The organism is Cognatishimia sp. (assembly GCF_049116455.1).
In the GTDB taxonomy this organism is placed as follows: Bacteria; Pseudomonadota; Alphaproteobacteria; order Rhodobacterales; family Rhodobacteraceae; genus Cognatishimia.
The window spans coordinates 1,235,439-1,283,399 of sequence record NZ_JAGDYW010000003.1 but is presented as its reverse complement, the minus strand read 5'-3'; the positions used below and the strand labels follow the sequence as shown (position 1 = coordinate 1,283,399).

General features: G+C 53.1%; 58 protein-coding genes and 1 tRNA gene (1 of these 59 cut by a window edge). 31 read left to right on the top strand and 28 right to left on the bottom strand.

The window, feature by feature from the left end; all coding sequences use genetic code 11:
- Positions 1 to 363: 363 nt before the first annotated feature.
- A complete protein-coding gene (locus JXQ85_RS11435; protein WP_421749030.1) occupies positions 364 to 1,278 on the bottom strand; it encodes a LysR family transcriptional regulator in 915 nt (304 codons plus the stop codon).
- A gap of 116 nt (positions 1,279 to 1,394) precedes the next feature.
- Here JXQ85_RS11435 and JXQ85_RS11430 point away from each other — a divergent pair, with 116 nt between their 5' ends.
- The 6 genes from JXQ85_RS11430 to JXQ85_RS11405 all read left to right on the top strand — a co-directional run bounded on the left by JXQ85_RS11430 (position 1,395) and on the right by JXQ85_RS11405 (position 3,928).
- Complete coding sequence (locus JXQ85_RS11430) at positions 1,395 to 1,736, top strand: DUF2218 domain-containing protein (protein WP_421749029.1); 342 nt, start codon at positions 1,395 to 1,397, stop codon at positions 1,734 to 1,736.
- Positions 1,733 to 2,200, top strand: coding sequence for an ester cyclase (locus JXQ85_RS11425; protein WP_421749028.1), 468 nt, complete (start codon positions 1,733 to 1,735; stop codon positions 2,198 to 2,200). The genes JXQ85_RS11430 and JXQ85_RS11425 overlap by 4 nt, the downstream gene beginning before the upstream one ends.
- 54 nt (positions 2,201 to 2,254) lie before the next feature.
- Positions 2,255 to 2,749, top strand: a complete 495-nt coding sequence (locus tag JXQ85_RS11420) for a nuclear transport factor 2 family protein (protein ID WP_421749027.1) — start codon at positions 2,255 to 2,257, stop codon at positions 2,747 to 2,749.
- A 63-nt stretch (positions 2,750 to 2,812) separates the two neighbouring features.
- Positions 2,813 to 3,382 (top strand): luciferase family protein, encoded by a 570-nt coding sequence (locus JXQ85_RS11415; protein ID WP_421749026.1) that lies wholly within the window; start codon positions 2,813 to 2,815, stop codon positions 3,380 to 3,382.
- Positions 3,383 to 3,508: 126 nt separating this feature from the next.
- Positions 3,509 to 3,727 carry a hypothetical protein gene (locus JXQ85_RS11410; RefSeq protein ID WP_421749025.1) on the top strand — a complete coding sequence of 73 codons (219 nt, stop codon included), beginning with the start codon at positions 3,509 to 3,511 and terminating at the stop codon, positions 3,725 to 3,727.
- 30 nt (positions 3,728 to 3,757) lie between these two features.
- Positions 3,758 to 3,928 (top strand): hypothetical protein, encoded by a 171-nt coding sequence (locus tag JXQ85_RS11405; RefSeq protein ID WP_421749024.1) that lies wholly within the window; start codon positions 3,758 to 3,760, stop codon positions 3,926 to 3,928.
- Between the two features lie 562 nt (positions 3,929 to 4,490).
- On the opposite strand, the gene JXQ85_RS11400 is transcribed toward JXQ85_RS11405, so the two are convergent.
- Positions 4,491 to 4,566 (bottom strand) — tRNA-Ala (locus JXQ85_RS11400).
- 84 nt (positions 4,567 to 4,650) lie between these two features.
- Positions 4,651 to 4,974: a TIGR02300 family protein gene (locus tag JXQ85_RS11395; RefSeq protein ID WP_421749023.1), complete on the bottom strand. Its 324-nt coding sequence runs from the start codon at positions 4,972 to 4,974 to the stop codon at positions 4,651 to 4,653.
- Between the two features lie 106 nt (positions 4,975 to 5,080).
- Here JXQ85_RS11395 and JXQ85_RS11390 point away from each other — a divergent pair, with 106 nt between their 5' ends.
- Both JXQ85_RS11390 and JXQ85_RS11385 read left to right on the top strand, forming a co-directional pair.
- Positions 5,081 to 5,767: a M48 family metallopeptidase gene (locus tag JXQ85_RS11390; RefSeq protein WP_421749022.1), complete on the top strand. Its 687-nt coding sequence runs from the start codon at positions 5,081 to 5,083 to the stop codon at positions 5,765 to 5,767.
- Between the two features lie 62 nt (positions 5,768 to 5,829).
- Entirely contained in the window at positions 5,830 to 6,480 is a 651-nt protein-coding gene (locus JXQ85_RS11385; protein ID WP_421749020.1) for a GntR family transcriptional regulator, read from the top strand.
- Between the two features lie 150 nt (positions 6,481 to 6,630).
- Here the strand turns inward: JXQ85_RS11385 and JXQ85_RS11380 are convergent, their stop codons facing one another.
- Together JXQ85_RS11380 and JXQ85_RS11375 are read right to left on the bottom strand one after the other, a co-directional pair.
- Positions 6,631 to 7,593, bottom strand: coding sequence for an acetyl-CoA carboxylase carboxyltransferase subunit alpha (locus JXQ85_RS11380; protein ID WP_421749019.1), 963 nt, complete (start codon positions 7,591 to 7,593; stop codon positions 6,631 to 6,633).
- A 59-nt stretch (positions 7,594 to 7,652) separates the two neighbouring features.
- On the bottom strand, positions 7,653 to 8,246 hold the full coding sequence (locus JXQ85_RS11375) for a LysE family translocator (RefSeq protein WP_421749018.1): 594 nt from the start codon (positions 8,244 to 8,246) through the stop codon (positions 7,653 to 7,655).
- A 72-nt stretch (positions 8,247 to 8,318) separates the two neighbouring features.
- Between JXQ85_RS11375 and JXQ85_RS11370 the strand changes: the two genes are divergently transcribed.
- Positions 8,319 to 8,771, top strand: a complete 453-nt coding sequence (locus tag JXQ85_RS11370; RefSeq protein WP_421749017.1) for an Lrp/AsnC family transcriptional regulator — start codon at positions 8,319 to 8,321, stop codon at positions 8,769 to 8,771.
- Positions 8,772 to 8,864: 93 nt separating this feature from the next.
- Here JXQ85_RS11370 and JXQ85_RS11365 read toward each other — a convergent pair whose 3' ends face one another.
- The gene (locus JXQ85_RS11365) at positions 8,865 to 9,821 is read right to left on the bottom strand and encodes an L-malyl-CoA/beta-methylmalyl-CoA lyase (protein WP_421749016.1); all 957 of its coding nucleotides are present in this window, start codon (positions 9,819 to 9,821) and stop codon (positions 8,865 to 8,867) included.
- A gap of 310 nt (positions 9,822 to 10,131) precedes the next feature.
- Between JXQ85_RS11365 and dgcN the strand changes: the two genes are divergently transcribed.
- Genes dgcN through JXQ85_RS11350 form a run of 3 tightly spaced genes read left to right on the top strand, consistent with a single transcriptional unit; the run spans position 10,132 to position 13,024 of the window.
- Positions 10,132 to 11,133: an N-acetyltransferase DgcN gene (dgcN, locus tag JXQ85_RS11360; RefSeq protein ID WP_421749015.1), complete on the top strand. Its 1,002-nt coding sequence runs from the start codon at positions 10,132 to 10,134 to the stop codon at positions 11,131 to 11,133.
- Between the two features lie 54 nt (positions 11,134 to 11,187).
- On the top strand, positions 11,188 to 12,153 hold the full coding sequence (dgcA, locus tag JXQ85_RS11355; protein ID WP_421749014.1) for an N-acetyl-D-Glu racemase DgcA: 966 nt from the start codon (positions 11,188 to 11,190) through the stop codon (positions 12,151 to 12,153).
- A 10-nt stretch (positions 12,154 to 12,163) separates the two neighbouring features.
- Entirely contained in the window at positions 12,164 to 13,024 is an 861-nt protein-coding gene (locus tag JXQ85_RS11350; protein ID WP_421749013.1) for a D-amino-acid transaminase, read from the top strand.
- Between the two features lie 51 nt (positions 13,025 to 13,075).
- Here the strand turns inward: JXQ85_RS11350 and JXQ85_RS11345 are convergent, their stop codons facing one another.
- From JXQ85_RS11345 to JXQ85_RS11335, 3 genes are read right to left on the bottom strand one after another with little or no spacing between them, the layout of a single operon-like run.
- Positions 13,076 to 13,390: a DUF1244 domain-containing protein gene (locus tag JXQ85_RS11345; RefSeq protein ID WP_421749012.1), complete on the bottom strand. Its 315-nt coding sequence runs from the start codon at positions 13,388 to 13,390 to the stop codon at positions 13,076 to 13,078.
- Positions 13,383 to 13,745 (bottom strand): 5-carboxymethyl-2-hydroxymuconate Delta-isomerase, encoded by a 363-nt coding sequence (locus tag JXQ85_RS11340; RefSeq protein ID WP_421749011.1) that lies wholly within the window; start codon positions 13,743 to 13,745, stop codon positions 13,383 to 13,385. The genes JXQ85_RS11345 and JXQ85_RS11340 overlap by 8 nt, the downstream gene beginning before the upstream one ends.
- Before the next feature lie 12 nt (positions 13,746 to 13,757).
- Complete coding sequence (locus JXQ85_RS11335) at positions 13,758 to 14,504, bottom strand: N-formylglutamate amidohydrolase (RefSeq protein ID WP_421749010.1); 747 nt, start codon at positions 14,502 to 14,504, stop codon at positions 13,758 to 13,760.
- 117 nt (positions 14,505 to 14,621) lie between these two features.
- On the opposite strand from JXQ85_RS11335, the gene pyk reads away from it, so the two are divergent.
- The 6 genes from pyk (at position 14,622) to pheS (ending at position 19,239) form a co-directional block, all read left to right on the top strand.
- Positions 14,622 to 16,070, top strand: coding sequence for a pyruvate kinase (pyk, locus tag JXQ85_RS11330; RefSeq protein WP_421749009.1), 1,449 nt, complete (start codon positions 14,622 to 14,624; stop codon positions 16,068 to 16,070).
- 33 nt (positions 16,071 to 16,103) lie between these two features.
- Positions 16,104 to 16,328 (top strand): hypothetical protein, encoded by a 225-nt coding sequence (locus JXQ85_RS11325; protein ID WP_421749008.1) that lies wholly within the window; start codon positions 16,104 to 16,106, stop codon positions 16,326 to 16,328.
- Between the two features lie 141 nt (positions 16,329 to 16,469).
- On the top strand, positions 16,470 to 16,670 hold the full coding sequence (rpmI, locus tag JXQ85_RS11320) for a 50S ribosomal protein L35 (RefSeq protein WP_058315745.1): 201 nt from the start codon (positions 16,470 to 16,472) through the stop codon (positions 16,668 to 16,670).
- A gap of 12 nt (positions 16,671 to 16,682) precedes the next feature.
- Positions 16,683 to 17,048, top strand: a complete 366-nt coding sequence (gene rplT, locus JXQ85_RS11315; RefSeq protein WP_421749007.1) for a 50S ribosomal protein L20 — start codon at positions 16,683 to 16,685, stop codon at positions 17,046 to 17,048.
- Positions 17,049 to 17,186: 138 nt separating this feature from the next.
- The gene (locus tag JXQ85_RS11310) at positions 17,187 to 18,089 is read left to right on the top strand and encodes a fatty acid desaturase (protein WP_421749006.1); all 903 of its coding nucleotides are present in this window, start codon (positions 17,187 to 17,189) and stop codon (positions 18,087 to 18,089) included.
- A 79-nt stretch (positions 18,090 to 18,168) separates the two neighbouring features.
- Positions 18,169 to 19,239, top strand: coding sequence for a phenylalanine--tRNA ligase subunit alpha (gene pheS / locus JXQ85_RS11305; RefSeq protein WP_421749058.1), 1,071 nt, complete (start codon positions 18,169 to 18,171; stop codon positions 19,237 to 19,239).
- Positions 19,240 to 19,318: 79 nt separating this feature from the next.
- Here the strand turns inward: pheS and JXQ85_RS11300 are convergent, their stop codons facing one another.
- A complete protein-coding gene (locus JXQ85_RS11300; RefSeq protein WP_421749005.1) occupies positions 19,319 to 19,813 on the bottom strand; it encodes an SRPBCC family protein in 495 nt (164 codons plus the stop codon).
- Complete coding sequence (locus JXQ85_RS11295; protein ID WP_421749004.1) at positions 19,806 to 20,165, bottom strand: ArsR/SmtB family transcription factor; 360 nt, start codon at positions 20,163 to 20,165, stop codon at positions 19,806 to 19,808. Before JXQ85_RS11295 ends, JXQ85_RS11300 begins: the two co-directional genes overlap by 8 nt.
- A 134-nt stretch (positions 20,166 to 20,299) precedes the next feature.
- Between JXQ85_RS11295 and pheT the strand changes: the two genes are divergently transcribed.
- Positions 20,300 to 22,711 (top strand): phenylalanine--tRNA ligase subunit beta, encoded by a 2,412-nt coding sequence (gene pheT / locus JXQ85_RS11290; RefSeq protein ID WP_421749003.1) that lies wholly within the window; start codon positions 20,300 to 20,302, stop codon positions 22,709 to 22,711.
- 49 nt (positions 22,712 to 22,760) lie between these two features.
- On the opposite strand, the gene JXQ85_RS11285 is transcribed toward pheT, so the two are convergent.
- Complete coding sequence (locus JXQ85_RS11285) at positions 22,761 to 23,654, bottom strand: LysR family transcriptional regulator (protein WP_421749002.1); 894 nt, start codon at positions 23,652 to 23,654, stop codon at positions 22,761 to 22,763.
- A 124-nt stretch (positions 23,655 to 23,778) separates the two neighbouring features.
- On the opposite strand from JXQ85_RS11285, the gene JXQ85_RS11280 reads away from it, so the two are divergent.
- Positions 23,779 to 24,411, top strand: coding sequence for a class I SAM-dependent methyltransferase (locus tag JXQ85_RS11280; protein WP_421749001.1), 633 nt, complete (start codon positions 23,779 to 23,781; stop codon positions 24,409 to 24,411).
- Positions 24,412 to 24,490: 79 nt separating this feature from the next.
- Here the strand turns inward: JXQ85_RS11280 and JXQ85_RS11275 are convergent, their stop codons facing one another.
- Positions 24,491 to 25,195 carry a glutathione S-transferase family protein gene (locus JXQ85_RS11275; RefSeq protein WP_421749000.1) on the bottom strand — a complete coding sequence of 235 codons (705 nt, stop codon included), beginning with the start codon at positions 25,193 to 25,195 and terminating at the stop codon, positions 24,491 to 24,493.
- A gap of 142 nt (positions 25,196 to 25,337) precedes the next feature.
- Here JXQ85_RS11275 and mscL point away from each other — a divergent pair, with 142 nt between their 5' ends.
- Both mscL and JXQ85_RS11265 read left to right on the top strand, forming a co-directional pair.
- Positions 25,338 to 25,766 carry a large conductance mechanosensitive channel protein MscL gene (gene mscL, locus JXQ85_RS11270; protein WP_421748999.1) on the top strand — a complete coding sequence of 143 codons (429 nt, stop codon included), beginning with the start codon at positions 25,338 to 25,340 and terminating at the stop codon, positions 25,764 to 25,766.
- A gap of 77 nt (positions 25,767 to 25,843) precedes the next feature.
- The gene (locus JXQ85_RS11265; RefSeq protein WP_421748998.1) at positions 25,844 to 26,650 is read left to right on the top strand and encodes a mechanosensitive ion channel family protein; all 807 of its coding nucleotides are present in this window, start codon (positions 25,844 to 25,846) and stop codon (positions 26,648 to 26,650) included.
- Positions 26,651 to 26,695: 45 nt separating this feature from the next.
- Here JXQ85_RS11265 and JXQ85_RS11260 read toward each other — a convergent pair whose 3' ends face one another.
- Positions 26,696 to 26,977 (bottom strand): DUF1330 domain-containing protein, encoded by a 282-nt coding sequence (locus JXQ85_RS11260; RefSeq protein WP_421748997.1) that lies wholly within the window; start codon positions 26,975 to 26,977, stop codon positions 26,696 to 26,698.
- A gap of 76 nt (positions 26,978 to 27,053) precedes the next feature.
- On the opposite strand from JXQ85_RS11260, the gene JXQ85_RS11255 reads away from it, so the two are divergent.
- Positions 27,054 to 27,950, top strand: a complete 897-nt coding sequence (locus JXQ85_RS11255; RefSeq protein ID WP_421748996.1) for a LysR family transcriptional regulator — start codon at positions 27,054 to 27,056, stop codon at positions 27,948 to 27,950.
- A 25-nt stretch (positions 27,951 to 27,975) separates the two neighbouring features.
- On the opposite strand, the gene ald is transcribed toward JXQ85_RS11255, so the two are convergent.
- Positions 27,976 to 29,094, bottom strand: a complete 1,119-nt coding sequence (gene ald / locus JXQ85_RS11250) for an alanine dehydrogenase (protein ID WP_421748995.1) — start codon at positions 29,092 to 29,094, stop codon at positions 27,976 to 27,978.
- A gap of 138 nt (positions 29,095 to 29,232) precedes the next feature.
- On the opposite strand from ald, the gene JXQ85_RS11245 reads away from it, so the two are divergent.
- Entirely contained in the window at positions 29,233 to 29,691 is a 459-nt protein-coding gene (locus JXQ85_RS11245; protein ID WP_421748994.1) for an Lrp/AsnC family transcriptional regulator, read from the top strand.
- On the opposite strand, the gene yghU is transcribed toward JXQ85_RS11245, so the two are convergent.
- The 3 genes from yghU to rpsU form a co-directional block, all read right to left on the bottom strand.
- The gene (yghU, locus tag JXQ85_RS11240; RefSeq protein WP_421748993.1) at positions 29,692 to 30,552 is read right to left on the bottom strand and encodes a glutathione-dependent disulfide-bond oxidoreductase; all 861 of its coding nucleotides are present in this window, start codon (positions 30,550 to 30,552) and stop codon (positions 29,692 to 29,694) included.
- An 89-nt stretch (positions 30,553 to 30,641) separates the two neighbouring features.
- Positions 30,642 to 31,151 carry a ferritin gene (locus JXQ85_RS11235; protein WP_421748992.1) on the bottom strand — a complete coding sequence of 170 codons (510 nt, stop codon included), beginning with the start codon at positions 31,149 to 31,151 and terminating at the stop codon, positions 30,642 to 30,644.
- Positions 31,152 to 31,329: 178 nt separating this feature from the next.
- The gene (rpsU, locus tag JXQ85_RS11230) at positions 31,330 to 31,536 is read right to left on the bottom strand and encodes a 30S ribosomal protein S21 (RefSeq protein WP_421748991.1); all 207 of its coding nucleotides are present in this window, start codon (positions 31,534 to 31,536) and stop codon (positions 31,330 to 31,332) included.
- 114 nt (positions 31,537 to 31,650) lie between these two features.
- Between rpsU and JXQ85_RS11225 the strand changes: the two genes are divergently transcribed.
- Together JXQ85_RS11225 and JXQ85_RS11220 are read left to right on the top strand one after the other, a co-directional pair.
- Positions 31,651 to 32,322 carry a COQ9 family protein gene (locus JXQ85_RS11225; RefSeq protein ID WP_421748990.1) on the top strand — a complete coding sequence of 224 codons (672 nt, stop codon included), beginning with the start codon at positions 31,651 to 31,653 and terminating at the stop codon, positions 32,320 to 32,322.
- 25 nt (positions 32,323 to 32,347) lie between these two features.
- On the top strand, positions 32,348 to 33,328 hold the full coding sequence (locus JXQ85_RS11220; protein ID WP_421748989.1) for an NAD(P)H-quinone oxidoreductase: 981 nt from the start codon (positions 32,348 to 32,350) through the stop codon (positions 33,326 to 33,328).
- On the opposite strand, the gene JXQ85_RS11215 is transcribed toward JXQ85_RS11220, so the two are convergent.
- The 3 genes from JXQ85_RS11215 to JXQ85_RS11205 form a co-directional block, all read right to left on the bottom strand.
- Positions 33,325 to 35,553 carry an acylphosphatase gene (locus tag JXQ85_RS11215; RefSeq protein ID WP_421748988.1) on the bottom strand — a complete coding sequence of 743 codons (2,229 nt, stop codon included), beginning with the start codon at positions 35,551 to 35,553 and terminating at the stop codon, positions 33,325 to 33,327. The two genes, JXQ85_RS11220 and JXQ85_RS11215, sit on opposite strands and share 4 nt — an antisense overlap.
- Positions 35,554 to 35,672: 119 nt before the next feature.
- Positions 35,673 to 36,974, bottom strand: a complete 1,302-nt coding sequence (locus JXQ85_RS11210; RefSeq protein WP_421748987.1) for a PepSY-associated TM helix domain-containing protein — start codon at positions 36,972 to 36,974, stop codon at positions 35,673 to 35,675.
- 37 nt (positions 36,975 to 37,011) lie between these two features.
- Positions 37,012 to 37,524, bottom strand: a complete 513-nt coding sequence (locus tag JXQ85_RS11205) for a hypothetical protein (RefSeq protein WP_421748986.1) — start codon at positions 37,522 to 37,524, stop codon at positions 37,012 to 37,014.
- A gap of 9 nt (positions 37,525 to 37,533) precedes the next feature.
- On the opposite strand from JXQ85_RS11205, the gene JXQ85_RS11200 reads away from it, so the two are divergent.
- Together JXQ85_RS11200 and JXQ85_RS11195 are read left to right on the top strand one after the other, a co-directional pair.
- The gene (locus JXQ85_RS11200) at positions 37,534 to 38,082 is read left to right on the top strand and encodes a TetR/AcrR family transcriptional regulator (RefSeq protein ID WP_421748985.1); all 549 of its coding nucleotides are present in this window, start codon (positions 37,534 to 37,536) and stop codon (positions 38,080 to 38,082) included.
- Entirely contained in the window at positions 38,079 to 38,957 is an 879-nt protein-coding gene (locus JXQ85_RS11195) for a sterol desaturase family protein (RefSeq protein ID WP_421748984.1), read from the top strand. The genes JXQ85_RS11200 and JXQ85_RS11195 overlap by 4 nt, the downstream gene beginning before the upstream one ends.
- Positions 38,958 to 38,959: 2 nt before the next feature.
- Here JXQ85_RS11195 and JXQ85_RS11190 read toward each other — a convergent pair whose 3' ends face one another.
- The gene (locus JXQ85_RS11190; RefSeq protein ID WP_421748983.1) at positions 38,960 to 39,598 is read right to left on the bottom strand and encodes a ribonuclease T2 family protein; all 639 of its coding nucleotides are present in this window, start codon (positions 39,596 to 39,598) and stop codon (positions 38,960 to 38,962) included.
- 132 nt (positions 39,599 to 39,730) lie between these two features.
- Here JXQ85_RS11190 and JXQ85_RS11185 point away from each other — a divergent pair, with 132 nt between their 5' ends.
- On the top strand, positions 39,731 to 40,495 hold the full coding sequence (locus tag JXQ85_RS11185; protein WP_421748982.1) for a DUF1013 domain-containing protein: 765 nt from the start codon (positions 39,731 to 39,733) through the stop codon (positions 40,493 to 40,495).
- A gap of 78 nt (positions 40,496 to 40,573) precedes the next feature.
- A complete protein-coding gene (locus tag JXQ85_RS11180; RefSeq protein ID WP_421748981.1) occupies positions 40,574 to 41,236 on the top strand; it encodes a helix-turn-helix transcriptional regulator in 663 nt (220 codons plus the stop codon).
- Here the strand turns inward: JXQ85_RS11180 and JXQ85_RS11175 are convergent.
- The 6 genes from JXQ85_RS11175 to JXQ85_RS11150 all read right to left on the bottom strand — a co-directional run bounded on the left by JXQ85_RS11175 (position 41,173) and on the right by JXQ85_RS11150 (position 46,126).
- Positions 41,173 to 41,562: a VOC family protein gene (locus JXQ85_RS11175; protein ID WP_421748980.1), complete on the bottom strand. Its 390-nt coding sequence runs from the start codon at positions 41,560 to 41,562 to the stop codon at positions 41,173 to 41,175. The two genes, JXQ85_RS11180 and JXQ85_RS11175, sit on opposite strands and share 64 nt — an antisense overlap.
- 121 nt (positions 41,563 to 41,683) lie before the next feature.
- Positions 41,684 to 42,355 (bottom strand): DUF2306 domain-containing protein, encoded by a 672-nt coding sequence (locus JXQ85_RS11170; protein ID WP_421748979.1) that lies wholly within the window; start codon positions 42,353 to 42,355, stop codon positions 41,684 to 41,686.
- An 82-nt stretch (positions 42,356 to 42,437) separates the two neighbouring features.
- Positions 42,438 to 43,028 (bottom strand): recombination mediator RecR, encoded by a 591-nt coding sequence (gene recR / locus JXQ85_RS11165; RefSeq protein ID WP_421748978.1) that lies wholly within the window; start codon positions 43,026 to 43,028, stop codon positions 42,438 to 42,440.
- A 78-nt stretch (positions 43,029 to 43,106) separates the two neighbouring features.
- Positions 43,107 to 43,451, bottom strand: a complete 345-nt coding sequence (locus JXQ85_RS11160) for a YbaB/EbfC family nucleoid-associated protein (protein ID WP_421748977.1) — start codon at positions 43,449 to 43,451, stop codon at positions 43,107 to 43,109.
- A gap of 65 nt (positions 43,452 to 43,516) precedes the next feature.
- On the bottom strand, positions 43,517 to 44,359 hold the full coding sequence (locus JXQ85_RS11155) for a PhzF family phenazine biosynthesis protein (RefSeq protein ID WP_421748976.1): 843 nt from the start codon (positions 44,357 to 44,359) through the stop codon (positions 43,517 to 43,519).
- Positions 44,360 to 44,362: 3 nt separating this feature from the next.
- On the bottom strand, positions 44,363 to 46,126 hold the full coding sequence (locus JXQ85_RS11150) for a DNA polymerase III subunit gamma/tau (RefSeq protein WP_421748975.1): 1,764 nt from the start codon (positions 46,124 to 46,126) through the stop codon (positions 44,363 to 44,365).
- A 281-nt stretch (positions 46,127 to 46,407) separates the two neighbouring features.
- Between JXQ85_RS11150 and JXQ85_RS11145 the strand changes: the two genes are divergently transcribed.
- Positions 46,408 to 47,961: the 5' portion of an ankyrin repeat domain-containing protein gene (locus tag JXQ85_RS11145; RefSeq protein WP_421748974.1), read on the top strand. Its footprint extends 27 nt past the window's final position; only the first 1,554 of its 1,581 coding nucleotides appear in the window; it begins with the start codon at positions 46,408 to 46,410; its stop codon lies off the right edge, out of view.

Sequence of the window (47,961 nt, the reverse complement as noted above, 5' to 3'; positions counted from 1 at the left end):
AGGGCGGGTTTTGCGTGACGCAGCCGTCCGAAGATCCCAGGCGCGGCAAACACCACCAATGTCGAATCCGGTGAAGCTGAATTGCAGCGGAGAGGCGCGAGGCAGATGTCTCCATTGGGCCGTTGGCTTCGAGAGAATTCTTTGTACCCAAGCTGATTGCTGCCCAGCAGCCGATGACGGCTTTGAGCCCAGAACCACAATGTTTGCACGCGCTGCATCTAATGTTGAAGAAAATGTCTACTTCTATGACCTAAGCGGACGAACGACGGTTGCGTGGCGTAATGCGGCCTTGAGTTAGTGAGCCCTAATTTAAGTAAGTTCTCTTCCATCGTCTGTAGAAAAACACGACGGACTTACCGATCACTAATCATGATGAAATCGCCGTGAATTACCGGCTACAAATCCGGCCAGCGAATCTCCTTCGAAGTTTTCCGCCAAAAAACGCACAAATAAAACGGTCAGATTTTCCCTCCGGGCCTGATCTGGCCACACGGCGAAAACACCAAGCGGCTTCAAGCGCCATTCCGGTATCAATTTAACGAGCGAACCGGAAGTAAGGTGCTCTTCGACAACGAACTTCGGCACCACTGCGATTCCAAGATTTTGGCGAATGAGATGCTGAAGTGACTCTATATTGTCGACCTGGATCTGGTTCTGACCGGCGACCCGTACGACCTCTTTTTCGCCATTCATAAACGCAATCGCATCGGACCGTTGGGCATAGGATATCCAATCCCAGGATTCCAAGTCGTTTGGATGATTTGGTGTAGGGCGCGACGCCGCGTAGTCTGAACCGGACACGAGGGCGCGGTTGAGGTGCCCAAGTCGGCGAGACATCATAGGGCTGTCACTGAGCCACCCAATGCGAATGCTCAAGTCATATCCGCCCTCGATCAGATCAACTGGTACATCAGAGGACGAAATCGTCAACGCAACATGGGGATGCAATTTTGCGAACTCTCCCATGGCTGTCAGAAGTTTCGACGACGACATGAATGCTGGAATTGAGATTTTGAGTGCCCCAACCGGTTCCAAAGAAAGTGCATTCAGTTCATTCAATCCGATTTCGGCACTGCGCACCATATCGACCGCGCGCGCATAGAAAACACGACCTTCGTTGGTCAAGGATATCTTGCGCGTTGTTCGGTACAGCAGTGTTGTGCCGAGGTAATTTTCAAGTTCCGTGACAGTCTCGCTGATACGTGATGGAGAAACGCCAAGACTTCGCGCCGCGCCGCGAAAAGATCCCTCGTCTACAACCCGAGCGAAGATCGCCATGCTTTTCAGGTGCTCAATCATTGTTCTGCTATACCGAATAATTACTTCTGAAAATAGTCAGTTTTTAAAACAGTTCGGGGGCGCTAGGTCTATTCCAACGACGAAGGAGCAAACCTGTGAACCGACACACGACATTTCAAACAGATTGCGCTCATCGATACCTTGTGGCCCTCTGCCGCCACTTTGGCCGCAGTCTGGACGTCAGACAGGGTGCCAATTCGGGTTGGGTCAATTTTCCGAAAGGCAGATGCGAATTTCGCTCTGACCCAGGAGCTTTGACACTAACAGTGTCCGCGGGCACCGCTGCGGATCTGGACCAGTTGACCGGCATCGTCACCTCGCATTTGGAGCGTTTCGCATTCCGCGAAGCACCCGAATTGCGATGGCAAGCCTTACCTGCCCCCACCCCAACAGCCGTTTCCAGAGCCAAAATTTCACAATCGGAGAAAAACCAATGAAACGTAATCTAGCGCTGGTTACTGCCTTTGTTGCCCTAGCGGGCACCGCGTTCGCGGGCGACAAAGAGTCGGTCCAAACGTTCTATGACCTGTTGAGCGACCCAAGCTCAAAACAACTACAAGCCGCCTTTGTCGAGGTCACATCACCAGATTGGGAAAGCGTCGGCGACTATTCGGGCGAGAATGAAGGTCGTGACGGGTTTCTGGGTCAGATGGGTTTCTTTGCGAAGCTCATGCCCGACCTGAAGTGGGACGTTCAAACGATGTATCAGGACGGAAACTTCGTCACTGTGCGCAGCCGGGCAACCGCAACGCCTACCGGTCCCTTGTTTGGGGTCGATGGCGAAGGTCGCAGTTTTGATATCATGACGATCGATGTTCACGAGCTCGAAGATGGCAAAATCATCCGTACCTATCACGTCGAAGATTGGGCAGGCGCACTGCAACAGTTGTCTGGTCGCTAAGCCACAAAACCAGCGGCTGGCAAATGCTGACCGCAACATCGAAAGGAACATCAAATGCAACGTAGAACAGCACTGAAAGCTGCAAGCGCAGCTGCCCTGGCGATCGCCTTGAGCACACCAGCAGTCGCGCAAAGCGAAGATGACATGGCCCAAACCAGTTTTGACACTGTGATGTCGTTCATGAGCGCCATGGGTGGCGGCGATATGGACACCATGGCCAATCTCATGGCCGATGACATGGTTTGGCTGAACGGCGGCGATCCATCACTGCCATGGATCGGTCGGTGGGAAGGCAAGGAAGCCATCTTCGGATTCCTTGGAGCATTTTCCGAAAACGCCGTACCAACCATGTGGGAAAACGAGGACGCTTTTGCATCAGGCGACACTGTAGCCGTGTTTGGCCGGATGAAGCTGATGCTAAAGAAGTCGGGCGTGGAAACGGATGAATTTAACTTTGCGCTGCGTGCGAAGGTACGCGACGGTCAGGTGGTTCTTTGGAACTGGTTCGAAGACAGCCATGCCGTCAGCCAAGCATACCACGGTAAATAGGACATTGTCCCGCAACGGTGTTGCTGCTGCGGGCGTCACCATTTCAAAACGAGGAAAAGCGTGATGAGACACCAAATAAATGATGGTCGACGATTGTCTGCCCTGAAGGGCATCGTGATTGCAGCATTGGCGGTGATTTTTGCGTCCCAGACCTCAGCCGATTTCCTGACGCTGCCAGAGCGCGACGGTCCGCGTCCAGAAACCACCGGGGGCGTACCTCATATGCAGATTGGCATCAGCCCCGTTGAAAGGCTGTCTAAAGAGATGCTTCACCGAGTTGATGCAATTCAGGGTATCAACTTGGAAACAACGCGCATCGGATTCCCGGGATCCGTGGGATTCGTGTTGTCCGAAGACATCGCGGCGGCACAGCCCCAGGCCTTGGTTGCGGGCCGTGAATTCGCACATCTTCATCCAGACGGCAGTTTTCATGCGTCGCTTTCTCCGGAAATGGCGCAGCACGCCGCAAACACCGGTTGGGCCATCGCGCACCCCTGGGCGGATCAACGCGAAGGTTGGGAAGGGTTTGTCATGATCTACACCCCGCAAACCGACGACCAGCTTGATGTGGTTGTGGATCTGATCATAGCCTCGTTCTCATACGTATCGGGTCAGAATATGCCAGACAGCTAAGCGGGCCTTGACCTGCAAACACACTCGAGGATTGTGCAATTCATACGCGTTCAAGCCGGTGCATCGCCGTCGTTGACCCGCTAGCATCTGCCGAAAAAGTGCCCAGAAAAGCGAAGGACCATCAGTATGTTTCGATCTTCCCCAATCCCGTCCTGGGTGAATGTTTTTATGGCGTTCCTGCTCTTCTTCATGACCATCCAAGTTTTTTGGTTCTACTTTGATCACACGTATCTTTTTGACGCCGGCATCACGATCGAAGGTGCGCCAGACCTGAACATTCTTTACACCACCGCCGGACGTCTTCTGGCGATGATTGCGGCCACTCTTTTTGTGATCTACACCTAAAACCCGCATCAGTATCTGGTGGTATTGTTCATGAGCATCTTCAGCGAAGGCCAAGAGATGTTCATCGATCCGTTATACCCATACGCGAATAGTCCGACTTCACCGATGATGGACGTCGGGATGCACATCCTGATTGTTGGGTTAGAGATTGCGGCGTTAATTGTAGTCTACCGCAAAACCAAAACGGGCCCGCATCGATAGTTGCTGTGTCTCGGCAACACTGGGCCAAGCGCACAACAACGACGGTCAGTTCAGAGCCCACTTCAATGAAGCAAACAGGCGTCTGCGCGGGCGCCACTAATCTAGGTTTCGTCTGGGCAGCCGTAATCCAAAGGTTCGTCGGCTACCACCCTGCAGCGTGCGGCCGTTTCGTCCGCATAGTCCCCATTCGACTATTCGCTCAGGATGCATCCGCAGTGAATGTCTGCAAATCGGGCGCTGCTACCGCTCCCTGCACGTAATCTGAATCGAGACTTTAAGCTGGCTTTGAGTTAGGAGCTTCCTCGATCGGAGCCGTGTCTTTGATATCTTTCGCAGGACGTTCTCTTTGCATATCGAGGGCAGTTCGCAACATTGAGCGCCATACAAGGGCAAATGGGGCTCTGATTCCAGAATAAAGATATATTGAAGAGCGAACAAATAGAACGAGTTCAAGTTCCGTACTGCAAAATATCAAAGTTGGGTTTTAATCGATGGACACAGAAAAAAAGGAAGAACTATGCTTCCCAGAAGGCAAAACTATGCTGCACGGTACAAGAGGATTTGGTGGAGCCTAGGGGGATCGAACCCCTGACCTCCTGCATGCCATGCAGGCGCTCTCCCAGCTGAGCTAAGGCCCCAAATTCAACAGATCTTTTGATCCGTGAGCGCCTACTTAGGCGGATCGTTGGGCAGGATCAAGTCGAAATCCCGCCCAAACAATATCATTCGTCGCTATCGTCTGCAGGAACGTCAGCGATCTCTTCGAGAGAGACATTATCGTCGTCGTCCTCATCTAGAACATCGTCGTCCAGATCGATATCCACGTCATCTTCATCATCGAGCACTTCGGCGTCATCAGCATTCGCTGCTTTGGCTTTCAGTGTCGCCGCATCTTCGTCGTCTGCGGCAATCATACGGCTTTTGCCGTTGTCCATTTCAACCACTTCACCAGTGTAAGGGCTGACAATCGGGTTCTTGTTCAGGTCGTAGAAACGTTTGCCGGTCGTTGGGCACAGGCGTTTAACGCCCCATTCTTCTTTGGGCATGGGAATTCCCCTAAATCACGTGAGTCTTGTCGACAGTTCGGGCCAAGTGCCATATGTGACGGGGCAAGTCAAAGGGTAACGCACGCAAGCTCGCGTCAGGAGTGCAATGACACAACATTTTCTGCCCGGAGAGCCTAAAATTACCGTAAATCTGCGTCAAAGCGCACGCGCACGGCGGATCAGTTTGCGGGTCTCTCGCTTAGATGGAAAGGTCACGTTGACCTTGCCCCAACGGGTGAGTGACCAAGAAGGTTTGGCGTTTCTGGCTGAAAAAGCAGACTGGGTGCGAAAACAGCTTGAGGACCGTCCAGAGCAGATCGAAGTCGATGTTGGAACTTCGATTCCATTTCAGGGAGCATTGCTGGATATCGAACCTGGAACCGGTAAAGGCATTCGCATTTCGGGCGATGTGCTTTTGGTGCCGCAGGCGAAGGCCAAGACCTCCCGCCGGATCGAAGCTTTTTTAAAGCTGCAGGCGCGCGAGCGGTTGGTTGCGGCCGTTGACGGATATGCGCGCGAGCTGGGTCGAGGATACAATAAATTGACTCTCAGAGACACGCGGTCCCGTTGGGGGTCGTGTACCTCGGCGGGCGGGCTTATGTTTTCCTGGCGGTTGATCATGGCCCCTGAAGAGGTGCTAAACTATGTGGCTGCGCATGAGGTGGCGCATCTGGAACAGATGAATCACTCCCCCAATTTCTGGGCCTTGGTCGAGCGTCTGTATGGGCCGCATCAACAGGAGCGGGCATGGCTAAAGGCGCACGGTGAAAAATTGCACCGGTATCAGTTTTAAAACCATGCCCCTGTGACGTTTTCGCAATTGACCAATGCGTTGGTTGTGATCACATTTGAGAAATGATCTCACCGACCCGCTCCACAGAACAATCGACCTCAGCTCATGATCGAGTCTATCGTGGTCTGCGTACGCGTATCATGCATGGAGAAATCCCGCCCGGGCAAGCGCTGACACTGCGTGGCATTGGCAAGGAGTACGACGTCTCCATGACGCCCGCGCGCGAAGCCATTCGACGACTGGTCGCGGAGGGGGCTTTAACTCTTTCGTCTTCTGGCCGAGTGTCGACGCCTGAACTGACAAATGACCGTATCGAAGAACTCGCAGCATTGCGGGCTTTGATCGAGGTTGAGTTGGCAAGCCGCGCGCTCCCACGGGCCCATATGGCCTTGATTGATCGCTTACAGGCAATCAACAACACTGTTGCAGAGAAGGTCGCGCAGCGGGATGCTGTGGGCTATATCGGGGCGAATTTGGATTTCCATCGGGCGCTTTACCTGCGTGCGCAAGCGCCTGCGATGCTTGCGATGGCTGAAACTGTTTGGCTGCAACTCGGGCCAACAATGCGCTCGCTTTATAGCAAGTTGCGCCAGAACGAACCGCCCCAGTATCATCGTTTGATTTTGGCAGCTTTGAAGGCTGGGGACGAGCCGGGACTGCGTCTGGCGGTCAGGTCAGATGTGACGCAGGGTTTAAGGCATCTCGCCTCGTAAATTGACGCGGAATAGGAACGCCCCACTCGGCCTTTGACCTCACCCCGAGTGTTTAGCCAAAAAATAAGGCTGGCTGATCGGTGTCTTGCAAACAAAACGCCGCCCTCGATTTTCGTTGAGCAGGCGGCGTCGTAATTAAAAATGAAAGGTTTAGGCTGCGAGGCCTTTAGAGCCGAGTTCCATGAACTTCTGACGGCGTGCCTTGATCACATCTTCGCGGCTGAGGCCTTCGACCTCTTTCAGCATTTCAGTGATGGCCTTGCCAACGGCTTCAATCGCTTTGTCGCGACCTCGATGTGCGCCGCCCAGAGGTTCAGTGATGCTGCGATCAACCACTCCCAGCTGCAGCAGGTCGCCCGCTGTGAGGCGTAGAGCTTCGGCGGCTTCGCGCATTTTGTTGGCGTCTTTCCAAAGGATCGATGCGCAACCTTCTGGGGTGATTACTGAATAGACAGAATGCTCAAGCATCGCGAGCTTATTTGCTGTCGCCAAAGCAACCGCACCACCAGAGCCGCCTTCGCCGATGATCACAGAGATCACAGGGACACCGACTTGAAGGCATTTTTCGGTGCTGCGTGCGATGGCTTCTGATTGGCCGCGCTCTTCAGCACCTTTGCCCGGATAGGCACCTGGCGTGTCAACGAGGGTAACGATTGGGATATTAAACTTGTCGGCCATTTCCATCAGGCGGATTGCCTTACGGTAGCCCTCAGGGCGCGCCATGCCAAAATTACGCTCGATGCGTGATTTGGTATCATTGCCTTTTTCTTGGCCAATCACCATTACTGGCTGATCGTTGAAACGCGCCAAACCACCCATCACAGCGTGGTCGTCTGCAAAGTTCCGGTCGCCTGCAAGCGAAGTATATTCTGTAAACAGGGCGTCGATATAATCCGCGCAATGTGGACGGTCTGGATGACGCGCCACTTGGCACTTCCGCCAAGGCGTCAGGGTCTGGTACAGCTCTTCCAGCATATCACTGGCTTTACGATCCAGCGCCGCTGCTTCATCTGTTACGTCCATTTCCTCATTTTGCCGCGCCAGAGCGCGCAGCTCTTCGGCTTTGCCTTCAATCTCGGCCAGCGGTTTTTCAAAATCGAGGTAATTAGTCATTGGTCACTCCGCACACTTATGCGTTTCGGTATATGACTGTGCCAGCGAGGAATTGCAACTCATGCCATGAGGCTGGGGACGAGTGAAATTACCAAAAGTGCGGCCATGGTCCAGTTAAACACCGTCAACCGCGTTGGATTGCTTAGGAGGTAACGCAGTTTTTGACCCAATATGGTCCATGAACTGACGCAGGGCAGGTTGATTGCTCCAAACACAATCGCGACCCAAAGCACAGCAGAGAGTTCGCGGCCGGGTGCATATAGTGTGATTGACGATAGCGCCATTGTCCATGCCTTTGGATTGACCCATTGGAACAGTGCCGCCTGCACAAAGCTGATAGGGTTGGCACCGGTGTTTTGTCCTTCCGGGCTTGTAGAATGCGCAATTTTCCATGCCAGCCAAAGCATGTAGGCCGCGCTCAGGATTTTTAAGATCAGATAACTTGGCGGCCAGGCATCAAACAGTTGCATGAGGCCCGCGCCGACCAAGATGACCATAATCACAAATCCAATGCCGATCCCAAGCATATGCGGAATAGAGCGCGCAAATCCAAAATTTGCACCCGACGCCAAAAGCATCATGTTATTTGGCCCCGGCGTGATTGAGGTTACAAAGGCGAAGGCCGCGAGTGCGGTAAGGATTTCGAAGGTCATAACGCAATATTATGGCATCTGAGGCTATCAGGGATTGTGTTTTTGTGTGAAGATTAAGTAGAATCACAATCCATGGCGAAATTGGATCAAATAAACGAACAGATATTGCAAGTGGTGTCTCGTGATGGACGCATCAGCAATCTGGAGCTTGCGGAGCGAGTCGGCTTGTCGCCGTCGGCATGTTTAAGGCGTGTGCAAGAATTGGAACGCGAGGGTGTGATTTCTGGCTATAGAGCTGTTTTGGATCGCAATAAACGTGGGATTGGGTTTGTCGCTTATGTGACGGTTGGGCTAAATCAGCATACCAAGACCGCACAGGAAGCTTTCGAGCGTGCAATTTCGCAAGCCCCCGAAGTGATTGAATGTCATAATATTACGGGTGCGGTTGAATATTTGCTGCGTGTCGAAGCCACAGACTTGGTAGCCTACAAAACGTTTCACACCGATGTCTTGGGGATTTTGCCTCAGGTTCATTCCATCACCAGTTACGTTGTGATGGGATCCCCGAAAGACGAGCGTGCTTAAGGGATCTGGGATCAGTAACCCGGAGGAGAGAGCTAATCTCCGGGTTACCAGAACGGGCGGTTTTAGGGAAACGTTGCCCGATATTTCAGAGGCTTAAGCCTTGATCAGTTCAGACTGTTTCACGATGACCTCAGCCTGTTTGATCGATGCGATGTCGACCAGACGACCTTTGTAGACCGTTGCACCTTCGCCATTTGCTTTCGCAGTTTCCATGGCATCAAGGATTTCACGTGCCTCAGCGATAGCCTCCTCGGAAGGAGTGAAAACATCATTGGCCAGCGCGATTTGTTTCGGATGGATTGCCCATTTACCAACCATGCCCAAAGTCGCTGAACGACGGGCTTGCGCGATAAAGCCCTCATCATCAGAGAAGTCACCAAATGGGCCGTCGACTGGCAGAACGCCGTGTGTGCGGCAAGCGGCAACAATCTTTGCCTGAGCCCAGTGCCATGGATCAGACCAATATTTATCTGCGCCATGCTGCATGTAGTAGTTTACTTGCGTGCCGCCGATGCCAGTGGTCTGCATGCCCATTGAAGCCGCAAAGTCCGCTGCACCAAGGCTCATAGCTTGCAGGCGAGGGGTCGAGGCCGCGATTTCTTCCGCATGCGCGATGCCCGCTGCGGATTCGATGATTACTTCAAATGAGATCTTCTTGCTGCGACCTTTCGCAGTTTCAATCGCAGTCACCAAAGCGTCGACTGCATATAGGTCTTCGGCACAGCCAACTTTAGGGATCATGATCTGATCAAGGCGCTCGTCCGCTTGTTCCAGCAGGTCGACGACATCGCGGTACCAATATGGTGTATCCAAGCCATTGATACGCACGGAGAGGGTTTTGTTTCCCCAGTCGATGTTGCCGATCGCTTCGATCACGTTTGCGCGTGCCGAATCCTTGTCGGATGGGGCGACAGAATCCTCAAGGTCGAGGTTGATCACATCCGCTGCTGATGCGGCCATTTTTTCGAAAATGGCAGGGCGTGACCCTGGGCCAAAGAGTTGGCAGCGGTTTGGGCGCGCCGGTGCGGCAGGCTGAAGACGGAAGCTCATGTGAAATCCTCCAAGAAAGGAAATTACCAAATTATCTACTTGCTGGTTATTAAATTGCGCAGTGTCTTGCAATCACATTTTTTGCAATCGCGGCGAATTTACGCTGCGTTGCGGCATGTTCAATGAAAATCATCCATGCCAGGGAGATTCTTCGGTCTTGGCGATGCGGGCGAACTATTCTTCTAAAAAACCGCGTATACCGTGGTGTATCTTGCGCATTGGCGGGTATTTCTGACGGAAACGACAAGAAATTTCCGAGGAAATAGTGGATTTTCCCAAAGATAATTTCTTCTTCAAAGGGACCTGGGCAATGATCGAGACTCCATATCTGCTTTTCTTGGGCGATGCGCCTGACATGTTGGCTGCGAAAGTTGCCATTGGTATTCGTGATTGGCGTCCAGAAAACGCTGTCGGTCAAATCAGCCTAGAAGGTTGTGGAGCCGATCTGGGCCTCACCGAGATGACATTGGCTGGCGGTCTGGAAGCGGGCGCTAAGACATTGGTTGTAGGTGTTGCGAACCGCGGCGGAATCATTTCTGAGGCTTGGAAAGAAGTGCTGCTGAAAGCGCTTGAGATGGGCTACGACATCGCTTCTGGCCTGCACAACCTGATGTCTGACGAAGGTGACCTGGTTGCCGCCGCTCTGATGCATGGTCGCACGCTGCATGACGTGCGTATTCCATCGGTTCAGTATCCAATCGCCACAGGTGTACCGCGCACAGGTAAGCGTTGCTTGGCTGTGGGGACCGATTGTTCCGCAGGTAAAATGTACACCGCGATGGCGATGGATGCTGAAATGCAGAAACGTGGTCTGAAGTCCACATTCCGCGCGACAGGTCAGACGGGCATTTTGATCACAGGTTCCGGTGTGCCTTTGGACGCTGTAATTGCAGACTTCATGGCGGGTGCTGTTGAATATCTGACACCAGACAATGATGCGGATCACTGGGACTTCATCGAGGGACAGGGCTCTCTGTTTCACGTGTCTTATTCCGGAGTGACCATGGCTTTGGTGCACGGCGGCCAGCCAGATGCGTTGATCCTGTGCCACGAACCAACTCGGACACATATGCGTGGCCTGCCAGGTTTCAGCCTGCCTTCCTTGCAAGAGCTGAATGATGTCGCACTGACATTGGCAAAAGTTGCGAACCCAGACGTTGTTGTTGCCGGTATCTCGATCAACACGCAGCATCTGTCAGAAGACGAAGCGACCGCATATTGCGCCAAGGTTGAAGAAGAAATGGGTCTCCCAACCTGTGATCCATACCGTCACGGCGCTGGCCGCCTTGTAGACGCGCTCGCAGCGATCTGATTAGTAAAGGGCGTCTGGGAACAGGCGCCCTTTTTCCGTCGAAAGGATTGACGCATGAACATCACCGTGACCGCGGATACATTCCGTCTGGCACAGGTATTCACCATCTCGCGCGGTTCACGCACCGAAGCGAAAGTCTTGACCGTCAAGATCGAGAAAGATGGTTTTACGGGCCTGGGCGAATGTGTGCCCTATGCGCGCTATAATGAAACTCTGGAAAGCGTGACTGCTGAGATTAATGCGCTTCCACCAGAATTCACCCGTGAAGAGCTGCAAGGGCTGTTGCCGGCCGGCGCCGCGCGTAATGCTGTTGATTGCGCGATGTGGGATTTGGAAGCCAAGGCGGCTGGAAAGTCCGCGCGCGAATTGGCTGGTCTTGAAGACCTTGGCCCAGAGATCACAGCCTACACGCTCTCGCTGGATACACCCGAAAATATGCAAAAACAGGCGGCAGAGCATGCTTTTCGTCCGTTGTTGAAGATCAAGCTAGGAACCCCTGATGACATGCCGCGTCTGGAAGCAGTCCGTGCTGGCGCGCCTGTTTCAACAATCATCGTGGATGCAAATGAAGGCTGGTCAGCAGAAGTCTACGCTGAGTTGGCGCCGCATTTGGTACGCCTGGGAGTCGCTCTGGTGGAGCAGCCACTGCCTGCAGGCGAAGACGACGCCCTGATTGGTATGGAACGCCCAGTGCCTGTTTGCGCCGATGAAAGCTGTCATGACCGTACCAGCTTGCCGAAACTCAAGGGCAAATATGATGTCGTGAACATCAAGCTCGATAAAACCGGTGGTCTAACCGAAGCCCTGAAACTGCGCGATGAAGCGTTGGCTGAAGGCTATAAAGTGATGGTTGGCTGTATGGTTGGCAGCTCTTTAGCGATGGCGCCTGCGACGCTTGTTGCGCAGGGTGCGATGATCACAGACCTTGACGGCCCGCTTCTGTTGGCCGAAGACCGCGATGTACCTTTGAAATTTGATGCGGCTGGCGTGCACCCGCCCGTTCCAGCACTCTGGGGTTGAGGAGACCAATATGACCCGTACCGTTTATGTGAATGGCGAATACCTGCCAGAAACCGAAGCTAAGGTTTCGATCTTTGACCGTGGTTTCCTGATGGCCGACGCCGTGTATGAGGTGACTTCCGTATTGGACGGCAAGCTGATCGACTTTGAAGGCCACGCTGTACGTCTGGAGCGCTCTTTGAATGAGCTCGACATGCAGGCTCCTTGCACCAAAGAGGAATTGCTAGAAATTCACCGCAAGTTGGTTGAAGCCAACGAGATCGTTGAGGGTCTGGTCTATTTGCAGGTCACACGCGGCTCCGACGGAGACCGTGATTTTGTATTCCCGTCTGGAGACACAAAGCCAACTCTCGTGTTGTTCACTCAGAACAAGCCGGGTCTGGCAAATAGCCCGGCCTCACAAAAGGGTGCAAAGGTCATTTCGATCGATGACATCCGCTGGGGTCGTCGCGATATCAAGACAACTCAGCTGCTTTACCCATCGATGGGTAAAATGATGGCAAAGGCCGCGGGTGCAGATGATGCATGGATGATCGAAGATGGCCATGTGACCGAAGGCACCAGCAACAATGCTTACTTCGTGAAAGACGGTAAAATCGTAACCCGTCCTCTGTCCACAGACATCCTGCACGGCATCACCCGTAAAGCGGTTCTGCGTCTGGCGGAAGAAGCGCAGGTGCAAATCGAAGAGCGTCTGTTCACCATCGATGAGGCCAAAGAAGCGGATGAAGCGTTCACAACATCTGCCTCTGCTTTCGTGATGCCGGTCGTCGAAATCGACGGCGCGCAGTTGGGCGATGGCACACCGGGTCCGATTGCGAAACGTCTGCGTGAAATTTATCTGGAAGAATCCCGCGCGCAAGCGATCTAAGCTTCTTGGTGATATGATTGAGAAAGGGGAGGTCTTAGACCTGCCCTTTTGTTATTTCTGATCCGTGACGTTTTCTTTGAAGGCTTTTTCAAATGCCTTTTGCTTGTCAGGATTGGCGTCGGTTTGATAGTTGGCTTTCCATTCATCCATGGTCATGCCGTAGTAAATCTCTCGCGCTTCGTTTTTGTCCATTTCGATACCGCGCTCGTTTGCTGCTTCCTGATACCATCGGCTCAGGCAGTTCCGGCAAAACCCAGCAAGGTTCATCAGATCGATGTTTTGCACGTCAGTGCGTTTTTCCATCAAATGCTCGCGCAGAGTGCGAAATGCGGCAGCTTCGATTTCAATTCGGGTTTGATCATCCATTGCCATTTCCTTTGTAAATGACGCGCCGAGCATATGTCTCGCGCTGAATTTCTTCTGGTGACACCGAAAGCGCCCCTACTTCAGGTAAGTGTTTTTCCATGACAGCCAATAGGTCTTCGGCCAATCCTTTGCGCAAGTCATTAGGGCGGCCTGCCATCATCCGTAAGGTGAGGTGGGCAAATCCGGGTTTGGCGGCGCCGGTTACTGTATTTTGGCATTCAACAGACCGCGCACGGATGTCTTCGGTGCCAAACACACCGCTATCCGTCGCGGTTTGAAAAAGCGTTTGAACCAAAGCCGCGATATCATGTGTTTCAGTTAACTCATCAGAGTGTTCAAGAATGAGATGCGGCATCGAAGGGTCTCCTTAGTAACCGCTTTGATCTAATGCGTCCGTTAAGACAGGAGCGAGGCGTTCTGCCCAGGCATGCTGGCCAGGTTCATCAACGATGAGGTCCTGACGCACTTCGATCAACGCATTCATACGATCTTTTTGCAAAGCGACGCGATCAACTGAATCGCCCGGCAGGTGGCCATGATAGGGTTCATTGTCCCCAACATTCAGATCACCTTCGCCTTCGAGGCGCTTGATCACATGCGGTCCCAAATTGCGGCGATCATGCGCCGCGTGCAGAATGGCGATCTCCCATGGGCGTGGTGCCTTGCCGTTAAGCTGCGGTGAAAAACTATGCATCGCAACGATGATCGGGTCATCGCGACTATCTGCCAGCTTGTTCAGTGCTTGGTGATAAGGCGAGTAATAACATTCTTTGCGGCGTTCTTCTTCAACATCGTCAATATCGGCATTGGCTGGGATCAGCGTGCCATCATAAAGACGCATGATCAAAGTTGGATCATTTGGACCCCGGTTCGGATCGATCACAAGACGGGAAAAATTGGATGCAATCACCGGGGCGTTCATCAATTCACCCAGCTTAAGCCCAACTCCAAGCGCGCCGATATCATAAGCGATGTGGCGCTCCATATCTTTGGCAGCAAGTCCGAGGTCGCCGCCGTTCACTTCTGATGGAACGGTATTGCGCGCATGGTCAATCGTGATGATCCAGCGGCTTGGACGGTCTTCTCCATAAATGTGGTAAGATTCGTGTGTCATTTGTGCGTCGTTTCCTTCGCATAATCCAATATGCGACGCGTTCAGAAAAGGGAATTGCGTAAATCTTGCTGACGTTATAGTTAGCGGTAACATTTTAGCTCTGGGGAAATAAAACCGATGAGACGCCTACGTAACGTTAAGATTGTGGCCACCCTTGGCCCGGCTTCAGAAACCTATGAAACCATCCGCGCGTTGCACGAAGCCGGCGCCGATGTGTTTCGTCTAAACATGAGCCACGGCAGCCATGAAGAGATCAAAGTAAAACACGAGATCATTCGCAAGGTTGAAGATGACCTCGGCAGCCCGATTGCAATCTTGGCTGACTTGCAAGGTCCAAAACTACGGGTTGGTGTTTTCGCTAAAGACGAAGGCGAAGACCTGATTGAAGGCGAAAAGTTCCGCTTGGACTTGGATGACGCCGCAGGTGACATCAATCGCGTAAACCTGCCGCACCCAGAAATTTTCGCAGCGCTCGAAGCGGGTGCACACTTACTGGTAAATGACGGAAAGATCCGTCTGCGTGTCGAAGAGTGCGGGAAAGACTTTGCAAATTGCATCGTGATTACCGGTGGTCGTATTTCGAACCGCAAAGGTGTTAACGTTCCTGACGTTGTCCTGCCTGTAGCGGCGTTGTCTCCGAAAGACAAAAAAGATCTCGAATTCGTATGTGATTTAGGTGTCGACTGGCTGGCGTTGTCCTTCGTACAGCGTCCTGCAGATGTGCTGGAAGCGCGTGAGATGGTGCGCGGCCGCGCTGCTGTGCTGTCCAAAATTGAAAAGCCAACTGCGGTTGAAGGGTTCGATGAAATCCTTGAAGTGTCTGACGGCATCATGGTGGCCCGTGGTGATTTGGGTGTTGAGCTTCCAGTTCAGAATGTCCCACCGATCCAGAAGCGTCTTGTACGTCGTTGCCGTCGTGCCGCGAAGCCTGTGATTGTTGCTACGCAGATGCTGGAAAGCATGATCGAAAGCCCTATGCCAACCCGTGCAGAGGTGTCAGACGTCGCAACGGCCATCTATGAAGGTGCCGACGCGATTATGCTGTCTGCTGAATCTGCTGCAGGTTCTTACCCAATCGAAGCTGTGAGCACGATGAACAATGTTGCTCAAGAAGTCGAAAGCGATGGCACCTATCGCGAGATCATTGAAGCCTCTCGGACCAGCAAAGGTGAAACCGTTGCGGACTCCATTGTTGCGGCTGCGCGAGAAATTGCTGAAACAACTGAAATCAGTGCTATTTGCTGCTTTAGTCAAAGCGGGACAACTGCATTGAAAGTGGCGCGTGAACGTCCGCGGGTTCCAGTTGTTGCAATGACAAGCCGCTTGCGGACTGCCCGTCGTTTGGCGCTGACATGGGGCACGACGTGTGTTCTGACCACGGATCTGGATCGCTTTAAGTCTGCCGTGCTTGCGGCCGTCGGGGCGGCCAAGCGTTTGGGCATGGCCACAGAGAAAGATCAGGTAGTTGTCACGGCTGGTCTGCCATTCAATATTCCTGGCACAACGAACATCCTGCGAGTCGCACCTTGCGATGAAAGTTTGATTTCCGCCACCGACCCGGAGTAATTTCGCGTCATTAACGTCTTTTCAGAGGATAAGATGGACTTTGACGCGATTTTAACGATTGGCATCGTATTGGCCACGTTTTCAGTACCGGCGTTTTTGTCGGCCATGGCGGATGGGCGGTCGACCCGTGCATCCGCGCTCTGTATTTTGTTGGCAGGCAGCGCGATGGTTTACGCGTTGTCTCAAAAACCGGGTGGTTACACCGGGCAAGACATTCCAGAAGTCGTCATCAATCAGATTGCGCGACTGATCAGATAGCTCTTTAAAGCAAGCTGCAAAAAACACTGCGAATCCTCTTGCAGGATTTGCGATCCGGGCGTATACGGCGCCTCTATCCGCGCGTCCGGCTGAGTGGCATGCCGAGTCGCGTTTGTACCGACGACTATGAAGGAGACGGAAATGCCTAAGATGAAGACCAAATCAAGCGCCAAAAAGCGCTTCAAAATGACGGCAAGCGGCAAGGTAAAAGCTTCGCAAGCTGGCAAACAGCACGGTATGATCAAGCGTACGAACAAGTTCCTGCGCAACGCACGTGGCACGACAACATTGTCCGCGCCTGATGCGAAGATCGTTAAATCATACATGCCATACGCACGCTAAGGAGCTCACACTATGTCTCGCGTTAAAGGTGGTACCGTAACCCACGCCCGTCACAAGAAAATCGTCAACCAAGCGAAAGGCTACTACGGCCGTCGCAAGAACACCTTCAAGGTCGCGTCTCAAGCGGTCGACAAGGCAAACCAATACGCAACACGCGACCGTAAGAATCGTAAGCGTAATTTCCGCGCGCTGTGGATCCAGCGTATCAACGCGGCTGTTCGTGCGCATGACGAATCTCTGACATATTCCAAATTCATCAACGGCCTGAACCTGGCTGGCATCGAAGTGGACCGTAAGGTTCTGGCGGATCTCGCCGTACACGAGCCAGAAGCGTTCACAGCGATCGTTGAGCAAGCACAAGGCGCGCTGGCTGCTTAAGTCGCTCCGCCCGACGATACCGTCGAAATTGCTATAGAAAGCGCCGCGTTCTTTGGACGCGGCGCTTTTTGTTTGATCTAGCGTTATGTGATCTCATAGTGCGCAAACCCGCGCCCAAACTGGATCATGGTTCATATCATGGATCACAAAACCTTCGTCGCTTCGCTCGACAGAGCGCATTTGGCTCGTTTGCTTTCGGTAAGCGATGGGCCTGGTGTGCGGCATTTGCTTGGGCATATTGCAATGATCATAGGCGGCGGCGTCTGGATCATGCAGGGTTGGCCCATGTGGCAGGCTGTGCTTGTGTTGCAAGGTGTTGTGATCAGCTTCCTATTTACGCTGGAACATGAGGCGACCCACAAAACGCCATTCAAAACCAAATTGCTGAACGAGTGGGCCGGGTCTGTATCGGGCTTTTTGATCCTACAGCCTTTCTTTTGGTTCCGGTATTTTCATCTCGCGCATCACCGTTATACAAATATTCCCGGCAAAGATCCCGAGCTGGTCACTGGCTATAAGCCTGAAACGCGTAAAGACTATTATTGGTACCTCACAGCTTTGCCATATTGGCTGGGCATGGCGCGCCAGATCAAAAGAAACGCTGAAGGCAAACGCTTTCGCGACTACATTCCCGAAAGCGCACGCTCAAAAGTCGTGCGTGAAGGCCGGGTGATGTTGGTGCTGTATACGCTCTGCCTAGTCTCGCTTATCTTCACTGATTTGCTGTTTTGGGTTTGGATGCTGCCCACATTCTTGGGCATGCCGTTTTTGCGGCTCTACCTTTTGGCTGAACACGGCCGATGTGGCTTTGTAGCCAATATGTTTGAGAACACGCGCACCACTTATACCACGCGATTTGTGCGCTTTATTGCGTGGAACATGCCTTATCACGTGGAACATCACACAATCCCGGGTGTGCCATTTCACAAATTGCCTGAATTGCATGGGTCCCTGAAGGGCCACCATGTGGTGACGTCAGACGGATACGCCGCATTTGCAGCAGAGTTTCATCGGGAAACAAAGCCTGAAACCAAGCGCTGAACACGCTAGCGCTTGCACGTTTGGCCGTGGCGCGGTAACCCGCTTTGGACAAAACATGCCAGACGCCAAGGGTAAGACGATGGACGATCTCAGAGACAAGTATATCGGTCTGATTGCAGATGCAGCGAATGAAGCGGCTATCGAAGAGCTGCGCGTACAAGCGGTTGGCAAAAAGGGTGAGGTTGCTCTGAAAATGCGCGAGCTGGGCAAGATGAGTCCAGAAGAGCGTCAGATCATGGGCCCGAAGCTGAACGCCCTGAAAGACGAGATCAATTCAGCGCTTTCTGCAAAGAAATCCGCGCTCGCAGATGCCGCGCTTGATGAGCGTCTAAAAACCGAATGGCTCGACGTGACCTTACCTGCGCGTGGCCGTCGCCAAGGTAGCATTCACCCGATCTCTCAGGTGACTGAAGAAGTTACTGCAATCTTTGCCGACATGGGCTTTGCCGTGGCCGAAGGTCCGCAGATCGAAACTGACTGGTATAACTTTGATGCGCTGAATATTCCGGGCCACCACCCGGCACGCGCCGAGATGGACACTTTCTACACGCACCGCGCTGAAGGTGATAACCGTCCTCCGCATGTACTGCGCACACACACCTCTCCTGTGCAGATCCGCTCTATGGAGAAACTCGGTGCGCCGATCCGCATCATTTGCCCGGGTCGCGTCTATCGTGCCGACTACGATCAAACACACACGCCGATGTTCCACCAGATCGAAGGTCTGGCGTTGGACAAAGATATTTCTATGGCGAACCTGAAATGGGTTCTGGAAGAATTCTTCACCGCCTTCTTCGGCACTTCTGTGAAAACCCGCTTCCGCTCCTCTCACTTCCCGTTCGTTGAACCGGGCGCAGAAGTCGACATCCAGTGCAGCTGGGAAAATGGCTCTGTGAAAGTGGGCGAGGGCGACGACTGGCTCGAAGTTCTTGGCTCCGGCATGGTGCACCCGAAGGTTTTAAAAGCGGGTGGCATTGACCCGAATGAATACCAAGGTTTTGCCTTTGGCATTGGCATCGACCGTCTGGCCATGCTGAAATACGGCATCCCAGACCTTCGCGCCTTCTTTGACAGCGACCTGCGCTGGCTGCGCCACTATGGCTTTGCGTCGCTGGATCAGCCGACGCTGCATGGCGGGTTGGTGCGGTGAGCACACGGAAATGAATACCAAACGCCCGCCAGTTAGGCGGGCGATTTATATTTATGAGCTACATAGCGCTGTTTGCTGGTTAGCCCTTTAGCTCTTCCAGAACCTCTTCCAGCATATCCATGCCTTTGCCCCAGCCACTGCCCATGTTCTCCATAGCACCAGCAAAGAAAGTGTTCTCAGCATCCGTCGCCTCATGTGGCACCCAAGTCAGACGCATCTGACATTTGTCGCCGACCGCTTCAAAAGTCACCGTTGTCAGCAACAAGCGCGGCCAGTCGGGCATCATCTGGTTCGCGCAAACTACCCAGTTTTCGTCCGTATTGCCGTGTAACCAGACAAGCTTTTCATGCGGCGTAACTTCGGAATAATCAGCCCGCTGATAGCTCGACATCTTCTGCATTTTCATCTCATGCAGCCATTCACCGCCCTCACGTACATCCATTTTATGCACAATTGAGGTTACGCCGGGACCATACCAACGCTGCACCAGCTCAGGTTCGGTCCACGTCCGCCAGACCAGATCGGGCGTCGCGTTAAAGGTGCGATCAAGCACATAAGTCGGTAGGTCAGTCATGGGAATCTCCGTTTTTCAATTCTTCAAGTAAGTCATCCAGCTGATCAAATGAGCCGGTCCAAAAGCGTTTGAATTCTTCAAGCCAAGCGACGGCTTCCAACATGGCGCGCGCATTCAGTTTTGCCGGGCGGCGTTGCTTATCAACCGCGCGTTCAATCAGCCCTGCGCCTTCCAGCACCTTTAGGTGCTTGGAGATTGCTGGTTGGCTCATGTCAAAAGGCTCTGCGAGGTCTTTTACCGAGGCTTCGCCACTGGCCAGCCGCGACAGGATTGCGCGGCGGGTGGGATCGGCCAATGCACCAAAAATCACATCCAGATTGGGGTTTTCTATTTCATAACCGATTCTTTTCATAACTTAATGGTTATATAATTTGTCGAACCTGTCAAGTCAGGCGAATTTGTGGCCCGATTGCCATATGGTCTTTCCCCTGTGTGACTAATCCGCTAAAGCCAATCTGACCCAATATTTACTTGCGGAACGGACCGATGAAATTCACTCTGAGCTGGCTGAAAGATCACCTGGAAACAGACGCGAGCCTTGACGACATTCTTTATGCCCTGACGGATTTGGGTCTAGAGGTCGAAGAGGTCACCAACCCTGCGGATCGCCTGAAAGAGTTTACCATCGCAAAGGTTCTGCATGCCGAGAAACATCCGGATGCGGACAAGCTGAAAGTCTGTAAGGTTCTGACGGACGAAGGCGAAAGCCAGATCGTTTGCGGCGCACCAAATGCGCGTGAAGGCATTACTGTCGTTCTGTGTAAGCCAGGCAGCTACATTCCGGGTCTGGATATCACCATCAAAGTTGGCAACATCCGCGGTGTAGAAAGCCACGGCATGATGGCCTCGGAACGTGAGCTCGAACTGTCTGACGAACACAATGGCATTATCGAACTGCCATCCGGCGACGTGGGTGAGAAGTTTGTGGATTGGCTCGCGGCCAATGATCCATCCAAAGTGGACCCAGTGATCGAAATCGCAATCACACCAAACCGTCCGGATGCGCTGGGCGTGCGTGGCGTCGCGCTGGATCTGGCTGCCCGTGGTCTGGGCACTATGAAACCTGCGAAAACCGCTGACATTTCTGGCTCTTTCGATAGTCCGATCAACGTGACAATCGACGAAGATGCCCGTGAAAACGGCTGTTACGTTTTCGGTGGTCGCCTGATCAAAGGCGTGAAGAACGGGCCGTCCCCAAAGTGGTTGCAGGAAAAACTGGAAGCGATTGGCCTGCGCCCGATCTCTGCTCTTGTGGATATCACCAACTTCTTCACCTTCGACCGCAACCGTCCATTGCACGTCTTTGACGCGGATAAGGTTAAGGGCAACCTGCGTGTGCATCGCGCGGCGGGTGGCGAGACGCTCGTTGGGCTGGATGAGAAGGAATACACTTTCTCTCAAGGTCACGTTGTCATTTCTGACGACGAGGGTGTTGAAAGCATTGGTGGTATTATGGGCGGCCTTGCGACGGGCTGTACTGAAGAAACAACCAATGTCTTCCTTGAAGCCGCCGTTTGGGATCACATTCAGATCGCGACCACAGGCCGTGCGCTGAAAATCAACTCTGACGCGCGTTACCGCAACGAGCGTGGCATTGATCCGGCGTTCAACATGGACGCGCTTGATCTGGCGACTGCGATGATCATCGAACTTTGCGGTGGCGAGCCATCCAACGTCGTGACCGCTGGTGAAGTTCCTGATGTCAGCCGCGCTTATAAGCTTGATACTGATCGCGTGCAGTCTTTGGTCGGGATGGAAATTCCAGCCGAGCAGCAACGTACAACTCTCGAAGCGTTGGGCTTTGTGCTGGAAGGCGACATGGCACATGTGCCGTCTTGGCGTCCTGACGTGTTGGGTGAAGCGGACCTTGTGGAAGAAGTTGCCCGCATGGCGTCTTTGACCAAGCTGGAAGGTAAGCCACTGCCACGCATGCAGGCCGGTGTGCCGCAACCAATCCTGACACCGCTGCAAAAGCGCGAACAGATTGGCCGCCGTACTACTGCGTCTTTGGGCTACAACGAATGCGTTACCTACTCCTTCATCGACAAAAAGGCGGCGACGCTCTTTGGTGGTGGCGATGATGCGACCATGCTGGAAAACCCGATTTCCAGCGAGATGAGCCACATGCGCCCAGACCTACTGCCGGGTCTGTTGCAAGCCGCAGCGCGCAACCAAGCGCGTGGTTTCATGGATATGGCACTGTTTGAAGCAGGCGCTGCCTTCCAAGGTGGTGAACCAGGCGAGCAGCACCTTCAGATCGCGGGCCTTTTGGTTGGTCGTACCGTTGGCAAAGACGTGCATGGCGAAAGCCGTGGCGTGGACGTCTATGACGCAAAGGCGGATGCCGAAGCGGTACTGGCTGCCCTAGGTGCGCCTGCGAAAGTGCAAATCCTACGCGGAGGTGAAGCCTGGTGGCATCCAGGCCGTCATGGCCGTGTCTGCCTTGGCCCAAAGAAAACCCTCGCGGTGTTTGGTGAAGTGCATCCAAAAATTCTTGACGCATTGGACGTGAAAGGTCCCGCTGTGGCCTTTTCTATCTTCCCAGAAGAAATCCCAATGCCACGTAAGACGTCTGCAACACGTCCAGCCTTAACTCTGCGCGATTTGCAGGCAGTTGAGCGCGATTTTGCGTTTGTTGTGGATGCCGATGTTGAAGCACTGACCCTGGTCAATGCCGCAAACGGCGCAGACAAAGAGTTGATTGAAAACGTACGCGTCTTTGATGAATTCACTGGTGAGATGGCAGAAAAGCAGATGGGCGAAGGCAAGAAATCCATCGCCGTGACTGTGCGTCTGCAACCAACCGATAAAACGCTGAAAGAAAAAGATATCGAGGCGGTTGCCGCAAAGATCATCGAGAAAGTCAGCAAAGCCACCGGTGGAACGCTACGCGGTTAAGCCGATCCAGCTAAGTTTGAATCGATAGCCCTGCGAGAAATCGCGGGGCTTATGCTTTTTGGGATAGGAACTCCGCAAGCATATCGTAAACCAGTCGAATGCGGCGGCTGGTGTGCAATTCACGGTGTGTGACCAGCCATGTTGGGAAGGTGATAGGGTCGGCTTCGGGAACAAGCCGGACCATCTCGGATGCGGCGTCACCGACCGTGGCTCCCATGACAGACACGCCAAAGCCTTCGCGACAAAGCTGCCAAGCGACAAGACCGTTTTTTGATCCAATGCGGATGTTCTTTTCGGTCAGATGAATCCCAAGAGGTTTCATGAAGCCCATCATTTCTTCTTTGTCACCGAACGAAATGAATTGATGATTTTCAAGGTCTTTCAAATCTTTGGGTGCGCCATGTTTTTGCACATAGCTTTTGCTTGCATAGAAATAGGCCTTCGGTTCTGCCACTAGGCGCGCAATCAAATCGGGTTGCTCGGGACGGACGTGTCGAATAGCAATGTCGGCCTCGCGGCGCATAATGTCTTGGATGTCATTCGCCGCAACAATGTCGATTGACAAATCTGGAGCAACTTCGCGTAATTCCTTTAAGACTTCTGGCAGTAAATAGGCCGAAAAAACATCGGCTGCGGTTATGCGGATTTCACCGTCGATGGCTTGGGATTGACCGGTCGCGACGAGTGAAATTTTAGTGGCTGCCAGCCCCATCTCTTTGGTGTGCTCCAGCATTTCAACACCGGCGGTCGTGAGCTCTAGTGTGCGTCCGATCCGCTCAAACAGCATCACACCGAGTTCGGCCTCAAGGGCTGCGACCTGCCGACTAAGTGTTGGTTGGGTCAGGCCAAGGTCGCGTGCAGCGGCGCTGAGCGAGCCTGTTTCGGCGGTCGCAAGGAAGGCGCGGATGTGATTCCAGTCGGGTTGTTTTGTCGAAGCATTCATACGTTAATGTATAAGGAGGCTGCGAATTTCAGCAATTCCTAATGGTTTCTGTATCGGTATTTTATCTCACAAGACAAAAATCATCGGGCCCAAGCGGATAAGGGCGCAGTTAAAGGACAGAGACATGGTGAACGCAGAGGCCTTCTGGGATCGTATCGCGCCGAAATACGCAAAATCGCCGATCAAGAACATGGACAGCTATGAATATACACTCGGTCGTACCTGTAGCTATTTGAAATCCACTGACCGTGTGTTGGAAATAGGCGCGGGCACGGGTTCAACCGCTCTTTTATTGGCTGACAGTGTCGAAGAGATTATCGCGACCGATATTTCTGACAAGATGTTGGACGTTGGCAGGATTAAGGTCAAAGAGCAGGCCGTCGAGAATGTGAAATTTCAAAGAGCGGATTCCGGCACATTGCCAGAAGGCCCTTTTGATGCTGTGCTTGCGCATAATGTCCTGCATTTGGTCGAGGATTTGCCGGGCACTTTGAAGGCATCCTATGACGCCTTGCGCCCCAGCGGGCTTTTGATTTCTAAAACCTTTCTGCGCCCAACCAAGGGGTTACAACCAGTGTATCGGGTGATGAAGCTCATACTGCCGCTGATGCAAATGATCGGGAAGGCACCGTTTGTTGCGATCTATAAGCTTGAGGAGTTTGAGCGTATCATTGAGCGCGCAGGTTTTGAGATCATTGAGACTGCGAATTATCCTGCCAAGGAAGGCCGCCGGTATATCGTCGCGCGCAAACGGTAAGGCGTCTGGCGGCGGGTCTGAGGTAGCGTTTCCTTAAACGCGCACTTTCCCGCCGCATTGCCGTGTTCGTCGGTGGCAATCAGCTGTCGCGTGCAGGGATGGTGCTGCCTTTGATCACTGATGGGCGCGCGTTGAACCTATCGATATAGCCCAAAACGTTAGGCAGTTTTGACAGGCCTACCAGCTCTTCTGCTCCATAAAAATTCAGGGCCTTGATCCAGGGAGCGATTGCAATATCGGCAATTGAGAAGAACGGGCCTGCGATCCAATCTTGCCCTTCAAGCTGGCCTTCGATCACATTCAAAAGCCGTTTGGCTTCGTTGATATATCGTTCGCGTGGGCGTGGGTCCTCGATTTCACTGCCTGCGAATTTTACAAAGAACCCCATCTGACCAAACATTGGGCCGACGCCGCCCATTTGGAACATCAGCCATTGGATCACATTTGCCTTGTCTGCTGCAGTTTCCCCAAGAAGCTTTCCGGTTTTTTCTGCCAGGTATATTAAGATCGCACCGCTTTCAAAAAGCCCAATCGGTTTTCCATCTGGACCATTCGGATCAATGATCGCGGGGATTTTGTTGTTTGGGTTAAGGCTAAGGAATTCGGGGCTCTTAACATCCGCATCCGATAGAGTCACCAAGTGCGGCTCATACGGCAATTCAAGTTCTTCCAGCGCAATCGAAATCTTTACCCCATTCGGAGTTGGGAAGCTGAACAATTGCAGCACGTCTGGATTCTCGACAGGCCATTTTTGCGTGATCGGGAAGTGCGATAGGTCAGTCATTTACGGTTCCTTGGTTGCTTAGGGGGAACATATGTTGGATTTCCCGTCGTTTTAGTCGATTTTCTGTGCATTTATGTGCAGACTAATGTGCATCCGCGCGTGTGATTTGCGGGGGTGTTTAATGTGACAGAGGGGACAGTACATGTTGCAAGAGTTCAGAGATTTCATTGCCAAGGGCAATGTTATGGATATGGCAGTCGGTATCATCATCGGTGCGGCCTTTACGGCGATCGTGAAATCCATGGTGGGCGATCTGATCAATCCGATCATCGGCCTGTTCATGGGCGGTATCGATTTCACCAACAGCTATGCGGTTTTGTCTGGCGATGTACCTGCCGGTGCAACTCTGGAAGCAGCGCGCGAAGCAGGGGCAGCGGTCTTTGCACATGGTGCTTTCATCATGGCCGTGATCAACTTTTTGATCATCGCCTTCGTTGTTTTCATGCTTGTACGCTACGTGAACAAGGTGAAAGAGGCGGCGGAAAAAGAAGAGGAAGTGGTCGAAGAGGTGCCAGCGGGCCCAAGCGAACTGGATGTTTTGCTTGAAATTCGAGACTCATTGAAGAAATAACACAACCAAGCCACCCAAATTGGGCGGACCGGTACGGGCCAGGTTTTCCTGGCCCTTTTTTATGAAAGAGTGATGAGATGAATAGCCTATTTGAATTCGCGCAGGGACATGCGGATTTGGTGACCAGCGCAGGTAAAGCGCTTTTGGTGCTTGTAGTCGGTTGGACCGTGGCCGGGCTTGTGGCTCGAATGATCCGCCGAAAAGTTTTAGCCAGCGAAACAATCGACGACACGATTGGCAGTTTTGTTGCATCAATCGCGCGCTGGGTGATTTTGTTGATCGTTGCGATTGCAATCCTAGGTATGTTCGGGATCGAGGCCACCAGCCTTGTGGCGATAATGGGTGCCGCAACATTGGCCATTGGTATGGCTTTGCAGGGAACGTTGTCAGACCTTGCTGCAGGTTTCATGTTGATTATCTTTCGACCTTACAAGTTGGGCCAGTATGTTGACGTCGCGGGTACGGCGGGCACCGTCAAAGACATCAATCTATTCGTTACGGAATTAGCCACTCCAGATAACGTCCAGATCATTGTGCCGAATGGTCAGGCGTGGGGAGCGGTGATCACCAATTTCTCTCACCACGAGACCCGTCGCTGTGATCTGACCTTTGGAATCGACTACGGCGACGACATCGAAAAAGCCAAAGATATCATAATGAAACTTGCTTTGGCGGATGAGCTTGTCCTGTCAGATCCAGAACCTTGGGTCCGGGTTACAAATTTAGGTGACAGCGCTGTTGACCTGACGGCCAGACTTTGGTGTTCTGCCGAAAATTATTGGGAACTGAAGTTCTCCATGACCCAAAAGGTCAAGGAAGCCTTCGATCAAGATGGTATTTCGATCCCATACCCACATACGGTGGAAATCAAGCGTACAGCTTGATCCACTATGAGGGCGGGCCTTTGAGGGGAGGCCCGCCCGCTTTGCCTACATTAGAATTATCCGAGATTGCCCCGCATCATTGCGCATCTTGTGTACATGGGCGATTTCAGGATCGTTGATCCAGCCAAGCGCGGTCTCGCGGCTTTCAAATTGCAGGATCACCGTCACATTTGGGGCTGCGCCTTCGCCTTCTAAGATTTGTGCACCCCGGGATACGGCCAAAGGGGTCACCCCGTGTTTGGCCATCGCCGGTCCAGCTGCTTCACGATAGGCCGCGAATTTTTCGCCGTCGTTTACGGTGACTGTGACAAGTGCATAAGTGGTCATTTTTAAATCCTTCTTTGATTTGCGACGAATTTAGGTGCAACTTAGGTGATCGAAAACGATCATTGCTGCGCCAGTCATGTGCAATTATTATCGGGATATGCTTGATTGGAATGATCTGAAATTCGTGCTCGAAACAGCGCGGCATGGTGGCACAAGCGGTGCTGCGCGGGCCCTTGGGGTGAACCATGCGACCGTGGCACGACGCATTTCCGCGGCCGAGGACGCCCTTGGCGCTCGTCTTTTTGAAAGGCTGCCCAGCGGTTACAAACCGACTGAGGCGGGTTTGGATGCCGTGCGAACAGCTGAAGCCATGGAAACCATGCAGGCGGACTTGGATCGTCAAATCGGGTCGCGGGACACCGAACTCAAGGGCGAGCTGCGCATCACAGCCTCGCAGCTTTTATTTCAGCGCGTACTCGCTCCGATCTTGAGAGAGTTCGGGGATGCCCATCCCGACATTGACCTCAAACTTGTCGCGACAAACGCCTCACTGAATTTGGCGCAACGAGAGGCTGACGTTGCCTTTCGGTTTTCTAAGAACCCGCCGGAAACTCTGGTTGGGCGCAAGCTATTCGATCAAAGAGGAACGGTGTTTGCCTCACGGCAGCTATTGGCTGCTGACGCTAATGCTGATGCCCCTTTGGACTGGATCAGATTTGCGCATTGGCCCGGTCCGCCGGCAGAGATCAAAGCGGTGCGCGCTTTGCGCCCACGGCTGACAGTAGACGATATGACCGCTGCGGTTGGGGCCGTGCGCGCAGGGATTGGCGCTACGCGGATGGCCTGTTTTCTAGGAGATAGCGATCCGGCATTGGCGCGGGTGCCGGGCATGCCAATGTTTACACAGCAACCGTTGTGGGTGCTTACCCATGCGGATTTAAAAGACGTGCCACGTATTCGGGTATTTTTGGATTTCGCGACACAGCGACTCATGGAACTAAAGCCGCTGTTTGAAGGTCGCTCAAAAGAGTAGGGCGCCTTTCGGCGCCCTCTCTGATTTAGTTTTTCAGTGCCAAAGACGGTGCAATCACGTCCAGTCCGAGCGCTTTGCCAACCGCATAATATGTCAGTTGGCCAGCGTGGACGTTCAGTCCGTTCAGCAGGTGAGGATCGTCCTCACAGGCTTTGCGCCAACCCTTGTCGGCCAGTGACAGCATGAACGGAAGCGTTGCATTGCCCAAAGCTTGTGTTGATGTGCGCGCAACCGCACCCGGCATGTTGGCCACGCAGTAGTGCATGATGCCGTCGACTTCGTAGATTGGATCCGCGTGTGTTGTGGCTTTAGAGGTTTCAAAACAACCACCTTGGTCGATTGCGACATCCACAAGAACCGCACCCGGCTTCATCTCGGAAAGCTGTGCGCGCGAGATCAGCTTAGGCGCTGCTGCACCTGGGATTAGAACCGCGCCGATAACCATATCGGCCTCGCGCACCAGCTCTGCTGTAGCACCAGCGGTGGAATATTGGTTCTTGAAAGTGCCGCCAAAGACGTCATCAAGATACTTAAGGCGTGGCAAAGAGCGATCCAGAACAGTCACATCAGCACCCATGCCTGCGGCGATTTTTGCGGCATGCGTACCAACGACACCGCCACCGATCACAACAACCTTTGCAGGGGCAACACCCGGTACGCCGCCCATCAGGACACCGCGACCACCATTGGCCTTTTGCAAGGTGTAAGCGCCAACCTGCGGCGCCAAACGGCCAGCAACTTCTGACATTGGCGCTAGCAATGGCAGGCCGCCGCGATCGTCTGTCACAGTTTCATAAGCGATCGCTGTGCAGCCGCTTTCAAGCAGGTCATGAGTCTGCTCTGGGTCTGGTGCGAGGTGCAGGTATGTAAACAGCAGCTGGTCTTTGCGCAGCATTTTGCGCTCCACCGCCTGAGGTTCTTTCACCTTCACGATCATGTCCGCTGTGGCAAAGATCTCTTCAGCTGTGTCCAAGATCACTGCGCCAGCTGCGTGATAGTCTTCATCCATAAATCCAGCGCCTAAACCCGCGCCGCGTTGAATCACAACGTCGTGGCCATGGTTCACCGCTTCACGTGCGGCATCCGGCGTCATTCCAACCCGGAATTCCTGTGGTTTAATCTCTGTTGGGCAACCGATTTTCATTTGCTTTTCCCCGTTAAATCGATGTCTCGATAATCAGGGCTTTTGCGTCGCTTTTGCTGCTTTTTTATGCGAAATAAAAACATGCAATTCGAAGAATCTTCGAGTATATGAGCGTAAGTTGCAAAGGAATTCACCGATATGTCATTAGACGACACGGATCGCCGAATACTTAAAGTTCTGCAAAGGCAGGGCCGAATCTCAAATGCGGAGCTTTCTGAGGCGGTGAATCTCTCGCCGTCAGCTTGCCACCGTCGGGTACATCGCTTGGAAAGTGACGGTTATATTCGCGATTATGTGGCCTTGCTAGACGCTCGAAAAATGCGCGTACCCACCACAGTATTTGTCGAGATTACCCTGTCCGGACAGGCAGATGAGGTTCTTGAGGCATTCGAGAAATCTGTGGCTCGCATCCCCGATGTCTTGGAATGCCATTTGATGGCGGGAACGGCTGATTACATTCTGAAGGTTGTCGCGGAAAACACGGAAGATTTCGCGCGTATTCACCGTCAGTATTTGGCGCGGTTGCCTGGCGTGGCTCAGATGCAAAGTTCGTTTGCACTAAGAACGGTATTCAAGACAACCGCACTACCGGTTTAGTTAGCCGCCCAATTTGTCTTGCGTCTTGGTGTCAAAGTCATTGGCATCATGGCGTTCATGCAGTTGAGTTTCTGGTTCGCCAAAAGCACGATTGACCATCCTGCCTCGTTTTACTGCGGGGCGGGCGTCAATGTCTTTGGTCCAGCGTATAAGGTGTGTGTAGCTTTCGGCGTCTAAAAATTCGGCCGCATTATAAAGGCGGTTCAACAGGAGTTGGCCGTACCAAGGCCAGATCGCCATATCGGCAATCGTATATTCGTCTCCTGCGATGAAGTTATTGTCCGCAAGCTGTCGGTCCAACACATCCAGCTGGCGTTTGGTTTCCATGGTGAAACGATCGATCGGGTATTCCCAACGCTCTGGGGCATAGGCGTAGAAATGGCCAAAGCCACCACCCAAGTAAGGCGCGCTGCCCATTTGCCAGAAAAGCCAATTCAGGGTTTCTGTCCTCTTCGCAGGATCGCTTGGCAAAAAGGCCCCAAACTTTTCGGCGAGATACAAAAGGATCGAACCAGATTCAAAAACGCGTTGCCCGGTTTCAGTATCCAGAAGCGCTGGAATTTTAGAGTTTGGGTTCAGGTCAACAAAGCCGCTGCCGAATTGATCGCCTTCAAGGATATTGATCAACCAGGCATCATATTCCGCCCCGGTGTGCCCCGCGGCTAGAAGCTCTTCCAGCATAACCGTGACCTTCACCCCGTTCGGAGTGGCCAAGGAATGCAGTTGCAACGGGTGCTTGCCTACCGGAAGTTCTTTGTCATGGGTTGAACCCGCGATTGGGCGGTTAATGCTAGCGAATTCACCGCCGTTGTTTTGTTCCCAGGCCCAAACCTTTGGTGGCACATAAGACGCGTCTGACATAGCGAAATCCTTTCATCACATTGTTGATGCTCAAGGTAAGGAATTCGCCACTGATTTAAACGGCTATCTGATCACGTTGGTGTTAATCCTTAAACCGGTGTTGGGTCGGTTGGTCGTGCCGCCAGTTCCTTATCCAAAACCTGCAGATTCCACGGGTCGTTTTGCGCGGCGCGGGTTTGGATCAGGAGATTGCGGAAACTGTCTTCTTCTTCGACTTGTTCATCCAAAAACCAGTTCAACAGTGATTGTGCTGCATAGTCTTTGTGATCAGACGCCATGCCAAACAAAGCATGAATTTGTGCGGAGACAGCCTGTTCCATATTCAAGGCCGCCTCGATGGCTTGTGTTGGGCTATCAAAGGTCTGTGTGGGCTGTGCGATGGCGGCAAGTGTCACGTCTGCGTCGCGCTTGGAAATGAAATCATAGAACTTCATTGCATGCTGGGTTTCTTCTTGAGACTGCGCACGGAACCACGTTGCAAAACCAGGTAAGTCAGCAGAGTCAAAATAGGCAGCCATGGCCAGATAGTTATGCGCCGCCGCGAGTTCTGCGTTCACCTGATCATTCAGGGCCTTGGCAAGATCGTTGTTCAGTTTCATCAGGGATATTCCTTGTGATGTATCGGTTTACGCTGGCGGTAGCTTGCGCGGATAAATATAATTTAGAATAATTCTAAATTGGGTCAAGAGTGCAGAGCAAAATGAGACGCGGACAAAAGAAAACCCCCAAGGCGAACCTTGGGGGTTATCTATTCTTGGTGTTCAAAGCTAGAGATGCTTAGAGCATACCCTCGCGCTGAGCTTTCTTGCGTGCCAATTTACGGGCACGACGGATCGCTTCAGCTTTACAGCGCGCTTTTTTCTCGGACGGCTTCTCGAAATGTTGCTTGAGCTTCATTTCACGGAAGACACCTTCACGCTGCAGCTTTTTCTTCAGGGCACGAAGCGCCTGATCGACGTTGTTGTCGCGAACACTAACCTGCATGTGGTTTTCACCACCTTTCTAAGTTGAAGTTGCAATAAAGATTGCAGGAGCCCGCCCTATAGCAAAGGCGATATCTTCTGTCTAGTATGCCCACGAACCGTCAGGAGAAGCTTCATGAGCGATGACCTTAAGCAAAAATTGGTGGATGCCGCCGTGATCCACGTTGCCTTTGATGGCTGGTCAGAAGCGACTTTTGAAGCCGCAATCGTAGATTCCGGCGTTGACCAAGTGGTGGCAAAGGCGATTTGTCCACGTGGAGCCGTTGACCTCGCAGTGGCTTTCCATAAGGCGGGTGATGCGCAGATGGTCACGCAATTGTCTGAAGCAGATCTGGCTGACATGCGGTTCAGAGATCGAATCGCTCATGCTGTAAAACTGCGCCTTCAGCTTTGTGAAGACAAAGAGGTTGTTCGCCGTGGCTCAACTCTTTTTGCCCTGCCGCAATATGCAGGTACTGGCTCCAGTTTGATTTGGGGCACGGTCGATGCGATCTGGATTGCGCTTGGCGATCAGTCTGATGACATCAATTGGTATTCCAAACGTGCTACGCTAAGCGCGGTCTACGGTGCGACCGTGCTCTATTGGTTGGGCGACGACAGTGAAGGACATGAGGCGACATGGGCCTTCCTTGATCGGCGCATCGACAACGTGATGCAATTTGAAAAAGCCAAAGCCGCGTTTAACAAAAGCCCCTTTGGTAAGTTGTTTGCCAAGCCCATAGAGGCAGTGAGCCGTGTCAAAGCCCCGCGCCCGACACCAGATATGCCCGGTCGCTGGACCAGCTGATACTTTTCGAAAACGGAGACCATCCATGAGCGACGTTATGCGCGCCGTTGAGATCACCGAACCCGGTGGTCCCGAGGTTCTGAAACCTTGTGAATATCCGATCCCGACACCCGGTGCCGGCGAAGTGCTGATCAAAGTTGCTTATGCTGGTGTGAACCGGCCAGACGCCTTGCAGCGCGCTGGGCTTTATCGCCCACCTGCCTCCGCCAGTCCGTTGCCAGGGCTTGAGGCTGCTGGCGTTATCGCGGCTGTGGGTCCAAATGTAAATGAGTGGAAAGAGGGCGACGAAGTCTGCGCGCTTTTACCAGGCGGTGGATATGCGGAATATGTGCTTACACCTGCCGCCCATTGCTTGCCTGTGCCAAAAGGCATGGCCTTGCGCGAAGCGGCCTGTTTGCCGGAAACGTTCTTTACAGTCTGGAGCAATGTCTTTGATCGCGGTGACCTAAAAGCTGGTGAACGGTTTTTGGTGCATGGTGGCAGTTCTGGGATTGGGACAACGGCGATCCAATTGGCCAATGCATTTGGGGCCCGCGTGTTCGCGACAGCAGGATCTGATGAAAAATGTGAGGTTTGTCGCCAATTGGGAGCCGAGCAAGCCATCAACTATCGCGAAGATGACTTTGTTGAGGCTATGAAAGTAGAAGGTGGGGCCAATGTGATCCTTGATATGGTCGGCGGCAGCTATCTACCGCGTAATATCAAAGCTCTGGCGACCGAGGGGCGGTTGGTTCAAATCGCCTTTTTGCAAGGTCCAAAGGTAGAGTTGAATTTCGCTCAGATTATGCTGCGCCGCTTGACCATAACCGGGTCTACGTTGCGTCCACAAAGCGATCTGGCCAAAGCGCGCATCGCTGATACTCTGCGCGCAAAAGTTTGGCCGCTTTTGGCAAACGGGCGAGTTGCCCCCGTGATGGATTCAGAATTTCCCTTGGAAGACGCATCCAAAGCGCATGCCTTGATGGAGACCAATGCGCATATCGGTAAGATTGTTCTGAAGGTTTAAGCAGGTGGGGCGGCGTTGAACTTGATTTGATCCGTGCCAGCCCCTATCCGTTCAGCTAGGGCGGCCGCGATATCAACGGACGGCCCCTTTGTTGGGGCCGCAAACTTATCATGCATCAGATCCATCGATATAGCCTGAAGCAACCAAGGGCGTCGCGGAGCTTTTGTTCGACGGAACACCAGTCGCGCGCGATTTAAGCCCGGTAGGGCTTCAAAGACGCGTTGGCAATGTGCCTTTAGCCCCGGAATAAGACGCTCGTAGGTTTGAAACCCGGAACCATGGCTTTGTGCGGCGGCGATCAAACGACCTTCAATTGCGACGGCGTGCAGCATTTGGCTGTTGCCCCAGTGTTCCAGACGCAGAGGGTAGGACGTGGGCGGAATTTTCTGGGCCAAATCCATCGCTGAATCCGTGTCACTCAGAACGATATCAAAGCGCCGGCGCCATTTCGCGGACATGATGATGCGCCCTTGGCTGGGAAGCTCTAATGCACGTAAAGTTCCCGTATCGGGGATTGTTTTCCATGGCAGTAATTGGCACCCCGCGCTTTCTAGCACGTCGCGCAAAGATGCTTCGTTTTTCGGGCGTAATATATGTTCGGAAAATTGCGTAGGTGCTAAAGTATCTAAGGCGGTGATATGGCCCGCGTCATTGTGTAAGATCAGCCCCGGCTGCCACGGTGTGTAATTGGATCCCAAAGCCTGACAAAGCGCCTGACCCAAAGATGTTTCTGCGTCAACAGGTGTGTTGTCTGAGTGAACGTGAGTGTCTGCCAATCGAATGGTAGGAAGTGGTTTCGCGCGCGCAGCCTTTCTTGATTTGGATTCCGTCCGTGCTGAAAGTGTTCTAAGGGCAGCAGCAAAAAAGTTGTGATGCGTTCCATGGGTGGCATGCCGAAAGACCCCGCCAAAGGGGCGGTTGTTGGCCTCGCAGATCACAACGCGGGCTTTGCTGGCAGGCTGGGTGAAGTCTTCAGATAGGATGTCAAATCCCCAGAAACCGTCTTCGCCCAAAAGGCCAATCGCATTTTCACAGATTTCGATGATATCCCGATGGATGATGTCGGTAATATCGATCTGATCAGCGCCATCTGCGGTGTTGGGGCGAAGGCCTAGTTGTACGAATTGGCCTTGAATTGGGACAGCGTCCAAATCCAATTCTTGATCCGTCAGCAAGCTTTTTGTCAGAGCGTTAGTCGGAACGGGATTAGCCAATCCGATCCCAGGCACATTGGCGCGCGCGTGGTTTTTGGAGGTGATCAAATCAAAAATCGTAGAGTGGCCGTCACCGACCACATTGGCTGGGAAGCGTAGATAGGCGGCAACTAAGGTTCTGCCTGTAAACAAGATCCTCAGGTCGACGCCGCAGATATGCTCTTCAAGTTGAACACGTCCGTCTGGATCCGCACCACGTGCGATCTGAAAGGCCTCTCGCAGATCATCTTCGGTCGAGATATGCGTCGTGACCCCCTTTGCCGTCGATCCCCGGCTTGGCTTGGCAACCAATGAATCAACGGATTTTAAATGTGGGAGAGCGTCAGTCGCACTGCTGACCTGCCAGCTTTGCGGCAGATGATCTGCTAATGGCGCGAGAGCCAGTGCCGCGAGTGTTTTGTCATCTGCGATGGTTGTCTGAAGCACCGAAGCGTGGCTTGGCCGTGTGGCTACCAAGCCGAGCCGGCCATTTGGGCCTTCGAGCAGATGCATCCGAGGTCGCGTGCGTCCTAAGCGCCGGATTTGGTAACCGTGTTTCAACGCTTCGGTAAACAGCTGCTGCAACCCCCAGTCTGACGGGATGTTATCAATCTGATTATGGATGGTGCTTTGGGCAGGTAATTTATCTGCAAGGGTCTGGCAAATGGTCAGGAAATTAGGGTCAAACCGATAGAGTGGCGGTTGTTCGGTTGGCTCAGAACCGGCTTGGCCTTTAGATGTCAGACGTTTGAACCCGTCAAAAGTTCGGGTGCGCACGCTGCGCAAATCAACTGTGTCGACTTTCGCGCGTGCCGGTCCCGTATTCAGGTCGGCGACAAAAGCTTCTGACTGTTCCGACGTTGCAGAAAACATAAGCTCGACTTTGGATGCGCCTCGATTGCGGACCCAACCGGTGATCCCAAGTTGTTCAGCCGAACGGCTGACAAAAGCACGAAAGCCTACGCCTTGAACCTTGCCCTGAACCATGGCGTGAAAGCTGAATTGATCTGATATTGTGCCCGTTTTTGCCACTCTGTTTGCCCCTAGGTGTTGCCTCTGAGTGTTTTGCGGCAATCAAATCTGAAACTGTCGAGTAATTCAATAGGAGCAGTGAAATGCGCAGGCCATCCTGTGGCGGCCTGCGCCCTAATTTAAGTTTTAAACCAACCCAAGCGACGGAAGATCAGCCAGTCTAGGATCAATGCGATCATCAAAGATGCTCCGACCAGAGGGAAGAGCATAGACAAGAAGATCACCAAGGCGATCATCGCTGGGCTCAGTGCCGCATAAGGCGCGTTTGGCACGCCCAATTTGCCTATAGGACGGCGTTTCCACCAAGCAACAAATCCTGTCAGGGCCAGCGCAAATGCCAGGATGGCTGCGATGGTGTTTTGGATCAGGTTGAGCCGACCATAAAGTTCTCCTTGGTGGAATGAAATGCCCAGAGAAACAGCCTTTGCGACGGGAGGATTTTCAGCGAAGTTAAACCGCTTCAACACCGCACCAGAGTATTGGTCGATGATCAATTCAGATTGCTCATACCGATTGCGACTTGAGGACCGGATCCAGAAGGCAGCCTTTTCGTTGCGCGGTGGGCGCATTTCATAAGGAGCTACCAGACCTTCGGATTTGGCAATCGCAAAGACGTCTTCGTATCCGATTTGCGTGCCTTCCGAAGTCGTGGAATTCGGTAAGCTGCGGCTGAACCGTAAGGATTGAGATTTCTGACCGGTTTCCTGTTGCACATAAGACAATCCGGCGCCCCAGACATCCGTCCACGGCAGGCCAGTTATTAGGATCGGTACAACAAGCACAGTCGCAAGCAGACCTGTGAACAGGTGGGTTTCACGCCACCAACTACGTCCCTTTTTTGGTGAACCTGCTGGAGGTGAGACGGCTTGCTTTAACGTTCGATTACCCCGCGGCCACCAAAGATAAGCGCCTGTGATGAACATCACGATGGCCCAATGGGCGGAAAGTTCAACGAATTTGGTGCCGAATTTCCCCAACAGAAGCTCACCATGGAGTTTCTTGAGCATCCGCATCGCTGTTTCATCACGCGCAACAGTGCCAAGCACTTCGCCAGAGTATGGATTTACCCAAGCGTATGAACGAATTTTGTGACTGTCATTGAATTCTATGAACGTACTACGGGACGGGTCATCAAAATCGGTGACGCCGCGCAAACGGGTGATCCCGGAGTGATTTGCGAGAGCAGTAATCTGCGCCTTCAATGGAAGTGTATCGCCTGTTGCTTCGACATGCATGCGATCGGCGTACAGCCAGTTTTCAATTTGCGGTTTGTATAGATAGACGCCGCCGGTGATCGCTAGCATCGCCATAAATGGTAATACGTAGAGGGACGCCAAGAAGTGCCACTTCCAGACAAGGCGGTAGAAGGCTCCACCGGTCGTATGCGACGCGGCTGGGGCCGGTGCAGTTGCATCGGTCATTTGAATATTCCTATGTAGATCTGAGAGTTAAGTGAGGTCAGATCGACATAGGGGGCGCGCGAGTTGGCGCATGTATGAGCAAGTGTTGGCTTGAGAGGCGCTGATTTTCCTTGATGGAAAATGCCAGTTGGTAGCTCGCAGCCAGTTCGTGCCAATAAGGTAGCGGCGCCTGATCAAGCTCTGCTATTTCAGAGAGTGTACAGTGGGTCTCGCCGAGCTCCTCTGTTTCCAGAGGTTCTCCGTTTGGACCCAAAGTGACCGAGATATATTCGCTGCCGGTACAGATAATCACCGTATCAATGCCGGGAATAAACTCGACCAGGACTGCAGAAATACGCGGCAATGTCAGTGCAATGATCAAAAAGATCAGCGCCGCATAGCGTTCATAAATCTGCAGGTATGTTCGAAAATAGGTCACTGGCACCGTACGCTTGAATGCCTGCGTTTTGACTTGGATCAGTGTCAGGCACAATCGATAGATTGCCTCAGCTGAATAAAGAATTTCAATTAATGCGTGCCGTGGGGTTGTAATTTGTATCAAATGAGACATCTTTGTCTCATGATTCGAAAAAGAATAAACACTGAAACGGCTATTCAAGAAGCCGCCTTTGAAGTCTTTGGGAAAAACCCAGGCGCGTCCTTGGCTGAGGTCGCAAAACTGGCAGGCGTTGGCCGCGCCACGTTGCATCGGCATTTTGCCGGGCGTGATGAGCTGATCGGTGCCTTGGCACAAGTCGCAATGGATGAGTTGGATGCTGCCGTTGAAGAGGTTGTAAAAGATGCGCAGTCCTATACGGAAGGCCTACGCTTTGCGCTTGAAGCAATCTTGCCACTTGCCTCTCGCCAAATGTTTTTGGCAACCGAAGCAGCGGCACACACTGGCGAGATTGCAGATCGCCTAAAATCTGATTTTGCAGAACTCGTGAAAGACGTGACCAAGGCTCAGGCCGAAGGTGGCCTGCGCCAAGACATCCCCGCCGAGTGGATCGCGCGGGCCTATGAAAACTTAATCTATGCAGGCTGGGAAATGGTGCAAAACGAAGAAGCGACACCCAAACAGGCCGCAGGATTTGCGTGGAGTATGTTGGCTGAAGGAGCGAAGCCATGACAATCGAAGGGTTAGAAAGTCTAGGAACTCAGATAGACGAGGTGTTCTTTCTGATCGGGATTGCTATCCTGTTGATCGAGATTGCCGAAGCGCTGTTTAAAGGCGAGCACAAGGGCCGCACCTTTGCCGAGATGCTCGTCAGTGCGTCAACGCAAATCCCCTATCTGGTGGTCGAGATTTTCATCATGACCGGGGCCTACGGTGTTTTCTATATTCTGTCTGAAAATCTGGTCAGCTGGTCTATTCCCATGACGTGGTGGGGTCTAGCGCTGGCGGTTCTGGCGGCAGACATCACCTATTACTGGGAGCATCGTGTGGCCCACGAAGTACGCATTTTGTGGACCCAGCATGCGGTGCATCATTCCTCGCGCGATTATAATATCATCACGGGTATCCGGTTTGGGCCGCTTGAAGGTCTATGGTCTTTGGTCGCCCATATTCCACTGGTCTTCCTTGGGTTTTCGCCGGAGATGATCTTCTTCGGCATCATTGTGGTGCTGGCATACCAAACGTGGATCCACACAGAACTGATTGGGACGCTCGGCCCACTGGAATGGGTGCTGAACACACCATCTCACCACCGCGTCCATCACGGGTCGGATCGCAAGTATCTTGATAAGAATTATGGTGGCATCACGATCATCTGGGATCGTGTTTTCGGAACTTTTCAAGTCGAAGAGGAAACCCCGCGTTACGGTCTTGCCCGTGACTTTGACACTCGCAATCCTGTGGCTGTGTGGTTTTCTGAATGGCCTGGTGTGTTTGCTGACATTCGCAAAGCGCGGACGACACGCGAGGCCTGGCAATATTTGGTGAACCGCCCTGGATGGCAGCCGAAAGATCTGCGTCGATCATCTAAGACGCCGGCTGAGTAAGGTTAACGCACCGGATCAAAGAGCGCGTCCGTGAGGGTGCAATCTTTGATCACATCGCGGCCACAAGGCACGGGGTCGAGGCTTTTAGATAGGCAAATCCGGGCTTCCTGAATGTAGCCATATTTGCAGGTCACTGTGAGGCCCTCGGGCGAAAGTCCGGGGTTTTCTTTAAGAAAGACCTCTTCGATCAGATGCGCTGGTAGGCGGACGGATTTGTCGAGCTTGCGTAAAACTTGAGGGCGTTCAATAGCTTCGTAGGCCTCTCTGGAAAGCTCAAAATAACCACGCGCTGACAGCCCAGAACAAGTTCCGTGCTTTTTCCATTGGTGCCAAGCAAGACCTGAGGTGCCCATGATGTCTGACATCTCGTTTGTCATGCTGCGCGAGGGCGCGCGTTCGGTGGTGCGGCAATAACTTGGCCAGCCCCGATGGAACTGCGGCCAAAGCCCGTGCAAAATCCAGCCGTGATCTTCGCGGGGGTGGCATTGCGGTGAGTTTTTGCTGTCGCCTTCAATGGCACACCAATTCGGAGACCAGCTTAGAGCAAGCACGTAATAGTCAAACTCGCCTGCCTTTTCGCCTTCAGCAGAGGCCGATGTTGCGAGGCACAACGCCAGAAGGGCAGAAACCAGATACCGCATTCACTCTTTCCTTTTTTACTCAGGCGCACTATATCGGCTGCAAGTTCCCCGACAACGGAAACCTGCATCCCCTTAAAGGATGCCGTCAGATGCAAGTCTGGCGAGGGGATAACTGTATTCTAGGAGGCCGATATGGCGAAACCGATTATGGCAAAAGCCACCGCTGTGTGGCTGGTTGATAATACCACAATCAGCTTCAAGCAGATTGCGGACTTCGTGGGTATGCACGAGCTGGAAATCCAAGGCATCGCAGATGGTGACGTAGCAACTGGTGTGAAAGGCTTTGACCCAATTGCCAACAATCAGCTGACACAAGAAGAAATCGATGCGGCCGAAGGCAGCCCGATGCATAAGTTGAAACTGAAATTCAACGCATCCGCAGTGGGTGAAGAAAAACGCCGTGGCCCGCGCTACACGCCACTGTCCAAACGTCAGGACCGTCCAAATTCGATCCTATGGCTGGTAAAGTTCCACCCAGAGCTGGCAGATGCACAGATCGCGAAACTGGTTGGCACAACCAAGCCGACCATTCAGTCGATCCGCGAGCGCACACACTGGAATATTTCCAACATGCAGCCAATTGATCCGGTTGCACTGGGCCTATGTAAGCAAACCGAGCTTGACGCAGCTGTTCAGAAAGCAGCAGCGAAGCAAGCGGCTGAAGGCAATATTATGAGCGACGACGAACGTCGCAAACTCGTGTCCACTGAGCAATCGTTGGAAATGGAAGCAGAGCCACGTATGCCATCCGCGATCGAGGGTCTTGAAACCTTCACGCTGGGTGCTGGCGAAGACACCGCTGGTCTGGAAGATCCACGTGAAGACGACAAAGACTTCTCTGATGCTGACAGCTTCTTTGACCTGCCAGGCGACAGCGACGAGGGTGAGCAGCCTTAAGCTTGTTTCACATCTGATTTCTGCAAAAGCCCGCACCAATTGGTTGCGGGCTTTTGTTTTGCCGGTCAACATGGGGTCATGTCAGCCGTGCTTCAAAAATGGACCCACATTGCGCAAGACAGTGCCTTTGCATTGGTTCTGCCAGATGGGTGCCGCGATATCATTCGCATCGAGTATTTAGACGGCCGTCACGATTGGCATGTCTCGTCTTTGCAATCCATGCCTGAGCATGTTGCGCTTTCTCCAGGGGCGAAGCTGACGGGATATCGGCTGCGGCCGGGGACACGGATCGCACCTGAATTTGTTACGGCTTTAGAGCACGATTTATCCATTACCAACGAGGATGTTGTGCATGCTGTTGACGCACCGGCGCGTTCCGTTGACGCCATCCATTGCCTTGCGTCAGCGAGCTCGATTGAAAAGGCAGCAGCGCTTATCGGCGTTTCGGTGCGCAGCCTGCATCGAATTTTGGTCAAGGAAACCGGAAAGTCGCCGGTGTTTTGGTTGCGCCTCGCGCGGGCGCGCCGCGCGGCACAAGAACGAGACATGCCACTGGCGGATGCCGCAGTGGAGCACGGGTTTTCGGATCAAGCCCATATGGCGCGTGAATTCCGCCATTGGTTTGGTGTCACACCGCGCGCCTTGCGCGCGGATGTTGCTATTCAAGAACAGCTGGCTCAGCCCGCATTGGCAACGGGTGAGCAGATTTCAATCAAGAACCCGTTGATGTCTGACACATAAGAGGTGGTTTGCCCCCAAGGTTCCTGACGAGCCTCTTGGACCAACGTCGCCCCAGCGCTTACCGCGGTCGCCAACGCTTCTTCGACATTTTCAGTTTCGAATGCGATTTCGTTTGTGGGGTGTTTTGGGTCAGGTTTAGATGGCGATTTACCTAAGTTTTTCATCAGTTTGAGCGAAGAAAACGCAAGCTTGGTGTCACCGGTCATCAGCTCTCCGTAATCACCGCCTTCATGCGTAAAGCCGATCTCGATGCCGAAGGCGGCATTGTAGAATTCCAAGGTTTTTTTGACATTGTCGACGTAAAGAATGTTGTAGCGCAGTTTCATTTGGGCCTCTTGTTTGGTGTTGCCTCAATATATCTCAACCAAACGACCGAAATCTTGAATATTTTGGCCATTTTCCGAGATTGCGCCTCGCGACTCGGTTCTAAATCGGCGGGAGAATTTCCTAGGACGTGTATGAACGCCTCACAGCAAGACGGGCACGTGGGAGCTTGCCACTGATTATCCATTCAGCAATGATCACGCCGATGATCCAGCCGAGCCATATCATGGCATCCGCCAATTGTGGATCAAACGATCCATTCACAACAATGACGATTGCAATCAGGTAACTTTGAATACCGCTGCTTGCTGACAGGGCATACCCCCGGATCATCCAGGCGCGATGTGCTGGGATATTCTTGGCAACGGCAGACCAGACACCAAGCAGGATAAAGATGGTAATGGCGCTTCCAAATATCACCCGTCCAATATCAATCCAGATGTTTGATAGGCTGTGCGGCGCATAGAAGAAGACCATCAGCACGCCCGATATCGCAAACACAAGCGCACTTAAAGCTGCTGCATAGCCTAGGCGTTTATGCAGGGCGCGATGTCGGGTCCTCAGGCCGGGAGAAAGTTGCAGAGCACCGAGCACGAGAAACAGGCTCCCGAACGCGACATGCAGAGCAATCGGGGAGGGGGCGTGAAAGAACCTCAGGATGTCAGGATCTGAAACGGATGCAGGATCAGTGAACGCCAAATCGCCCAACCGATAGAGGCTTGCTGCGACGGGTAGGATCGTAAGTAGAATGAGTAAAATCGGCAGGCGCCAGTTGGTTTTGCGAAGAGGTGTCATTGGGTGTCTCCTTTGGCATAGACATCCCACAATCTCGCTTATACGAAAATTGCCGAAAAAAGCATTCGGCTTATGCAAAAATTTAGACTGGTTTGCGTGCTTTCAGGGCAGCGGTGATGGTGCCTTCGTCCAAATAATCGAGTTCGCCACCGATGGGCACGCCCTGTGCCAGCGACGATAAAGTCACACTGTGCTCTAATTGATCAGCAATATAGTGTGCAGTGGTTTGACCATCCACGGTGGCATTCAACGCAAGTATGACCTCGCTAATGCTTTCCGTTGTCACCCGGTCGACCAAACGTGGGATCGACAAATCTTCTGGGCCAACTCCATCTAAGGCAGACAGTGTTCCCCCAAGAACGTGATAACGCCCCTTGAAGACATTGGCGCGCTCCATCGCCCAGAGGTCGGCTACATCTTCGACCACACAAAGCTCGCCGGTGGCGCGATTTTCATCTGCACAGATGTCACAGATATCCGTTGTGCCAACGTTACCGCAGTTCAAACATTCGCGCGCCGTTTCGGCGACACGGGCCATTGAATCCGCCAGAGGCGTTAAGAGCAATCCGCGTTTTCGGATAAGATGCAGCACCGCCCGTCGGGCAGAGCGGGGACCGAGGCCCGGAAGCCGGGCCATCAGGTCAATCAAGTTTTCAAGATCGCTGCTGCTCATTCTTAAGGCCCATTTAGATGCACCGGTTTCGCCGGTTTGGGTATTTATACAAAGAAGAAGCGAAAGCGTCTTTAGAAATTAGAAAGGCAGTTTGAAATCCGCTGGCAGGCCGAGACCTTCGGTGATTTTCGCCATTTCGGATTGGGATTTTTCCGCCGCTTTGGCCTGCGCATCTTTGATCGCTGCCAAGATCAGATCTTCGGCGACTTCTTTTTCAGATGGCACGAAAATCGATGGGTCAATGTCCAGCGCTTTTAGATCGCCTTTGGCTGTTGCCGTGGCTTTCACCAGACCTGCGCCACTTTCGCCAGTGACGGTCATATTGTGCAGGCTATCTTGCAGGGTCTGCATTTTTTGCTGCATGTCCTGCGCTTGTTTCATCATCTTGGCCATATCGCCAAGCTGGCCCAGTCCTTTGAGCATGGGGAACTCCTGAAAAGTCGATTTAGTCTTACCTAAGGGCTGTGCGCGATGGGCACAAGGCGGGTTCAGATATCAACAGTGCCTTCGATGAGAATGTTCACCGCGCCGCCAATCCAGTGTTTATCCGGATCGTTGACATCAGGTTTTAAACTCACTCGCCCGATCCTGCCAATGTTGGTGCCTTGTGCAATCAGGACTTCATCCGTCAGACGCCCTTGATGGGCGAGCCATTTGGCGATGGCTGAATTAAGAGAACCGGTGATTGGATCTTCGCTCATGCCAGAGGACGGTGCGATATTGCGCACCTCATAGTCGCATTCTGAACCGGCGGGATGGACACCGATCAGGGTGGTGCCCGCGTGTTGAGGCCATTGTGTTGTGGCTGAATCGACGGCCAATACATCTGTGGCAGTGGCAAGTTCGAAGAGGAACCATTCAGGTCCGTTGTTCAGATGAACTGCCGATTTAATTTTTGACGCGTCTAGTGCCATCGCCGATTGGCGCAAATCGCGGGGCTCAGCTGGCATTTCTGCGATGCTCGTGTCAGGAGCGACAAAGGCAGGATTAGCACCTGAAACGTCAATATCGACCAGCCCAATCGCGCATTCTTGGCAGACCAGGCCTTCGGTTTTTGCCGTACCCCCAGCATGCAACCAAGACATGCAACTGCCTAGGGTTGGGTGGCCGGCAAAGAGCATCTCGCGTCCGGGCGTGAAAATGCGCACGCGGTAGTCTGCTTCAGGTGTGGTTGGGGGCAAAAGGAATGTTGTTTCCGCGAGGTTGGTCCAGGCCGCGAAGCTAAGCATCTCTTCGGTTGAAAGCCCTTCACCATCCAGCACGACAGCCAGTCCGTTGCCTTTCCCTGGAATTTCGGAAAAGACGTCACATTGGATAAAACGGCGCTTCAAGGTCTAGTCTTCCTCAAATGGGTCCCACTCGTCTTCGACTTCTGGGAGAGCTTCGGCCAGCGCTTCGTTGGCGATGTCCTGCTGTGATTTAATTTCAGTGATTTTGGCGCGGGGAAATGCATTAAAAATGGCCTGAACAAGCGGGTGGGCCTGTGCTTCCTCACGCAAGGCAGCCGCAGCGGCATCTTCGACTTCGAACATAGACGGCTGCCCGCCTTCGTTTACCAAAATCACAGCCCAACGTTGATGAGTCCAACGCTGCAGGGAGCTGCCCAGTTTTTGCGCCAAATCTTGAGGCGCGTTAGGGGCAGGGACAAATTCGATCCGTCCCGGTTGGTAAGATGCGAGCCTTACGTATTTTTTAACGTTGTTCAGCAATAGACCGTCGCGACGGTCTTTGATCAGCTCGATGACGTGATCAAAAGTGGCGTATTGCGCCAGGGCGTTTTCAGCTTGAGGGGCAAGGGCGGTCACAGTGCCGCCGGGACCGCCCGCCATTTGGGTATTGGCGTAGGCTTGTGTTGTACCACCTTGTTGAGGCGCAGGGGCTCCGCCGCCGCCTCCACCGTTAGGCGGTGTCGGAGGCACAGGTGTATTTTGCAGCTTCCGTACTAGCTCTTCTGGGCTCGGCAGATCGGCCACATGCGTCAAACGAATGATCGCCATTTCTGCGGCCATCATGGCGTTTGGCGCGGCTGAAACTTCTTCGATGGCTTTCAATAGCATTTGCCACATGCGCGTCATAACTCGCATGGGCAGGTTTTCTGCCATGGCCTGGCCACGTGCGCGTTCATCAGGGCTGATGGTTGGATCGTCAGCGGCTTCGGGTGTGATTTTCACAACCGAGACCCAATGGGTGATTTCAGCGAGGTCTCGCAGAACGGCCATTGGATCAGCGCCATCTGCATATTGCGCTGAAAGCTCGTTAAGAGCCCCACCCGCGTCACCCTTCAGGATCATGTCATAGAGATCAAGCACCCTGCCGCGATCTGCGAGGCCAAGCATTGCACGGACCTGATCTGCAGTGGTTTCACCGGCACCATGCGAGATGGCTTGGTCAAGCAACGAGGTTGCGTCCCGGGCTGAACCTTCGGCCGCGCGGGTGATCAAGGCCAGCGCATCATCTGCGATTTCGGCGTTTTCGGCGCTGGCGATTTTGCGCATCAACGCAATCATCACTTCAGGCTCGATCCGGCGCAAATCAAAGCGTTGGCACCGAGATAGTACAGTCACGGGAACTTTGCGGATTTCTGTTGTCGCAAAGATAAATTTGACGTGGGCGGGTGGCTCTTCAAGTGTTTTCAGCAACGCGTTAAAGGCGCTGGTTGAGAGCATGTGCACTTCGTCGATGATGTAAATTTTGTAGCGCGCAGATGCGGCACGGTAGTGAACCGAGTCGATGATCTCTCGGATATCGCCAACACCCGTGCGGGAGGCCGCGTCCATTTCCATGACATCGACATGGCGACCTTCCATGATCGCTGTGCAATTTTCACAGACACCGCATGGATCGGTTGTTGGGCCGCCGTCACCTTCAGGACCGATGCAATTCATCCCTTTGGCAATAATACGCGCCGTGGTGGTTTTGCCGGTGCCACGGATGCCCGTCATGACAAAGGCTTGGGCAATACGGTCCGCGTCAAAGGCGTTTTTGAGCGTACGCACCATGGCGTCTTGGCCAACAAGGTCGGCAAAGGTTTCAGGGCGATATTTGCGGGCCAAAACCTGATAGCCAGTGTTGTCGCCTGTGTTTTCAGTATCGCTCATATTCTGCCTTCTGAATCGGGTCTAACGCAGGTTAAGGCCAGAGGCGCGGCGCGTCCACCGGATTGGCAAGATGAAGCGTCGCTTCTCGCGCCGCATTGCGGGCCACAGCCTTCATCACATTCGACGTTGAAGCCAAAGAAGATGCAGGTTAGTTTGATTTTGGCCGCTCGGGACGGCCACCAGGTTCGCGGAAAGCCAGACGCATCCCTTTATTTTCTACGAAACCGATATACTCGGCTTTCCGGCCCGTTGAGCGAACCATGGGCGCTAGAGGAAAACCGATGTCACAATCTCAGACGTCACTACAATTGGATAGATTCCGCCGCGCCGCAAAACGATTGGCGCAGGATCACGCATTGCGCTTGCCTTCGGCCCTCACGCGGCTGCAGGTACATCCGCCGCGATCCGGGCTGAAGGACCTTCGTCATGCCGACTATTTGCATGTGATCGCGCAGGAAAACAATTTTGCCAGTTGGCCAGCGCTCAAGCTTGCGGCTGAAACAATAGGGCTCGACCGTGCAGCCCTACAGCAGCGCTTGAAAATCGCATTGGCCCATGGGCAGAATAGCGTTGTTGACCACTTGCTAAATGAGCATCCCGATTTACCTGACGGATTGTTGGGTGCTCAGATTGCTCTTTACAACATCACAGCTGTAAAGGCCGCGCTTTGGTCCGATCCCAAAGCGGCTACACGGCAGCTCGGTCCGCGCACGCCTATGGCGCATCTTTGCTTTTCTAAATGGCATCAACGCCATCCAGAGTTGATGGATGATATGATTGCCATTGCTGAGTTGCTGGTTGCTCATGGTGCTGATGTTAATGATTCTACACCCGCCGTTCCGAATAATGACCATCGTCTTTCTGTGCTTTACGGTGCGCTTTGCCATGCCGATAACATGCGGCTCGCAAAATGGCTTTTGGAGCAGGGTGCTGACCCCAATGATGGCGAAAGTCTTTATCACGCAACTGAGCTTGGGCATCATGACGGGCTAGATATGCTTTTGGCGTATGGTGCGGATCCGTGCGGCACCAATGCTTTATTGCGCGCAATGGATTTTGATGATCATGACGCCGTTCGCAAATTGGTCGCTGCGGGTGGCGACGTGAATGAATTTGTCTCTGATGAGATCGGGGGCGAGATGCCTTGGGTTTTACCCGCACTACATCAGGCGGCACGGCGCATGTGTAGCGCTGAAATGATCGATGTCTTGATGGAAGCAGGCGCTGATCCATCGCTGACCTATGATGGTACAACTGCATATGCCTATGCGCGCATCTTTGGAAATTCCGTACTTGCGAACGCGATCGAAAAGCACCGAAGTGCTGAAAGCGGAAGCAGAGGGGATCTGCCAACACTAACACCCGAAGAGTCCCTGTTAGCCTTGGCGGCAGAGGGAGCGGACACGTCAGGCCGGTACATAGACCCAGACCGTTTGCCGGCGACCTATCGGGACATGCTTTGCACCATTCTTGCGCTTCCAGGGACGCTTCCTCACGTGAAACGGCTTGTATCGCTTGGATTGGAATATGACCGACCGGATCGGCAGGGGTTAACTCCTGTTCAGCTGGCGGGATGGGAGGGACTGCCTGAGGTCCTTTCCTATTTCATGGATTTAAAACCGGACCTCGGACACATTAACGGCTATGGCGGGACATTGTTGTCGACGATTATTCACGGATCAGAGAACAATCCAAATCGCGATCAGCGCGATTATTTAGCCTGTCTGAAAGTGGTTCTTACCGAAGGTGTCGCGATTCCGCGCGGCGCGATTGATATGGCAGGGGATGAAAGAGTTTCCGCATTCCTATCGGACTGGGCTCAGGCCTATCCGGGA

What these genes read in the sequence shown, in the direction of transcription:
- JXQ85_RS11435 (WP_421749030.1), bottom strand. Translation starts at nt 1,278, where the DNA reads ATGGCGATCTTCGCTCGGGTTGTAGACGAGGGATCTTTTCGCGGCGCG.
- JXQ85_RS11425 (WP_421749028.1), top strand. Translation starts at nt 1,733, where the DNA reads ATGAAACGTAATCTAGCGCTGGTTACTGCCTTTGTTGCCCTAGCGGGC.
- JXQ85_RS11420 (WP_421749027.1), top strand. Translation starts at nt 2,255, where the DNA reads ATGCAACGTAGAACAGCACTGAAAGCTGCAAGCGCAGCTGCCCTGGCG.
- JXQ85_RS11415 (WP_421749026.1), top strand. Translation starts at nt 2,813, where the DNA reads ATGAGACACCAAATAAATGATGGTCGACGATTGTCTGCCCTGAAGGGC.
- JXQ85_RS11410 (WP_421749025.1), top strand. Translation starts at nt 3,509, where the DNA reads ATGTTTCGATCTTCCCCAATCCCGTCCTGGGTGAATGTTTTTATGGCG.
- JXQ85_RS11405 (WP_421749024.1), top strand. Translation starts at nt 3,758, where the DNA reads ATGAGCATCTTCAGCGAAGGCCAAGAGATGTTCATCGATCCGTTATAC.
- JXQ85_RS11395 (WP_421749023.1), bottom strand. Translation starts at nt 4,974, where the DNA reads ATGCCCAAAGAAGAATGGGGCGTTAAACGCCTGTGCCCAACGACCGGC.
- JXQ85_RS11390 (WP_421749022.1), top strand. Translation starts at nt 5,081, where the DNA reads ATGACACAACATTTTCTGCCCGGAGAGCCTAAAATTACCGTAAATCTG.
- JXQ85_RS11385 (WP_421749020.1), top strand. Translation starts at nt 5,830, where the DNA reads ATGATCTCACCGACCCGCTCCACAGAACAATCGACCTCAGCTCATGAT.
- JXQ85_RS11380 (WP_421749019.1), bottom strand. Translation starts at nt 7,593, where the DNA reads ATGACTAATTACCTCGATTTTGAAAAACCGCTGGCCGAGATTGAAGGC.
- JXQ85_RS11375 (WP_421749018.1), bottom strand. Translation starts at nt 8,246, where the DNA reads ATGACCTTCGAAATCCTTACCGCACTCGCGGCCTTCGCCTTTGTAACC.
- JXQ85_RS11370 (WP_421749017.1), top strand. Translation starts at nt 8,319, where the DNA reads ATGGCGAAATTGGATCAAATAAACGAACAGATATTGCAAGTGGTGTCT.
- JXQ85_RS11365 (WP_421749016.1), bottom strand. Translation starts at nt 9,821, where the DNA reads ATGAGCTTCCGTCTTCAGCCTGCCGCACCGGCGCGCCCAAACCGCTGC.
- dgcN (WP_421749015.1), top strand. Translation starts at nt 10,132, where the DNA reads ATGATCGAGACTCCATATCTGCTTTTCTTGGGCGATGCGCCTGACATG.
- dgcA (WP_421749014.1), top strand. Translation starts at nt 11,188, where the DNA reads ATGAACATCACCGTGACCGCGGATACATTCCGTCTGGCACAGGTATTC.
- JXQ85_RS11350 (WP_421749013.1), top strand. Translation starts at nt 12,164, where the DNA reads ATGACCCGTACCGTTTATGTGAATGGCGAATACCTGCCAGAAACCGAA.
- JXQ85_RS11345 (WP_421749012.1), bottom strand. Translation starts at nt 13,390, where the DNA reads ATGGATGATCAAACCCGAATTGAAATCGAAGCTGCCGCATTTCGCACT.
- JXQ85_RS11340 (WP_421749011.1), bottom strand. Translation starts at nt 13,745, where the DNA reads ATGCCGCATCTCATTCTTGAACACTCTGATGAGTTAACTGAAACACAT.
- JXQ85_RS11335 (WP_421749010.1), bottom strand. Translation starts at nt 14,504, where the DNA reads ATGACACACGAATCTTACCACATTTATGGAGAAGACCGTCCAAGCCGC.
- pyk (WP_421749009.1), top strand. Translation starts at nt 14,622, where the DNA reads ATGAGACGCCTACGTAACGTTAAGATTGTGGCCACCCTTGGCCCGGCT.
- JXQ85_RS11325 (WP_421749008.1), top strand. Translation starts at nt 16,104, where the DNA reads ATGGACTTTGACGCGATTTTAACGATTGGCATCGTATTGGCCACGTTT.
- rpmI (WP_058315745.1), top strand. Translation starts at nt 16,470, where the DNA reads ATGCCTAAGATGAAGACCAAATCAAGCGCCAAAAAGCGCTTCAAAATG.
- rplT (WP_421749007.1), top strand. Translation starts at nt 16,683, where the DNA reads ATGTCTCGCGTTAAAGGTGGTACCGTAACCCACGCCCGTCACAAGAAA.
- JXQ85_RS11310 (WP_421749006.1), top strand. Translation starts at nt 17,187, where the DNA reads ATGGATCACAAAACCTTCGTCGCTTCGCTCGACAGAGCGCATTTGGCT.
- pheS (WP_421749058.1), top strand. Translation starts at nt 18,169, where the DNA reads ATGGACGATCTCAGAGACAAGTATATCGGTCTGATTGCAGATGCAGCG.
- JXQ85_RS11300 (WP_421749005.1), bottom strand. Translation starts at nt 19,813, where the DNA reads ATGACTGACCTACCGACTTATGTGCTTGATCGCACCTTTAACGCGACG.
- JXQ85_RS11295 (WP_421749004.1), bottom strand. Translation starts at nt 20,165, where the DNA reads ATGAAAAGAATCGGTTATGAAATAGAAAACCCCAATCTGGATGTGATT.
- pheT (WP_421749003.1), top strand. Translation starts at nt 20,300, where the DNA reads ATGAAATTCACTCTGAGCTGGCTGAAAGATCACCTGGAAACAGACGCG.
- JXQ85_RS11285 (WP_421749002.1), bottom strand. Translation starts at nt 23,654, where the DNA reads ATGAATGCTTCGACAAAACAACCCGACTGGAATCACATCCGCGCCTTC.
- JXQ85_RS11280 (WP_421749001.1), top strand. Translation starts at nt 23,779, where the DNA reads ATGGTGAACGCAGAGGCCTTCTGGGATCGTATCGCGCCGAAATACGCA.
- JXQ85_RS11275 (WP_421749000.1), bottom strand. Translation starts at nt 25,195, where the DNA reads ATGACTGACCTATCGCACTTCCCGATCACGCAAAAATGGCCTGTCGAG.
- mscL (WP_421748999.1), top strand. Translation starts at nt 25,338, where the DNA reads ATGTTGCAAGAGTTCAGAGATTTCATTGCCAAGGGCAATGTTATGGAT.
- JXQ85_RS11265 (WP_421748998.1), top strand. Translation starts at nt 25,844, where the DNA reads ATGAATAGCCTATTTGAATTCGCGCAGGGACATGCGGATTTGGTGACC.
- JXQ85_RS11260 (WP_421748997.1), bottom strand. Translation starts at nt 26,977, where the DNA reads ATGACCACTTATGCACTTGTCACAGTCACCGTAAACGACGGCGAAAAA.
- JXQ85_RS11255 (WP_421748996.1), top strand. Translation starts at nt 27,054, where the DNA reads ATGTGCAATTATTATCGGGATATGCTTGATTGGAATGATCTGAAATTC.
- ald (WP_421748995.1), bottom strand. Translation starts at nt 29,094, where the DNA reads ATGAAAATCGGTTGCCCAACAGAGATTAAACCACAGGAATTCCGGGTT.
- JXQ85_RS11245 (WP_421748994.1), top strand. Translation starts at nt 29,233, where the DNA reads ATGTCATTAGACGACACGGATCGCCGAATACTTAAAGTTCTGCAAAGG.
- yghU (WP_421748993.1), bottom strand. Translation starts at nt 30,552, where the DNA reads ATGTCAGACGCGTCTTATGTGCCACCAAAGGTTTGGGCCTGGGAACAA.
- JXQ85_RS11235 (WP_421748992.1), bottom strand. Translation starts at nt 31,151, where the DNA reads ATGAAACTGAACAACGATCTTGCCAAGGCCCTGAATGATCAGGTGAAC.
- rpsU (WP_421748991.1), bottom strand. Translation starts at nt 31,536, where the DNA reads ATGCAGGTTAGTGTTCGCGACAACAACGTCGATCAGGCGCTTCGTGCC.
- JXQ85_RS11225 (WP_421748990.1), top strand. Translation starts at nt 31,651, where the DNA reads ATGAGCGATGACCTTAAGCAAAAATTGGTGGATGCCGCCGTGATCCAC.
- JXQ85_RS11220 (WP_421748989.1), top strand. Translation starts at nt 32,348, where the DNA reads ATGAGCGACGTTATGCGCGCCGTTGAGATCACCGAACCCGGTGGTCCC.
- JXQ85_RS11210 (WP_421748987.1), bottom strand. Translation starts at nt 36,974, where the DNA reads ATGACCGATGCAACTGCACCGGCCCCAGCCGCGTCGCATACGACCGGT.
- JXQ85_RS11205 (WP_421748986.1), bottom strand. Translation starts at nt 37,524, where the DNA reads ATGTCTCATTTGATACAAATTACAACCCCACGGCACGCATTAATTGAA.
- JXQ85_RS11200 (WP_421748985.1), top strand. Translation starts at nt 37,534, where the DNA reads ATGATTCGAAAAAGAATAAACACTGAAACGGCTATTCAAGAAGCCGCC.
- JXQ85_RS11195 (WP_421748984.1), top strand. Translation starts at nt 38,079, where the DNA reads ATGACAATCGAAGGGTTAGAAAGTCTAGGAACTCAGATAGACGAGGTG.
- JXQ85_RS11190 (WP_421748983.1), bottom strand. Translation starts at nt 39,598, where the DNA reads ATGCGGTATCTGGTTTCTGCCCTTCTGGCGTTGTGCCTCGCAACATCG.
- JXQ85_RS11185 (WP_421748982.1), top strand. Translation starts at nt 39,731, where the DNA reads ATGGCGAAACCGATTATGGCAAAAGCCACCGCTGTGTGGCTGGTTGAT.
- JXQ85_RS11180 (WP_421748981.1), top strand. Translation starts at nt 40,574, where the DNA reads ATGTCAGCCGTGCTTCAAAAATGGACCCACATTGCGCAAGACAGTGCC.
- JXQ85_RS11175 (WP_421748980.1), bottom strand. Translation starts at nt 41,562, where the DNA reads ATGAAACTGCGCTACAACATTCTTTACGTCGACAATGTCAAAAAAACC.
- JXQ85_RS11170 (WP_421748979.1), bottom strand. Translation starts at nt 42,355, where the DNA reads ATGACACCTCTTCGCAAAACCAACTGGCGCCTGCCGATTTTACTCATT.
- recR (WP_421748978.1), bottom strand. Translation starts at nt 43,028, where the DNA reads ATGAGCAGCAGCGATCTTGAAAACTTGATTGACCTGATGGCCCGGCTT.
- JXQ85_RS11160 (WP_421748977.1), bottom strand. Translation starts at nt 43,451, where the DNA reads ATGCTCAAAGGACTGGGCCAGCTTGGCGATATGGCCAAGATGATGAAA.
- JXQ85_RS11150 (WP_421748975.1), bottom strand. Translation starts at nt 46,126, where the DNA reads ATGAGCGATACTGAAAACACAGGCGACAACACTGGCTATCAGGTTTTG.